We start from the raw sequence: 56062 nt of genomic DNA on the forward strand, positions 1-56062 counted from the left end.
TCAATAATCAATGGCAAGAGAAGCGCCGATGCAGTCACGGGAATAGCAATGGCCACTCGACCTTTTGGGTTGCCCTTAGTCGATTCCAGTTCATCCTTTACGGAATCGATGGTTTGTAGCGTCGAACGGGCGATCTCATAGAGGCGTCGCCCGGCATCGGTCAGCTTGACGCCATCATGCACGCGTTCAAGCAATTGAATCTCCAGCTCGCTTTCCAGCAGGTTTATCTGTCTGCTGAGTGCCGGTTGCGCAATATAGGATCGGCGTGCCGCTGCGGAGAAACTTCCGGCTTCGGCGATGGCCACCAGATATCGTAATTGTTTGAGTGTCATCGAAGAACTCCGCGCCATGCCGGCAAGTTATGGACTGTATTGAACGACGATCTTGGTGCCGCGCTCCGGGGATGACTAAAATTCTATTATGGCTTTTATATGACCCTTTTATTGCATTTTATGCAATACAGCCTGGCTATCTTTATCTGTGTTTTGCACAGGATCACAATGGAATACGCTGCATGAAGCCGACCGATTTCCCTTCTGCCTTAACCCGGCGGTTACTTGGCCAGGGGCAAGAGCCGGATCCACGCTTTACTTTGGCCAACGAACGCACGTTCCTGGCCTGGATCCGTACTGCATTAGCGCTGTTAGCCTCCGGCATTGCCGTGGAGGCTTTTGCTTTGGAGATGTTCAGCCCCGGTGCTAAACAAACGTTGGTCGTGGGTCTGCTGAGCCTGAGTTTGATCGTCAGTCTCAGCGCCTTTTACCGCTGGTTAAGCGTTGAAAGAGCACTGCGGCAACAGGCCGCGTTGCCGATGTCACTGTTTACGCCGGTGCTGTCATTGAGCTGCGCGGCACTGATTGTCGGCGTGATGGCGATGTTCTGGGGGCAACGATGAGCGATGCCGGATTGCAACCGGAACGCACCTCGCTGGCCTGGAAACGTACGCAGATTCAGTTGATTCTGGTGATTTGCATGGCTTTTCGCTGCCTGCAATACCACTCACCATTGGTTACAGCACTCGTCTTCGTAACCGCGTTGCTCGCTTTGCTGGCACTCGTTGAGCAGCGCCTCAGCTACCGTCGCGGCCTTCTCGGTATCGCCGGGCGCATTCCAACCTGCAATCCACGACCGGTGCTGGTGCTTTCATTCTCTTCGGTGCTGCTAGCGGTTCTCGCCTTATTTTCCGTTCTGACAACCGTCTGAAGTTCGGCGGGTGAATTCCTATGACATGGAGCACGATATGAAGAAACCAGACTGGTCCTGCCTCAAAGATGTAAAGATTATCGATGTCAGTCAACTGTTGCCCGGCCCCCACGCCACTTCACTGCTGTTGCAGCTGGGGGCCGAAGTCATCAAGGTCGAACAACCTGGCATCGGCGACAGCTCCCGCGGGTTAGGCAGCGCCGTCTTTGCACAGTTTAATCGGGGAAAACGTTCCATAGCCTTGGATCTAAAGGAACCGGCTGGCAAAGCCGCATTTCTCGAACTGGTGAAAGGTTGCGACGCCTTGGTCGAAGGGTTTCGTCCCGGCATCATGCAGCGTCTGGGGCTTGGCTATGAGGATCTTGCCAAGGTCAATCCGGCTATTGTGCTGTGTTCGATTTCAGGTTTTGGTCAGACCGGCCCCTACGCTTCCCATGCCGGCCATGACCTGAATTACCTCGCTCTGGCCGGGTACTGGTCAATTCCGGTACAGGTTGAAGACAAGATTGCTCGACCCAAGGTTCGCCTTTCCGACTATGCGGCTTCAGCCTACGCCGCCTTATCGTTGTCGGTGGCGATCATGAGCGCTCGCCAGCAGGGGATTGGCCAGCACCTGGATGTCTCGGTGCATGATGCCATTTTGTCCTGGACTGCCCATATGGCCTGGATGACCCGTGGCTTTGAGGACGACCCGATGGCTTCGCCGACGGTGATGCCCGAAAACGACCTATTCGAGACCAGTGACGGCCGCTACCTGGCTATGGGCATTCTCGAAAATAAATTCTGGATAACGCTGGGAGAAGTGTTGGGGGACGCTTTTCCACTATTGCGGGATGAACGCTTTGCCGAGCGTATGGGGCGCCAGGGCCACAAGCAGGAGGTGAACACACTGCTTAAGGAGATGTTTCTCAGCCATACTTTGGGGGAGTGGACGCGCATTTTTTCCGACCACGACCTCCCTTTTTCTCCGGCACTCAGTGCCAATGAACTGTTCCAGGATCCGCACGTGTTGTCACGTGGCTCCGTGAAGGTATTACCGGGGCAGCAGGCTATTCAGGTCGGCTTCCCGGTGAAGTTTTCCCGAGGCTTGCCGGAAAGCGATTCGTCGGTGCCAACGCTGGGTGAATACAGTATCGACACCTTTCGGGCGGATAATTGAGCTCTATCGTAATGCCTTATCGCAATTGATGGCTTTATACCTATACGAATGTGTTATGTCTTCTATTGAGATCTGTTATTGGTTGAATGAAAAAGACATCCTTAAGATGGTGCGTAATTGTTAACACCGTCGCATTTGGAAAACTGTACTCAATAAAGTGACAACAGGGTCAATGAGCACGATTCGTGTCGCCTGGGGGGCTCTGGTGAGTTTCCGAATTTCTTAGGGATTCATTGGCATGAATGACAGCCGGGAAAGACTGGCAATCTTAGGGCGCAATAAGGCGCAAATCGAAAACCTAGGGTTAATTGCTGACAGCCGGGAAAGACCGGCACTTATTTAGAATCTCGTTGCCTCATCGAACTGGGGGACAGGCTTGCGCATGCAAGCTTCCCATACGATATGAAAAAACCTTGCACAATTGAATACGAATACCTCCTGTGCTTTCCCCGTAAGCGGATGAACGAAAAATGACCTCAGCAGCTGCATTTCTATCACAATGAATTGATTTAAAACATTTGTGATCGCCGCAATAGCTGCTGAGGCCTGTGAATTACGCGAAAAACCGTTACACGTTAAACAAGAAGTTCATCACGTCGCCGTCTTTGACGATGTAGTCTTTACCTTCTGAGCGCATTTTGCCGGCTTCTTTGGCGCCTTGCTCACCCTTGTAGGTGATGAAGTCGTCAAAGGCGATGGTTTGCGCGCGGATAAAGCCTTTCTCGAAGTCGGTGTGGATCTTGCCGGCCGCCTGCGGGGCGGTAGCGCCGACCGGGATGGTCCAGGCGCGCACTTCTTTCACGCCGGCGGTGAAGTAGGTTTGCAGGTTCAGCAGCTCATAACCGGCGCGGATCACGCGGTTCAGGCCCGGCTCTTCCAGGCCCAGTTCGGCCATGAACTCGTCGCGATCTTCGTCTTCCAGCTCGGCGATGTCGGATTCCACGGCGGCGCACACGGCAACCACCACGGAGCCTTCGGCGTCGGCGATTTTACGTACGGTGTCCAGGTACGGGTTGTTCTCGAAGCCGTCTTCGTTGACGTTGGCGATGTACATGGTTGGCTTCAGGGTCAGGAAGCTCAGGTATTTGATCGCCGCTTTGTCTTCGTCGCTCAAATCCAGCGCGCGCAGCATGCCGGCGTTTTCCAGGTGCGGCAGGCATTTCTCCAGCGCCGCCAGCTCGGCTTTGGCGTCTTTGTCGCCGCCTTTGGCTTTCTTCTGCACGCGGTGGATGGCGCGCTCGCAGGTGTCCAGGTCAGACAGCGCCAGTTCGGTGTTGATCACGTCGATGTCTTCGGCGGGATCGACCTTGTTGTTGACGTGGATGATGTTGTCGTTCTCGAAGCAGCGCACCACGTGGCCGATGGCTTCGGTTTCGCGGATGTTGGTCAGGAACTGGTTGCCCAGGCCTTCACCCTTGGACGCGCCTTTCACCAGGCCGGCGATGTCGACGAATTCCATGGTGGTCGGCAGAATGCGCTGCGGCTTGACGATCTCGGCCAGCTTATCCAGACGCGGATCGGGCATCGGCACCACACCGGTGTTCGGTTCAATGGTGCAGAACGGGAAGTTGGCTGCTTCGATGCCCGCTTTGGTCAACGCGTTGAACAGGGTGGATTTGCCTACGTTAGGCAGGCCGACGATACCGCATTTGAATCCCATGTTGTAATCACCTTAAATATCTTAACTATCAGTCGGTTAGATTTAACCAACTGCATAAAGGGCAAAATAATGCCGCCATTATACACGTAATGGGCGTTTATCTCGATCAGACTTGCTTGGCCGGGGCGAATGCAGCGCGGGCGACCGGTTTTTGATTGAGATTTGGATCACATTTACCCATACTGGCCGTTCCGATTAACCGACAGGAAACGCGCCGGATGTATTTCTTGCCTACGCCACCCTGAGCTGTGCCCGCCTGCAGTCTGCCGCCCCTTGCGGTACCCCATACCCGCTACGCGGGGAGATGATGTCATCTGTCATAAGTGAATAATGCATGTTTAACCGGAGTAACGTCAGGATCGCGGACGTTAAAAATGAAGTCTTGGCGGGCTTTGTGGTGGCGGTTTCGATGATCCCCGAGGCGGTCGGCTTTTCGCTGGTCGCCGGTCTTTCGCCGATCGTCGGTTTACATACCGCGTTTATTATCGGCCTGGTCACGGCGCTGTTCGGCGGCAAGCCGGGCATGGTTTCCGGCGCCGCAGGTTCCATTGTGGTGGTGCTGATGAGTCTGGCGGCGCAGTACGGCATGGGTTACGTGCTGTGGGCCACGCTGTTTGCCGGGGGGATTCAAATCCTGATCGGCGCCTTCCGGCTGGGCAAGTTCATTCGTCTGGTGCCGCTGCCGGCGATCCACGGCTTCGTCAATGGCCTGGCGATCGTCATCATGCTGGCGCAGCTGAAGATGATCGCCGGGCAGGGGCCGCTGATGTACGGCCTGGTGGCGCTGGCGATTGCGGTGGTGGTGCTGTTCCCGCGCCTGACCAAAGCCATTCCGTCTTCGCTGGCGGCGCTGCTGGTGGTTTCGGCGTTGGCGATCGGCCTCAATCTGCATACGTTGCGGGTGGGCGATCTGGCGGACATTTCCGGCGCGCTGCCGCACTTCAGTCTGCCGACGGCGCCGTTTACCCTGGAGATGGTGCGGGTGGTGCTGCCCTATGCGGTGGTGATCGCCCTGGTCGGTTTGATTGAATCGCTGCTGACCATGACGGTGCTGGATGAAATGGGCGGCAAGAAGGGCAACGGCAACCGTGAAAGCATCGCGCAGGGCGCCGGTAACGCGGTGTGCGGCCTGTTCGGCTGCTTCGCCGGCTGTGCGATGATCGGTCAGTCGATCATCAACTTTACCTCGGGCGGGCGCGGGCGCATCTCCGGCACGGTGGGCGCTATCCTGCTGATTTTGTTCGTGGTCAGCCTGTCGCGCTATATCGGCCTGCTGCCGGTGGCGGCGTTGGCCGGGGTCATGCTGGTGGTGTGTTACAACACCTTCGAATGGAGTTCGCTGCGCCGTTTGCGCCGTATGCCGAAGGCAGACGCGCTGGTGATGGTCGCCGTCACGTTGATCACCATCTTTACCGATCTGGCGGTGGCGGTGATCAGCGGGGTGATTATCTCGGCGCTGGTGTTCGCCTGGCAGCAGGCGCGCATTCGCGTGCGCCAGCGGCAGGTGACGGGCGACGTGGCGGTGTATCAACTGGATGGCCCGCTGTTCTTCGGCTCTGCCGCGGCTTTCGCCGAGCTGTTCGAGCCGCAAAGCGATCCGCAGAACGTGGTGCTGGATTTTGCCGGCACCCGGGTGATGGATTCCAGCGGCGTAGAAGCGATAGATAAGCTGACGGCGCGTTATCTGGCGGCGGGGAAAAGCATTCGTCTGCGCCACCTGAGCGGTGACTGCGTGCGCCTGCTCAAGCGCGCCGGGCCGTTCTGCAGCCATGAGCTGGACGATCCGCAGTATTACGTGGCGGAAGAGGGATTCGCCGCCGATGACCGCCGCGTGAGCGAGGAGACCTTCAACCCACGCGGCTAGAAGCCGGCAGCGGGCAGGGCGCCCGCTGCGGCAAAGTTCAGGCCTGCGCCTTGAAACTGTGCAGGCGCTGAACGGTTTTTTCCAGCCCGTCCTTCATCAGCATCTCGGTGCAGCGCAGCGATTCATCGATCGCTTCGTCAATCATCTTCTGCTCGCCGGCCGGCGGTTTGCCGAGCACGAAGCCCACCACCTTGTTCTTGTCGCCCGGATGGCCGATGCCGATGCGCAGGCGGTAGAAGTTCGGGTTATTGCCGAACTTGTTCTGGATGTCTTTCAGGCCGTTGTGGCCGCCGTTGCCGCCGCCGAGCTTGATTTTGGCCACGCCGGGCGGCAGATCCAGCTCGTCGTGCGCCACCAAAATCTCGTTCGGCTCGATGCGGTAGAAGTTGGCCATCGCCAGCACCGCTTTGCCGCTCAGGTTCATGAAGGTGGTCGGCACCAGCAGGCGCACGTCGTTGCCCGCCAGGTTCAAGCGGGCGGTGTAACCGAAGAACTTGCTCTCTTCTTTCAGCTGCTGATTGTGGCGCTGGGCCAGCAGATCGACGTACCAGGCGCCGGCGTTGTGGCGCGTCTGGGCGTATTCCGCGCCCGGGTTGGCCAGGCCGACTATCAATTTAATACTGCTCACTGGGAGATTCGCTATGATCAGGGTAATGGAAAGGGCCTTAGTCTACCTGCCGGGGCGGCGAATGACAAAATCCGATCTCCGCCGTCGCCTTAGGTAAGAAAGACGAATGATTCATTAGCTGAATAATTCAATTTGTCCGCTAATTTTCAGCGGCGTGTTAAGAAGTGTCAATAATTCTTTACCATTTGTGATCGCCTCCGCAATCCCCTTGCCGCCACAAGGACTATACTTAACTTATCAAAGTGGGTTAACAAGTTGCAGCGTTATCCCGGTTGGCACATGGCAATCATGGAGGTGGCATATGAAACGTAGAAACGCGGACAGAATGGGCAACTTTTTTATGGGGCTGGGCCTGGTCGTGATGATCGGTGGTGTCGGATACTCCATTATTGCTGAAGTATCCCAGTTCGATTTACCGCAATTTTTCGCCCACGGCGCCATCATGAGTATCTTCGTCGGCGCGCTGTTGTGGCTGGTAGGCGCGCGTATCGGCGGTCGCGAGCAGGTAGCGGATCGCTACTGGTGGGTAAAACACTTTGATAAACGGTGCCGTAACGACCAACATCGTTCGTCGCATTGATTAAAAAATCAGAAGGGAAGCAAGAGCAGGGCAAGGGAATATCTGCCATGCATTAAGGTCTGAGGTCATGTTGGACTACGAGTAGAAAACCCGTTGTTGCTCACGCACCAACGGGTTTTTCTTTTTCTGCTGTCGGGCTCGCTATCTTTCCGGCACGGTGGGCGCCGCACCGGAAAGACGACGAATCAATGCTCGAACATCGCAGAGATCGACTCTTCGTTGCTGATGCGGCGGATGGCTTCAGCCAGCATGCCGGACAGGGTCAGAGTGCGAACGTTTTTCAGTGCCTTGATTTCCGGCGACAGTGGAATGGTGTCGCAGACGATCACTTCATCAATCACCGAGTTCTTGATGTTGTCCACGGCGTTGCCAGAGAAGATCGGGTGCGTCGCGTAGGCGAATACGCGCTTGGCACCGCGTTCCTTCAACGCTTCAGCCGCTTTACACAAGGTACCGCCGGTGTCGATCATGTCGTCGACCAGCACGCAGTCGCGGCCTGCCACGTCACCGATGATGTGCATCACCTGAGAAACGTTCGCGCGCGGGCGGCGTTTGTCGATGATGGCCATGTCGGTGTCGTTCAGCAGTTTAGCGATGGCGCGAGCACGCACGACGCCGCCGATGTCCGGGGAAACCACGATTGGGTTTTCCAGGTTCTGCTGCAGCATGTCTTCCAGCAGGATCGGGCTGCCGAACACGTTGTCTACCGGTACGTCGAAGAAGCCTTGAATCTGTTCAGCATGCAGATCCACCGTCAGAACGCGGTCAACCCCTACGCTGGAGAGGAAATCGGCAACCACCTTGGCGGTGATTGGCACGCGCGCGGAACGCACGCGGCGATCCTGGCGTGCATAGCCGAAGTAAGGGATAACGGCGGTAATACGACCTGCGGAGGCGCGACGCAGGGCGTCGACCATCACAACCAGTTCCATCAGGTTGTCGTTGGTTGGGGCACAGGTGGACTGGATGATGAAAATATCACCGCCGCGTACATTTTCGTTGATTTGCACGCTCACTTCGCCGTCGCTAAAACGACCTACAGCGGCGTCACCAAGGCTGGTGTACAAACGGTTGGCAATACGTTGTGCTAGTTCCGGGGTGGCGTTACCAGCAAAAAGCTTCATATCAGGCACGAGAAGAACCTCAGGCTTGCGTCCAGAGAAGATATTGTCATACGACATCGCCAAGGGGCAGTTGGCGACGCCGGCGCAATATACATACGGGTATGTAAAACTAAAATTGAGACCGCAGGCAGCGCAGGGATAACAGGGCCAGGTGTGCATGACCCTGCGCAGCGAAACGTTGAGCTACGACTCAAACCGCCCGGAACGAATGCGATGTAGTGGGGAGACGTTAACGCCGCGCGCTACAAAACCACACAACCACTCCGGGGCTTGATTTAACACCTGACGGGCGGCGATTTCTGTGTCGAATTCAGCAAACACACAAGCACCTGTGCCAGTCAGGCGTGACGGGGCGTATTCTAACAGCCATGAAAGAAGCTGTTCAACCTCGCGAAAACGTTTTCTTGCGATCGGTTCGCAATCATTTGCGTACGGCGCCTGCAACAGCTCACTTAAGGAGCGAACCGGGGTGTCTCTTTTCAATTCGGGGTCACCGAAGATAACCGGTGTCGGGATGCCGACGCCGGGATGCGCCACCAGATACCACTTTTCCTGCGGCTCGGCCGGCTGCAGACGCTCGCCGATGCCTTCGGCGAAGGCGGCGTGGCCGCACACGAACACCGGCACGTCGGCGCCGAGGCTGAGCCCCAGCTCGGCCAGTTGGTCGTCGCCAAGACCGCAGCGCCACAGTTCGTTGAGCGCCACCAGTACGGTGGCGGCGTTGGAGGAGCCACCGCCCAGGCCGCCGCCCATCGGTAGGCGCTTGTCGATGCTGATATCGGCGCCGCGCGGTGCGGTCTGCAGGCCGCGCTCATCGCAATAGCGCTGCAGCAAGCGGGCGGCGCGCACGATCAGGTTCTGTTCGTCCGGCACGCCGTCGACCGGCGTCAGCAGATGAATGCGGTCGTCCTGGCGCGGGTCAATGGTCAGGGTGTCGCCGTAGTCCAAAAACTGAAACAGCGTCTGCAGCAGGTGATAGCCGTCTTCACGACGGCCGGTGATGTACAAAAACAGGTTGAGTTTCGCGGGGGAGGGCCACTGGCGAATCATTTGAGCGTCCAGTTATCCATCTTCAGCTTGATGCGCTGCTCACCCTGCTGCAGCTCCAGACGGTTCGGCAGCGTCGGCTGCACCTCGTTGCTGTAGCCCTGGTAATCCACCTTCCAGGTCTGGCCGCCTTGCTGATAGGTCAGCTTGTTCAGGCGATATTGGTCATCCAGCGCAAAATCGTTGGCTTCGCCCGGCAGGCCGAGCATCCACTGGCGCAGGTTGTTCAGCGGGATCGCCATGCCGGTCAGCTTGCGGATCATCTCTTCCGGGTTGTCGCTGACGTAGCGTTTGCCCTGGTTGTCGGTCAGCTGCACCACGTTTTTCTGCACGTTGAGATCCATTTCAGTGCTGCCCAGCGGGTTGGTCAACAGCAGACGGTAGCGCTCCGGCGAGAACTGCTGCCAGAAGAAGCGGGCGTAGACTTTTTTCTGATCAGACAAGTAGGCGAAGGAGCCGCGGGTCTGATAGGTGCTGAGCTGCTGCACCGCCTGCTCATGGGCGCGCCACTGCGGAGAAGTCGGGCTGGTGGCCGGGCCGGTCGGCTTAGTGGTGGTACAGGCGGCCAGCACCAGGCTAGCCAGCGGGATCAGACGGAGCAAACTAACTTTGCGTATTGGCATAACTTTCTCTTGTCCTTTTGTCCTTGCGGGCATGCGCGACGAAACCCGGATTCAGCGCTCACGCTAACGGGGCGGCGGCGGCGCGTCAATTTTTTGCTGCATCGCGTTGAATCTTGCCGCTTTTACCGGCGCAATGCCAACCCGGTACGCGCATTGGGGCGTCATTAAGATTAACACAATCGTTTCGTGCCGTTGTCCGGGGGCAACAATTTTCGATACGGCGGGGTGACCGCCGTTAGCGTTTGGTTGATGTTTACCTCGCTATGCTGCCGGGGGTTTTTGTTGCGGGAAATAATCGAATGAAGATTGCGGCGCGGATAATCATTTCGCTTCTGTGCTTTGCCGGCGCGGTATTTTTTTATTTTCAGGCCAAGCAGGTTTTTTGCCAGCAGGTCTCTTTTATCCTGGATCCCTCCTACCGTTGCGGCACGCTGGGTTGGTAAACGCGCGGATTATAAGCGGATAACCTGCAGGTTTTACCGAATCCTGTGCGGGAGATCGCATCCTGCGCTAAAATTCAGTATGTTATGTCGTCAAATTATAAATCATCTCACTGTATTTATTAATTATTCATCGATTGATGCCGTCTATGGCAATGATTGAACGGAAGATGCGGTTGTTACTTTTATTGATCCTGCGCATCAAGTAGAATGCCGTTCAACGAGAACCCGTACCAACAGAAGTATTACTCGAAGCAATGACCCTGCTGGCGTTAGGTATAAATCACAAAACCGCTCCGGTTTCTCTGCGTGAAAGGGTGACCTTCTCGCCAGAGTCCATCGATGAGGCGCTGACCAGCTTGCTCCAACAACCGTTGGTGCAGGGCGGCGTCGTGTTGTCCACCTGCAACCGCACCGAGCTGTACCTCAGCGTAGAGCAGCAGGAACACATGCACGAGCAGCTGGTCGCCTGGCTGTGCGCCTACCACAACCTGCGCCCGGAAGAGGTGAAGAAAAGCCTGTACTGGCATCAGGGCAACGACGCGGTCAGCCATTTGATGCGGGTGGCCAGCGGGTTGGACTCATTGGTGCTGGGCGAACCGCAGATCCTCGGGCAGGTCAAAAAGGCCTTCGCCGAGTCGCAACGCGGCCAGTCGCTGTCCGGCGAGCTGGAGCGTCTGTTCCAGAAATCCTTCTCCGTCGCCAAGCGCGTGCGTACCGAAACCGACATCGGTGCCAGCGCGGTCTCCGTGGCTTTTGCCGCCTGTACCCTGGCGCGCCAGATCTTCGAATCGCTGGCCGATCTCAACGTCTTGCTGGTGGGCGCCGGTGAAACCATCGAGCTGGTGGCGCGCCACCTGCGCGAACACAAAGTGCGGCACATGATCATCGCCAACCGCACCCGCGAGCGCGCCCAGCTGCTGGCGGACGAGGTCGGCGCGGAGGTGATCACCCTGCCGGAGATCGACGAACGCCTGGCGGACGCCGACATCATCATCAGTTCCACCGCCAGCCCGCTGCCGATCATCGGTAAGGGGATGGTGGAGCGCGCGCTGAAGGCGCGCCGCAACCAGCCGATGCTGCTGGTGGATATCGCCGTACCGCGCGACATCGAACCGGAAGTCGGCAAACTGGCCAACGCCTATCTCTACAGCGTGGACGATCTGCACGCCATCATTCAAAGCAACCTGGCGCAGCGCAAAGCGGCGGCGGTGCAGGCGGAGTCGATCGTGCAGCAGGAAAGCACCAACTTCATGGCCTGGCTGCGCTCGCAGGGCGCGGTGGAAACCATCCGCGACTACCGTTCGCAGGCCGACCAAATTCGCGCAGAGATGGAGGCCAAAGCGCTGGCCGCCATCGCGCAGGGCGCCAACGTGGAGCAGGTTATTCACGAGCTGGCCCATAAACTGACCAACCGTCTTATTCATGCCCCCACCAAATCCCTCCAGCAGGCCGCCGGCGACGGCGACGTGGAGCGGTTGCAGTTATTACGCGACAGCCTCGGGCTGGATCAGCATTAGTTTTCTCTATTAACAGGGTTTATTACCACGCATGAAGCCTTCTATTGTTGCCAAACTGGAAGCGTTACAAGAGCGCCATGAAGAAGTGCAGGCGCTGCTCGGCGATGCCGGCGTTATCGCCGACCAAGACCGGTTCCGCGCGCTGTCGCGAGAATACGCGCAGCTGACCGACGTCAGCCGCTGCTTCCTGGAATGGCGTCAGGTGCAGGAGGATCTGGAGACGGCGGAAATGATGCTGGACGATCCGGAGATGCGCGAGATGGCGCAGGAAGAGCTGAAACAGGCGCGGGCGGCCAGCGAAGAGCTGGAGCAGCAGCTGCAGGTGTTGCTGCTGCCGAAAGATCCGGACGATGAGCGCAGCTGCTTCCTCGAAGTGCGCGCCGGCACCGGCGGCGATGAGGCGGCGATCTTTGCCGGCGATCTGTTCCGCATGTACAGCCGCTATGCGGAAAGCCGCCGCTGGCGCGTCGAGGTAATGAGCGCCAACGAAGGCGAGCACGGCGGCTTTAAAGAAGTGATCGCCAAAGTCTCCGGCGACGGCGTGTACGGCCAGCTGAAGTTTGAATCCGGCGGCCACCGCGTGCAGCGCGTGCCGGAAACCGAGTCCCAGGGGCGCATCCACACCTCCGCCTGCACCGTGGCGGTGATGCCGGAAGTGCCGGAAGCCGAGCTGCCGGACATCAACCCGGGCGATCTGAAAATCGACACCTTCCGCTCCTCCGGCGCCGGTGGTCAGCACGTTAACACCACCGACTCGGCGATCCGCATCACCCACTTGCCGACCGGCATCGTGGTGGAGTGCCAGGACGAGCGTTCACAGCACAAAAACAAAGCCAAGGCGATGTCGGTGCTGGGCGCGCGCATTCGCGCCGCCGAGATGGCCAAGCGCCAGCAGGCCGAGGCGTCCACGCGCCGCAACCTGCTGGGCAGCGGCGACCGTTCTGACCGTAACCGTACCTACAACTTCCCGCAGGGGCGGGTGACCGACCACCGCATCAACCTGACGCTCTACCGCCTGGACGAGGTGATGGAAGGCAAACTGGACATGCTGATCCAACCGATCGTGCAAGAGTATCAGGCCGACCAGCTGGCTGCGCTGTCCGCCGAGCAAGAGTGATGGACTATCAACACTGGCTGAAAGCCGCCGCCGCGCGTTTGACCCACAGCGACAGCGCCCGGCGCGACGCGGAAATCCTGTTGGGTTTCGTGACCGGCAAGGCCAGAACCTTCCTGATGGCGTTCGGTGAAACCCTGCTGACGCCGCCGCAGCAACAGCAGCTGGAGACGCTGCTGGCGCGCCGCGAACGCGGTGAGCCGGTGGCCTATCTGGTGGGCGAGCGCGAATTTTGGTCGCTGCCGCTGTCGGTTTCACCCGCAACGCTGATCCCACGCCCGGATACCGAATGCCTGGTGGAGCTGGCGCTGGCGCGCCTGCCGCCGCAACCCTGCCACTTCCTCGATCTCGGCACCGGCACCGGCGCCATCGCGCTGGCGCTGGCCAGCGAGCGCCCGGACTGTTCGGCTATCGGCGTCGATGTGCAGCCGGAAGCGGTCGCGCTGGCGCAGCACAATGCGCACAAGCTGAAGATCGACAACGTCCGATTTCTACAGGGCAGCTGGTTTGCGCCGGTGGCGGGGCAACGCTTCGCGCTGATCGCCAGCAATCCGCCCTATATCGACGCCGCCGATCCGCATTTGTCGCAGGGCGACGTGCGCTTCGAGCCCGGCAGCGCGCTGGTCGCCGCCGATCGTGGGTTGGCGGATCTGGCCGCCATCGTGCGCCAGGCGCCGCACCATTTGCAGCCCCAGGGCTGGCTGCTGTTGGAACATGGCTGGCAGCAGGGCGAGAGCGTGCGTGCGCTGCTGCAGGCCGCCGGATTTTCCGCTGTCGCCACCCACCGTGATTATGGCGACAACGACCGCGTGACGCTCGGCCAATGGCCGGGATAAGCGCCTCTCATAATAACGACGCCCGAGCCATTTAAGGGAGCATCATGACTGCATACACCGCGTTGAAACATTTCCATTTGCTGACGGTCGCCATCAGTATTACCTTGTTTGTGCTGCGTTTCTTTTGGCAGTGGCGCCGCTCGCCGATCATGGGCCGCCGCTGGGTCAAGGTAGCGCCGCACCTGAACGACACGCTGCTGTTCGTCAGCGGCATCGCGCTGGTGGTGACGTTCGGGTTTTATCCGCTGCTGGGTATGGACTCATGGCTGACCGAGAAGCTGTTTGGCGTTATTATCTATATCCTGCTTGGCTACGTCGCATTGGGCAAGAAGACCAAAAGTCAGCGGCTGCGAACCGTGGCGTTCGTGCTGGCGTTGGGCTGCCTGTACCTGATAATTAAACTTGCCACGACGAAAATACCGTTTCTGATGGGATACCTATGAGTAGCATTGCTGATTTTGAATTTAACGCCTCGCCGCTGAGCGAAGGGGTGATCCTGGTGTCGCAGTCGGTGCGGCGCGATTTCCCGGTTGCCGACGTGGAGCGCAAGCTGCAACAGCTGGTGGACGAAGCGCGCGCGGCGGTGCCGGTCGATATCACTCAGGAGCAGCAACTGGATGCGCTCATCGAACTGTTTTACAAGACCTGGGGATTCGGCGGCGCCAGCGGCGTGTACCGCCTGTCGGACGCCATCTGGCTGGACAAGGTGCTGGAAGCGCGGCAGGGCACGCCGGTCTCGCTGGGCACTATCTTCCTGCATATCGCCAACGCGCTGGACCTGCCGCTGCTGCCGGTGATTTTCCCCACTCAGCTGATCCTGCGCGCCGACTGGCTGGACGAAGAGCTGTGGCTGATCAACCCGCTGAACGGCGAAACCCTGAGCGAGCACCAGCTGGAAGTGTGGATCAAGGGCAACCTGGGGCTGGGCGCCGAGCTGGAAGACGACGATCTCGACGAGTCGGAGAACATCATGGTGGTGCGCAAGATGCTCGATACGCTGAAGGCCGCCCTGATGGAAGAAAAGCAGCTGGAAATGGCGCTGCGCACCAGCGAAACGGTGCTGTGCTTCGATCCGGAAGACCCGTACGAGATCCGCGACCGCGGGCTGATTTACGCCCAGCTGGAGTGCAACCATATCGCGATTTCCGACCTCAACTATTTTGTCGAGCAGTGTCCTGAAGACCCGGTCAGCGAAGTGATCAAAGTACAGATCCACTCGATTGAGCCGAAACAGGTGACGCTGCATTAATTCAATGACTCCGTGCAGTTTGCAAGGCGACGGTTACAACCTTAACAAAGGCGAAAGCATGAAACAGAAAGTGGTTAGCATTGGCGATATCGACGTAGCAAACGATCTGCCGTTTGTGCTGTTTGGCGGTATGAACGTGCTGGAATCGCGCGATCTGGCGATGAGCATCTGCGAACACTACGTCACCGTGACGCAAAAACTGGGCATCCCTTACGTATTCAAAGCCTCTTTCGACAAGGCCAACCGTTCTTCCATCCACTCGTACCGCGGTCCGGGCCTGGAAGAAGGGATGAAGATCTTCGAAGAGCTGAAAAAAACCTTCGGCGTGAAAATCATCACCGACGTGCATGAAGCGGCGCAGGCGCAGCCGGTTTCCGAAGTGGTTGACGTGATCCAGCTGCCGGCCTTCCTGGCGCGTCAGACCGATCTGGTGGAAGCGATGGCGAAAACCGGCGCGGTGATCAACGTCAAGAAGCCGCAGTTCGTCAGCCCGGGGCAGATGGGCAACATCGTCGACAAGTTCAAAGAAGGCGGCAACGATCAGGTGATCCTGTGCGATCGCGGCAGCAACTTCGGCTATGACAACCTGGTGGTCGACATGCTGGGCATCAACGTGATGAAGAACGTGACCGGCGGCCATCCGGTGATCTTCGACGTGACCCACGCGCTGCAGACCCGCGATCCGTTCGGCGCCGCGTCCGGCGGCCGCCGCGCTCAGGTGGCCGAGCTGGCGCGCGCCGGTATGGCGGTTGGCCTGGCCGGCCTGTTCCTCGAAGCGCACCCGGATCCGAAAAACGCCAAGTGCGACGGCCCGTCCGCGCTGCCGTTGGACAAGCTGGAGCCGTTCCTGGCGCAGATGAAAGCCATCGACGACCTGGTGAAGAGCTTCCCGGAGCTGGATACCAGCAACTAAGCGTTCGTAGCCATAAAAAAAGCCCGACTCGTCGGGCTTTTTTACGTTTAGGCGCCGGTGGCCGCCAGCGCTTCCGGCAGCGTCGGGTAGAACTGCAGGCGGCCCTCGATCGGCTGCACCCGCGCACGCGCCAGGGTTTTCAGCGGCTGGAACGGCACGTCGGTGATCACCAGCTTTTTGTCTGCCGGCAGCACGTCGATAAAGCGCCGCAGGGCGCTCAGGCCGCCGGCATCGAGCACCGGAACCGCATCCCATTGCAGCACGATCGTGCGGTAGCCTTCGCTGCGCGCCAGCAGTTCGGTAAAGATGCGCTCGGCGGCGGCGAAGAACAGCGGGCCGTTCACCCGGAGCACCAGGCGGCCGTCGCCGGCGCTCAGCTCGCTCAGCCGCGTCATGCGGGCGATGCGGCGCATAAACAGCAGCGACGCCAGCACGATGCCCACGGTAATGGCGATCACCATATCGAACAGCACCGTCAGCGACATGCACAGCAGCAGCACCAGAATGTCGTCCTTCGGCGCCCGGCGCAGCAGATAAATCACCTTGTGCGCCTCGCTCATGTTCCAGGCGACCATCAGCAGCAGCGCCGCCATCGCCGCCAGCGGCAGGTAAGAGAGCCACGGTGCCAATACCAGCAGCGCCAACAGCACCAGCAACGCGTGGATGATGGCGGACACCGGCGAGGTGGCGCCGGCGCGCACGTTGGCCGCCGAACGGGCAATCGCGGCGGTGGCGGTAATGCCGCCGAAGAACGGCGCGATGATGTTACCCGCACCCTGGCCGATCAGCTCGCTGTTCGAGTTGTGCTTCTTGCCGGTCATGCCGTCGAGCACCACGGCGCACAGCAGCGATTCGATCGCGCCGAGCATCGCCATCGAAAACGCCGCCGGCAGCAGGGCGGAAACGGTTTGCCAGCTCAGGGTGAACGGCTGCCCGCCGCCGCCCGGCAGATCCCAGGGCAGCAGCAGCTGCGGCAGGATCGGCGGGATGCCCTGGCCGCTGCTGCCGTCGGCCAGCAGGTAGCTGAAGCGCGAGCCGATGGTTGCCACCGGGTGGTCAAACAGCGCCAGCAGCCCCATCAGCGCGGTGCCCGCCAGCAGCGCCGGCAGGTGGCCCGGCACCCGCAGGCCGAGCTTGGGCCAGAAGATCAGGATCAGGAGCGTCACCGCGCCGATCAGGGTATCGCCGAAATCCAGCGTTGGCAGCGCCTGCAGCAGGGCGTACAGCTTGCCGACGTAATTTTCCGGCGTGCGCGCCAGCTGCAGGCCGAAGAAGTCCTTGATCTGCATGGTGGCGATGGTGATGGCGATACCGGAGGTAAAGCCGAGCGTCACCGGCAGCGGAATGTACTCGATCAGCCGGCCAAAGCGCGCCAGCCCCATCAGCAGCAGAAACACCCCGGAGATCAGCGTGGCGACCAGCAGGCCGGCCAATCCGAACTGCTGCGAAACCGGATACAGGATCACCACGAAGGCGGCGGTGGGGCCGGAGACGCTGTAGCGCGAACCGCCGCTGACGGCGATGACGATCCCGGCGATGGCGGCGGTATACAGGCCGTACTGCGGCGGCACGCCGCTGGCGATCGCCAGCGCCATCGCCAGCGGGATGGCGATAATACCGACCGTCACCCCGGCGATAGCGTCTTTCAGCAACCGCGCCAGGCTATAAGGTTCCCGCCAGCAGGCGTCTATCAGCGCGCTGAAGGGGCGAATTTTGTTTATTTCATGCGTTTTCATCTACGGTGCGTACCAAATCTTCAAAAGTGAAAGGAATGGCGGGCCCGATGAGGTCCGTCTTGTCACGTGACAGATACCATACGCCTTTTGTTCAGCGGATTACCAGACCTGTGTCAATTTGGCGCAGGAAATCAGAGAGTCGCCCTTTTGTTTGGCGCTAAATGCGGATAACAGATAAGTCAGCCGCAGATTCTGCGGCTGAAAAGGAAAGGAATAATCAAGGTTTTAACGGCTAGTGGAGCGCGGGCAGGGATAAGCCGAGAAAGTGGGCTAAAGTGCTTACCAGCAGCTGGTGATCTTCCTTCTGCGGCGCGCCGGAAATGCTGATGCTGCCGATGCAGCCGAGGCCGGTCAGAGTGAGCGGGAAGGCGCCGCCGTGCACCGAATAGTCGCGCACGCTCAGCCCGTAGCGCTCTTCCAGCGACGTTTGCCGCTGCTGCAGGCGCAGGCCGATAGCATAAGAGCTTTTGTGAAAATGATTCACCAGATTGCGCTTGCGCCGCACCCAGTCGGCGATGTCTGGCGTGGCGCCCGGCATGGCGTAATAAAACAGCGTCTGCCCGGCCAGTTGGATCTCGATGGCGATGCTCAGACCGCGCCGCTCGGCGGCGGTTTTCAGCGCCGCGCCCAGCTCCCAGGCGGTGGCGGCGTCAAAATGGGTAAAGGCCAGCGTCGCTTCCTGTTCGCTGAGCGCCTGCAGTTCATCGTCGATATTCATGCGGTTCTCCCCCGATAACACAAAGCACAGAGTAGCCTGAAGCGCGCATCGTGAGATAGACGGCTTGGCGATAAGATAGAACTGCTACTCTATTAATAGACTGTGTAAAATAGCCGCCGCCGAAGCGGAGACGACAGGGATGCGTTATTCAACGTCTGCATATCAACCCCTGGCGATCCCGAGGAGCCGCTGACTATTTATGACCTACATTGCGTCCATTCCCGCCATTTACAGCGACGCCTGCATCACCTACGCCACGCTGTCGGTAAGCTATTTCGTTCTCAGTAAAAACGCGCCGTTCTCCTATCGCTCTGCGCTGTGGAAGCGCGTCGTATTCGGCCTGTTGGCCGGGGTGGCGGTGCTGTATTTAAGCCAGGACCGGCTGGAGCTGACCGATAAGGTGCACTACAGTTTTTCGATGATTCCGATGATCCTGGTGACTTTTTTCGGCGGCGGCATCAGTGGGCTGGTGAGCTTTTTGTTCGCCATGGCGCTGACCGGCGGTTTCACCGTCGATAACCTGTTTATCGCCTCAATCCTGGTGCCGTTGCTGCTGTCGCGCGTGTGGCTGAAGAAATCCCACTGGGTGTTTTACCTGACGATCGGCGCCATCGCACTGTATCGCATCGCGGTGGTGTGGCTGCTGGTGGACATGAGCGGGCTATGGCTGGACGTGTTGCTGTACCAGGCGGTTTCCGCGCTCTGCCTGGCGATTTGCTACCATGCGCTGAATTTCAAAGAGCGCCACATCTACGCCTATTTCGCGATGCGCGCCCGCGCCACGACCGACAGCCTGACCCATATCAACAACCGCGCCAGCGTCGATTACCACCTGATGCTGCAGCGCGCCGAACGCCGCCCGTGCGGGCTGATGATCCTCGATCTGGATGATTTCAAAAAGATCAATGACACCTACGGCCACCCGGCCGGTGACGTGCTGCTGGCCAGCGTCGGCCGGCTGCTGCAAAACAGCGTGCGCAACGAGGACTTCGTCGGGCGTTACGGCGGCGAGGAGTTTATGGTGATCACCGCCAGCTACGATCCGCTGGTCATCGGTGGGGTGGCGGAGCGCATTCGCAGCGCGGTGGAGAGCTCGACGTTCTTGCTGAATGCCCACGATGAAGCGCACATCACGCTGTCGATCGGCGTGTCGCTGTATCTGCCCGGCATGACGCTGGACAAGGCGATCGCCATGACTGACGAAGCGTTATATGAGGCGAAGCGCAGCGGTAAAAATCGGGTGGTGACCAGCCGCGTGATGCAGCTGGCGCCGCTGGGCGCCGGTTTCCCGCGCGAATAAGCCGCCTCCCGCCGCGCCGGCGGGAGGCGTTGGCTCAGGCCGCCAGCGTGTGTTCGCGGAAGGCGTCCAGCAGATCTTCGGTGAACGTCAGGCGTTTCTGGCGGTCGGCCAAATCGAGCGTGAACTTCAGCTTGCTCGGGCCGTCCAGGCGGTAAACCTGCGGATTGCCTTGCAACAGGCCGATCAGATAACCCGGGTCGACGCGGTTGTTGTCGCCGAACTCGATAAAGCCGCCGCGCTCGTTGCTCTCGATGCGTTTGATGCCCAGCTTCTGTGCATGCAGGCGCAGCGCCGCGCACTGCAACAGGTTGCGCGCCGCGTCCGGCAACTGGCCAAAGCGGTCGATCAGCTCGACTTTCAGCTCATCCAGCTCGCCGTCGCTCTTCGCGCTGGCGATACGCTTGTACAGCGACAGACGGGTATTGACGTCGGGAATGAAATCTTCCGGCAGCAGCGCCGGCATGCGCAGTTCCACCTCGGTCTGGCTGCTGGTGAGATCTTCCAGCGACGGTTCGCGGCCGTTTTTCAACGCATCGACGGCGCTTTCCAACAGCTCCATGTAGAGTGAGAAACCGACGGTGGTCATCTGGCCGCTCTGGTCTTCGCCCAGCAGTTCGCCGGCGCCGCGGATCTCCAGATCGTGGGTCGCCAGCGCGAAACCGGCGCCGAGATCTTCCAGCGATGCGATGGCTTCGAGCCGTTTATGGGCATCGGTGCCCATGGCTTTCGGGTTCGGCGTCAGCAGATAGGCGTAAGCCTGGTGGTGCGACCGCCCGACGCGGCCGCGCAGCTGGTGCAGCTGCGCCAGGCCGAAGCGATCGGCCCGCTCGATGATGATGGTGTTGGCGCTGGGGATATCGATGCCGGTCTCGATGATGGTGGTGCACACCAGCACGTTGAAGCGCTGGTGGTGGAAATCGTTCATCACCCGTTCCAGATCGCGTTCGCGCATCTGGCCGTGGCCGATGGCGATGCGCGCTTCCGGCACCAGTTCCGCCAGGCGCTGCGCCGCTTTCTCGATGTTTTCCACGTCGTTGTAGAGGTAGTAAACCTGGCCGCCGCGCAGCACTTCACGCAGGATCGCCTCGCGCACCACCAGGCTGTCGTATTCGCGCACGAAGGTCTTCACCGCCAGCCGGCGAGCCGGCGGGGTGGCGATGATCGACAGATCGCGCATGCCGCTCATCGCCATGTTCAGGGTACGCGGGATTGGCGTGGCGGTCAGCGTCAGGATATCGACGTCGGCGCGCATCGCCTTGATGCGTTCTTTATGGCGCACGCCGAAGCGGTGTTCTTCATCGACGATCAGCAGCCCCAGGTCTTTCCAGCGCAGATCGCTCTGCAACAGCTTGTGGGTGCCGATGATGATGTCCACTTTGCCTTCGGCCGCGTCGTCCAGCACCTGCTGCTGCTCTTTGGCGCTGCGGAAGCGCGACATCATTTCGATGCGGATCGGCCAGGTGGCGAAGCGATCGCGGAAGTTGTCGAAGTGCTGCTGCGCCAGCAGGGTGGTCGGCACCAGCACCGCCACCTGCTTGCCGTTTTCCACCGCCAGGAAGGCGGCGCGCATCGCCACTTCGGTTTTGCCGAAGCCGACGTCGCCGCACACCAGGCGGTCCATCGCCAGCGGCTGGCACATGTCGCTCAGCACCGCGTTGATCGCCTGTTCCTGATCCGGCGTGGTTTCGAACGGGAAGCTCTGGCAGAACAGCTGGTACTGTTCGCGATTGTGTTTGAAGGCGAAACCGGCCTTGGCGGCGCGCTGGGCGTAGATATCCAGCAGCTCCGCCGCCACGTCGCGCACGCGCTCGGCCGCTTTCTGCCGCGCGCGCGTCCAGGCGTCGCCGCCCAGCTTGTGCAGCGGGGCGTTTTCGTCCGCGCCGCCGGCGTAGCGGCTGATCAGATGCAGTGAAGAAACCGGCACGTACAGCTTGTCCTCACCGGCGTAGGAGAGGATCAGGTACTCGGCCTTGATGCCGCCGGCCTCCAGCGTGGTCAGGCCGACGTAGCGGCCGACGCCGTGTTCCAGATGCACCACCGGCTGGCCGGGATGCAGCTCCGCCAGGTTGCGGATCAGGGTATCGGTATTGATGGTGCGCCGGTTGTCCTGCCGGCGGCGGCTGACGCGCTCGCCGAGCAGATCGCTTTCGCAGATCAGCGCCCGCTGGCGCAGGCCGTCGAGGAAGCCGTGTTCGGCGGCACCGACCATCATGTAACGGCCCGCCGTTTCCGCCTGATCGAGGCGCTGAATCAGCGCCGGCGCCAGCTTGATGCGGCCGAGCAGATCCTGCAGCGTTTCACGCCGCCCCTCGCTCTCGACGGAGAAAATCACGCTGCCGTCGAAGCCTTCGATAAAGCGCCGTAGGTTATCCAGCGGGGATTTATGCTGCGCTTGCACCGCCAGATCGGGCAGGGCATGGTAGTCCAGATTGGTATTGCCGGCCTTGGCCGGCAGCTCATCGGTTTTCAGCGCGATGCGCGGCCAGGCCTTCAGCTCGCCGAACAGCGCGTCGACGCGCAGCCACAGCGTATCCGGCGCCAGCAGCGGGCGCATCGGATCGACGCGGCGGCTTTCGTAACGCTGGTTGACGTCCTGCCAGAAGCGCTCGGCGGCGCCCTCCAGATCGCCGGTGTTGACGATCAGCGTATTGGCCGGCAGGTAGCTGAACAGCGACGGCAGCGGCTGGCTGAAGAACAGCGGCTGCCAGTATTCGATGCCGGCCGGCCAGGCGCTTTTGCTGACCTGCTGATAGATGTGCTCGGCGTCGCGGCGCACCTCAAACTGCTCGCGCCACTGGCTGCGAAACAGCTCGATGGCGTTTTTGTCGGTGGGGAACTCGTGGGCCGGCAACAGATTGATGGCCTCGACTTCGCTCAACGTGCGCTGGGTATCGACGTCGAAGATGCGCAGGCTGTCGATTTCGTCATCGAAGAAGTCGATGCGGTAAGGCTCATCGCTGCCCATCGGGTAAAGATCGAGCAACGCGCCGCGGGTGGCGAATTCGCCGTGCTCCATCACCTGATCGACGCTGCGGTAACCGGCCTGTTCCAGCTGCGCGCGCAGCTTGTCGCGCGACAGGCGCTGGCCTTTCTTCATCACCAGCGCGTGGCCGTGCAGGAACTCGTGCGGGCAGACGCGCTGCATCAGGGTGTTGACCGGCAGAATAATCACGCCGCGCGCCATGGTCGGCAGGTGATACAGGCTCGACAAACGATCTGAGATGATTTCCTGATGCGGCGAGAAGCTGTCGTACGGCAGGGTTTCCCAGTCGGACAGCGTGGTCACCATCTGGTCGGTGAACTGCTGGATCTCGTCGCGCAGCCGCAGGGCGTTTTGCATGTCCGGCGCGATCAGCATCACCGGGCCAGGGTGGCGTTCGACGATCTCGGCGCACTCCACGGCGCAGGCCGCGCCGGTCAGTTGCCCCAGCTGGCGCAGATCGCCCGCGCGATCGGGCAGAGAATAACGGGGGGATGAGGAACGGTTACGGCTATCGGAAGTGCTCATTCAGGTATCTTTAATCAATGTGTTAGAGGGCGTTCCGGCACGGATAACCCAGCGCCTTTATGCTGTTTATAGTAGCCCAGCGGCCGCCAAACTGACACAGCAAAAAGCGCTATACCCTGATGTTCCGCCTGTTATTTAACCGATGCGCCGCGTTAATTTTCGCCGGCCAGGGCGAGATAGTGCGCAATCTTGTCGACGTCGAGGTTGCCGCCGCTGACGATAACGCCGACCTTTTTACCGCGCAGATCGAGCAGGCCGTTCATCGCCGCCGCGGCCGCCAGGCAGCCGGTCGGCTCAACCACCATTTTCATCCGCTCCATAAAGAAGCGCATTTGCCGACACAGCTGGGCGTCGCTGACCGTCAGAATGCCTTCGACATAGGCCTGAATGATCGGGAAGGTCAGCTGCCCGACCTGTTGGGTCTGCGCGCCGTCGGCAATGGTTTTCGGCACCGGGATGTGCACCGGTTCACCGCGCTGAAAGGCTTGCTGAACGTCGTTGCCGGCTTCAGGCTCGACGCCGAACACGCGACAGCCCGGCGACCAGTGATGCGCCGCCACCGCGCTGCCGGCCAGCAGGCCGCCGCCGCCGGTGCACACCAACAGCAGATCCAATGGCCCGGTCTCTTCAAACAGCTCCTTGGCGGCGGTGCCCTGGCCGGCGATCACCTGCGGGTAATCGTACGGTGGCACCAGCGTCAGGCCCCGCTCTGCGGCCAGGCGTCGGGTGATTTCTTCACGATCTTCGCTGTGGCGCTGATAGATGACCACGTTGGCGCCATAGCCGCGCGTGGCTGCCAGCTTGGCCGCAGGGGCGTCATCGGGCATTACGATGGTGGCGCTAACGCCCAATTCGCGCGCCGCCAGCGCCATCGCCTGTGCGTGGTTGCCGGATGAAAAGGCGATTACCCCGGCCCGACGCTGCTCTGCGCTGAGTTGCGCGATGGCGTTATAGGCGCCGCGAAATTTGAAGGCGCCGATGCGCTGAAAATTCTCGCACTTGAAGAACAGCTGCGCGCCGGCGATCTGGTCGGCCTGGCGCGAAGTCATGACCGGCGTGCGCAGGGCATGCCCGGCGATAACGTCGGCGGCGGTGGCAATATCGGCGGCGGTGATGCAGCGTGGGACTGAACTCATGGCGACCTCGCACAGGTAAGTAATGGACGATGCATTGCTTGGTGTGGATTTTTAATTTACTCTTTGTAAAGTTATTGTCAAATGGTTAACTTAATGAGCGATCTCAGGCAGGAAAATGCGCTGTTGCTGCGCGAAGCGGAAAAAATTGTTCAGGCGTTGGGCGTGATGTTCGCGCCCGGTTGCGAAGTGGTGCTGCACGATCTGACCCAGCCCGATCGCGCCATTGTCGCCATCGCCAACAATCTATCCAACCGCCGCATCGGCGACGCCGCGACGGAAATGGGGCTGGAGCGCATCGCGTCGCCGGAGTTTCCAGACGTGGTGCAGAACTACGCCAGCGTGTTTCCGGACGGGCGCCCGGCCAAGAGCACCTCGATCGGCCTGCGCAATAGCCAGGGCCGCTTTGTGGCGGCAATTTGCCTCAATCTGGATGTGTCTATCTTCAACAGCGTCACCGCTATCCTGCAGCAGCTGACGGCGGTGGTGCAAAGCGCCGCGCCGCAGGCGGCGGAGAGTGCACGCTCGCTGTCGGACATCGCCGCGGCGATCAACGCGTTCGCCGCGTCGCATGCCACCCAGCCGCGCGCTTTGTCTTCCGAACAGCGGTTTCAGGTGGTGCAACAGCTGAAGCAGCAAGGGTATTTGCAACTGCGCGGCGCGGCCACCATGGTGGCCGAAGCGCTCGGCATCTCGCGGGTGTCGGTCTATAACCTGCTCAAGCGAGACGCCGGATGAGGGGCCGCCCGGCGCAATAAAAGGCCGCCGGGTGTTCCCTAAACGAGGGAGAGCCTTTATTATCCATGATCACTTTGCTTAAGCCACGGCTATCAAACGGATTTCATGTATCAACCTGTCGCGTTATTCATTGGCCTGCGCTACATGCGCGGGCGAGCCTCAGACCGCTTCGGGCGGTTTGTTTCCTGGCTTTCCACCATCGGCATTACGCTGGGGGTGATGGCGTTGGTCACCGTGCTGTCGGTGATGAACGGTTTCGAAAAGGATCTGGAGAACAACATCCTCGGCCTGATGCCGCAGGCGTTGGTTACCAGTCCGCAAGGATCGGTCAACCCGCAGCAGCTGCCGGCCTCCGAGGTGCAGAAGCTGCAGGGCGTCACGCGCGTCGCACCGCTGACCACCGGTGACGTGGTGCTGCAAAGCGCCCGCAGCGTGGCGGTCGGGGTGATGCTCGGCGTCAATCCCGACGAAGCCGATCCGCTGACCCCGTATCTGGTCAACGTCAAGCAGCAACAGCTGCAGCCGGGCCAATACAACATCATCATCGGCGAACAGCTGGCGGGGCAACTCGGCGTCAAGCGCGGCGATTCGCTGCGCGTGATGGTGCCGAGCGCCAGCCAGTTCACACCGATGGGCCGCATTCCCAGCCAGCGCCTGTTCACCCTTATCGGCACCTTCCACGCCAACAGCGAGGTGGACGGCTATCAGCTGCTGGTCAACCAACAGGACGCTTCGCGCCTGATGCGCTACCCGGCGGGCAACATCACCGGCTGGCGCCTGTTCCTGCAGCAGCCGCTGGCGGTCGATACCCTCAGCCAACAGGCGCTGCCGGCGGGCACGGTCTGGAAAGACTGGCGCGATCGCAAGGGCGAGCTGTTCCAGGCGGTGCGCATGGAGAAAAACATGATGGGGCTGCTGCTCAGCCTGATCGTGGCGGTGGCGGCGTTTAACATCATTACGTCGCTCGGCCTGCTGGTGATGGAAAAGCAGGGCGAGGTCGCCATTCTGCAGACCCAGGGGCTGACTCGCCGCCAGATCATGTCGGTGTTTATGGTGCAGGGCGCCAGCGCCGGTATCATCGGTTCGCTGCTCGGCACGCTGCTTGGCGTGCTGCTGGCCACCAACCTGAATAACCTGATGCCGATCCTCGGCGCCTTGATCGACGGCGCTTCGCTGCCGGTGGCGGTCGATCCGCTGCAGGTAACGATCATCGCCGTGGTGGCGATGGCGGTTTCCTTGTTGTCCACGCTTTATCCTTCATGGCGCGCTGCCGCCGTACAACCCGCTGAGGCTTTACGTTATGAGTAACCATCTTTTGCTGCAGTGTGACAACCTGTGCAAGACCTATCAGGAAGGCAATCTGCACACCGACGTGCTGCGCAATGTCAGCTTTGCCATGCAGCAGGGCGAGATGATGGCGATCGTCGGCAGCTCGGGTTCCGGCAAGAGTACCCTGTTGCACCTGCTGGGCGGGTTGGACTCACCGACCTCCGGCGAGGTGATCTTCAAGGGCGAATCGCTGAACGCCATGTCTTCGGCGGCCAAGGCCGAGCTGCGCAACCGCCAGCTGGGCTTCATCTATCAGTTTCACCATTTGCTGCCGGACTTCACCGCGCTGGAAAACGCCGCCATGCCGCTGCTGATCGGCGGCGCCAAGCCGGCGCAGGCGCAGGAGAAGGCGCGGGAGATGCTGGCGGCGGTCGGGCTGGAAAAACGCAGCAAGCACCGCCCGTCCGAGCTCTCCGGCGGCGAGCGTCAGCGTGTGGCGATCGCGCGCGCGCTGGTCAACAACCCGGCGCTGGTGCTGGCGGACGAACCGACCGGTAACCTGGACAAACGCACCGCAGACAGCATCTTCGATCTGCTGGGCGAGCTGAACGTGCGTCAGGGCACCGCTTTTCTGGTGGTGACGCACGATCTGCAGCTGGCCAAGCGCCTGAGCCGCCAGCTGGAAATGGCCGACGGCCACCTGCAGGCGCAGCTGACCCTGATGGGGGCCGAGTAATGGCGGGAGCCTCACTGTCCTTCCTGACGGCCCTGCGTTTCAGCCGCGGCCGTAAACGCGGCGGCATGGTGTCGCTGATCTCGGTCATCTCCACCATCGGCATTGCGCTAGGGGTGGCGGTGCTGATCGTCGGCCTGAGCGCGATGAACGGTTTTGAGCGCGAGCTGAAGAACCGCATTCTGGCGGTGGTGCCGCACGGCGAACTCGAGCCGGTCAATCAGCCGTTCAGCGGCTGGCCGTCGATTCTGCAGCGGGTGGAAAAGGTGCCGGGCATTGTGGCCGCCGCGCCGTACATCAACTTTACCGGCCTGATGGAAAACGGCGCGCAGCTGCGCGCGGTGGAAGTCAAAGGCGTTGATCCGCAGCAGGAGAGCCAACTGAGCGCGCTGCCGCAGTATGTGCAGGGCGACGCCTGGGCCAACTTCAAGCCCGGCGAGCAGCAGGTGATCCTCGGCAAGGGCGTGGCCGACGCGCTGGGCGTCAAGCAGGGCGCCTATGTGACGGTGATGATCCCCAACAGCGACCCGGAAATGAAGCTGCTGCAGCCGAAGCGCATCCGTCTGCACGTGACCGGCATTTTGCAGCTCAGCGGCCAGCTCGATCACAGCCTGGCGCTGGTGCCGCTGGCCGATGCGCAGCAGTATCTCGATATGGGTGACAGCGTCACGGGCATCGCCCTCAAGATGAACGACGTGTTCGCCGCCAATAAACTGGTGCGCGACGCCGGCGAAGTGACCAATTCTTATATCTACATCAAAAGCTGGATCGGCAAGTACGGCTACATGTATCGCGATATCCAGATGATCCGCGCCATTATGTACCTGGCGATGGTGCTGGTGATCGGCGTGGCCTGCTTCAACATCGTGTCCACGCTGGTGATGGCGGTGAAAGACAAAAGCGCCGACATCGCGGTGCTGCGCACCCTGGGCGCCAAAGATGGCTTTATTCGCGCCATCTTCATCTGGTATGGGCTGCTGGCCGGGCTGCTGGGCAGCCTGAGCGGCGTGGTGATCGGGGTGATCGCCTCGCTGCAGCTGACCAACATCATCCGGGGCATCGAGAAACTGGTCGGCCACTCCTTCCTGTCGGGCGATATCTACTTCATCGACTTCCTGCCTTCCGAGCTGCACTGGCTGGACGTGCTGATCGTGCTGGCGACCGCCATCGTGCTGAGCCTGTTGGCCAGTTGGTATCCGGCCAGGCGCGCCAGCCGCATCGACCCGGCGCGGGTGCTGAGCGGACAATAAAACCCACGGGGAGGCAGCGATGCCGCCCCGTTTTTTTAGCCTGGGGATGGGTTATGTACTACGGTTTCGATATGGGCGGCACCAAGATTGAGCTGGGGGTATTCGACGACCACCTGCAGCGTATTTGGCAAAAGCGGGTGCCGACGCCGCGTGAAGATTACCGGCAGCTGCTGGCCACGCTGTGCGATCTGACCCTTGAGGCGGATGCGTTTTGCGGCCGGCGCGGCAGCGTCGGCATCGGCATCCCCGGCCTGCCCAACGACGATGACGGCACGCTGTTTACCGCCAACGTGCCGGCGGCGATGGGGCGGCCGCTGCCGCGCGATCTGGCGGCGCTGATCGGGCGCGAGGTGCGGGTCGATAACGACGCCAACTGCTTTGCGCTGTCGGAGGCCTGGGACGACGAGTTTCGCCGCTACCCGACGGTGCTGGGCATCATCCTCGGCACCGGCGTAGGCGGTGGGCTGATCGTCGACGGCAAGACGGTGCCAGGGCGTAACTATATTGCCGGCGAGTTCGGCCATTTGCGCCTGCCGGTGGACGCGCTCGAGGTCTTGGGGCGTGATGTGCCTCGCGTTGCCTGCGGGTGTGGCCATCAGGGTTGCATTGAAAATTACATATCGGGCCGCGGTTTCGAATGGATGTATGCCCATTTCTATAGCCGGCACTTGCCTGCCACCGAGATCATTGCGCATTATCAGGCGGGTGAGCCGCAGGCGGTGGCTCACGTTGACCGCTTTATGGACGTGCTGGCGATCTGCCTGGGCAACCTGCTGACGGTGCTGGATCCGCACCTGGTGGTGATCGGCGGCGGGCTGTCGAACTTCGACGCCATTTACCAGGCGTTGCCGCAGCGGCTGCCGGCGCATCTGCTGCGGGTGGCCCGGCTGCCGCGCATCGAGAAGGCGCGCTATGGCGACGCCGGCGGCGTGCGCGGCGCAGCGTTCCTCAATTTGGTAAACAGGGAAAAGTAAGGAGAGAGTTAATGCACACTCGCCATCGGCTGTGTCAGTTTCGCAAGAGTAAGCATGTGCTGCATCAGCGCTTTCGTTCACGCATTTTTCACCGTGACACCATGGCGGCGGCCGAGCTGAAAAAGCCGTTTGTGGTGGTGTTGACCGGGGCCGGCATTTCGGCCGAATCGGGCATTCGCACCTTCCGCGCCGCGGATGGGCTGTGGGAAGAGCACCGGGTGGAGGACGTCGCCACGCCGGAAGGTTTTCAGCGCGATCCGGCGCTGGTGCAGGCGTTTTACAACGAACGCCGCCGCCAGCTGCAGACGGAGGAGATCGCTCCGAATGCCGCGCACCGCGCGCTGGCGGATCTGGAAGAGTGGCTGGGGGACAACTTCCTGCTGGTCACGCAAAACATCGATAACCTGCATGAGCGCGCCGGCAGCAAGCGGGTGCTGCACATGCACGGCGAATTGCTGAAGGTGCGCTGCACCCAGTCGGGCCAGGTGTTCGAATGGCCCGGCGATCTCAGCGTTGACGACCGTTGCCACTGCTGCCAGTTCCCGGCGCCGCTGCGGCCGCACGTGGTGTGGTTCGGCGAGATGCCGCTGGGCATGGACGATATTTATCAAGCGCTGAGCAAGGCCGATTTCTTCGTCGCCATCGGCACCTCCGGCCACGTCTATCCGGCGGCCGGCTTCGTGCATGAGGCGCGGCTGGGCGGCGCCTACGCCATGGAGCTGAACCTGGAGCCGAGCCAGGTGGAGAGCCAGTTCGACGAGAAACACTACGGCCTGGCCAGCGAAGTGGTGCCGCGTTTTGTGCACAAATTCCTGGTGGGCAAGGTGGCGCGGGCCGACAGGCCCTGAGAAAGGCATCAGGGCGCACTGCGCGCCCTGATGGGATGGCGGGGCGTGTTAGCGCCCGGCTTTCAGCTTTTGGAAGTAGCTTTCGTACAGCGTGCTGGCGTCGCCGACGTCGTTTTGCCACTCGCCGTGTTCAATCACCGCCTTATCCGGGTAGAGTGACTTGTCATTGGCGATCTCCGGCGACAGCAGCTTCTTCGCCGCCAGGTTCGGCGTCGGGTAACCGATGGTTTCCGCCACCTGCACCGCGATTTCCGGCCGTAGCAGGAAGTCGATCAGCTTCAGCGCCCCCTCGACGTTGCGCGCGTTGGCCGGAATGGCCAGGCTGTCCATCCAGAAGATCCCGCCTTCCTTCGGCCAGACGATCTCCAGCGGCGTGCCGGCCTGGCGCGCCACGAAGGCCGAACCGTTCCACACCATACCGACGTTGACTTCCCCTTCCATAAACGGGTTGCCCGGGTTGTCGGAGTTGAAGGCCAGCACGTTCGGCATCAATTTCTGCAGTTCGTGATAGGCGGCTTCGATCTCTTTCGGGTCGGTGGTGTTGCCGGAATAGCCCAGCTTGAGCAGCGCCATCTGGAACACTTCGCGCGCGTCGTCGGTCAGCAGCAGGCGGCCTTTGTACTGCGGCTGCCACAGATCGGCCCAGGACGTGACGGTAGAGGGCTCCTGCGCATCGCTGTTAACGCCGATGGCGGTGGCGCCCCAGATATAGGGGATGGAATAGTCGTTGTTAGGATCGAACGGCTTGTTCAGCAGGGCAGGATCGAGATCCTTGAAGTGGCTGAGCTTGCTCTTGTCGATTTTTTGCAGCATGCCTTCCTTGCTCATCTTGGCGATGAAGTAGGTGGAAGGCACCACCAGATCGTACGCGCCGTCTTTATAGGTCTTCAGCTTGGCGTACATGCTTTCGTTGGATTCATAGGTGGAATAGATCACCTTGATGCCGGTTTCCTTGGTGAACTGCTCCAGCAGCCCCGGCGGGACGTATTCAGTCCAGTTATAGAAATACAGCGTTTTGCCGTCAGAGGCGTTTGCAGAGCAGAAACTCAGCGCCATCATCCCGGCTGCGAGCAGATGTGACCACTTTTTCATGCAGCGTATCCTTCAGCAGTAATGAGCCGAACCCGTATGGGCAAACCGTTTGGCGGCCGCGCCATACCCCAGAAAGGGGCCATTATAGGGGCCGGGGCGGGGTGGGTAAAGGCGGTTATCCCAGCGGCAAATCAGCGGGTTAACCGAGCCTGGCCGATCAAAAACGGCCGCAGTCATATCACTGCGGCGAATGAAAGAGTCGGGCGCCGCCGCGCCCGGCGGGAAGGGCTACTCGGCCTTGGGCGAGCGATCGCGCATCACCCACTGGCTGGCGATCACCAGCACCAGCGACAGCAGCAGCAAAATGGTGGCCAGCGCGTTGACCTCCGGCGAGACGCCGACTTTCACCATCGAATAGATCTTCAGCGGCAAGATTTCGTAGCTCGGCCCGGTGACGAAGGAGGAGACGACCACGTCGTCCATTGACAGGGTGAAGCTCAGCAGCCAGCCGGCCGCCACCGCCGGCATCGCCAGCGGCAGGATGATCTTGCGCAAAATGGTGAACTCGCTTGCGCCGAGATCGCGCGCGGCCTCCAGCATCTTCACGTCGAACCCTTTCAGGCGCGCGTAAACGGTCACCACCACGAACGGCAGGCAAAAGGTGATGTGCGAGAACAGCAGCGACCAGAAGCCGAGCGAAATGCCGAGCAGCATGAACAGCACCAGCAACGAGATGGCCATCACGATGTCCGGCGACATCATCACCACGAACAGCATGCCACCGACGAACGGCTTGCCGCGGAAGCGGTAACGGTACAGCGCCACCGCAGTCAGCGAGCCGATCAGCGTGGCGAAGGTGGCGGAGAGCACCGCCATGGTCAGCGAATGGCCGGCGGCCTGCAGCAGGCTGTCGTTATTCAGCAGCGTGCTGTACCACTTGGTGGTGGCTCCTTGCCAACTGATGCCGAAGCGCGAAGCGTTGAAGGAGTTGACGATCAGGATGACGATCGGGATATACAGGTAGGCGTATACCAGCGTCATAAAACCGCCGCGCAGCAGACGTCCGATCATGCCAGATCCTCCTTCTTGTTCAGCAGGCGGGCGGCCCGGTAATAGACCAGCAGCAACAGCCCCATCACCAGCGTCAGGCAGATGCTGGTAGCCGCGCCGAACGGCCAGTCGCGGATATTGAGGAACTGGCTTTTAATCACGTTGCCGATCAGCAGATTCTTGGCGCCGCCCATCAGATCGGCGACGAAGAACAGCCCCATCGCCGGCAGCACCACCAGCAGGCAGCCGGCGATAATGCCCGGCATGGTCAGCGGCACGATGATGCGGATAAAGGTCTGCAGCTTGCTGGCGCCGAGATCGCGCGCTGCCTCCAGGCAGGACTTATCGAGTTTTTCGATGCTGGAGTAGAGCGGCATCACCATAAACGGCAGCAGGATATACACCAGGCCGAGGATCACCGCTTCCGAGGTGTACATGATGCGCAGCGGCTTGTCGATGATGCCGATCCACAGCAGCGCGTCGTTGAGATAGCCGCGGGTGCTGAGAAACAGCTTCAGGCCGTAGATGCGGATCAGCGAGTTGGTCCAGAAGGGCACGATCAGCAGAAACAGCAGCAGCGGCCGCACCTTCTGCGGCAACCGCGCCAGAATAAAGGCGAACGGATAGCCAATCACCAGGCAGCACAGGGTGGCGATCAGCGCCATGTTCAGCGAGTGCAGCAGCACCTGGGCGTACAACGGATCGAACAAGCGCCGATAGTTATCCAGCGTGAACACCATCTGCACCAGATTGGCGTCGTCGCGGGTCAGGAAGCTGGTGGCGATGATCATCAGGTTCGGCATGAACACGAACAGCAGCAGCCAGGCGACGACGCCGACGATCACCACATTCTGGAAGACTTTACGCGATTTCTTCATCGGCCAGCACCACCTCCCAGCTTTCAACCCAGGTCACCGCCATCTTCTGGTTGAGCGAGTGGTCGACGTCCGGATCGTCTTCATTGAAGAACTCGCTGACCATCACCGTTTTACCGCTCTCCAGCTCAACCACCGACTCCAGCGTCATGCCTTTGTAGTTGCGCTCGCGCACGTAGCCGATCAGCCCGTCGTGCTGCGCGCTGTCGTTCACTTCTTCTACCCGCAGATCCTCCGGGCGCAGCAGCACCTTCAGCTTTTGGCCCGGCTCTACCGGCAGATCGGCATAGATGTCGCACTCGCGGCCTTCGACGTTGGCGCGCACCCGCTGCGCATCGAGGCGCTGCAAGACCACCGCGTCGAAGATGTTGATCTCGCCGATAAAGCTGGCGACGAACAGGTTCTTCGGCTCTTCGTAGATCTCACGCGGCGTGCCGTCTTGCTCGATGCGGCCTTCACGCATCACCACGATGCGATCCGACATGGTCAGTGCTTCTTCCTGATCGTGGGTGACGAACACGAAGGTGATGCCCAGCTTGCGCTGCAGCGCCTTCAGCTCGTTCTGCATCTGTTTGCGCAGCTTGTAGTCCAGCGCCGACAGCGATTCGTCCAGCAGCAGCACCTTCGGCTTGTTGACCACTGCGCGGGCGATGGCCACGCGCTGCTGTTGGCCGCCGGAGAGCTGGCCCGGCCGCCGCTGGGCGAACGCATCCAGCTGCACCATGCGCAGCGCCTCTTCAACGCGCGGCGTCAGTTCCGCCGCCGGCACCTTTTGCATGCGCAGGCCAAAGGCGACGTTGTCGAACACCGACATGTGCGGAAACAGGGCATAGCTCTGAAACACGGTGTTGACGTGGCGATGTTCGGCCGGAATGGCAGTGATGTCCTGGCCGTCGAGCACGATGCGGCCCCGATCGGCGTCTTCAAGACCGGCGATCAGGCGCAGCACCGTGGTTTTGCCACAGCCGGAGGGGCCGAGAATGGTGAGGAATTCGCCGTGGTTAATCGCCAGTTCGAGATCGGCAATGATGGTTTTGCCATCGAACGCTTTGCTCAGGGCATGCAGTTCAACAAGGGGAGTCAGAGAGGATGTCTCAGTCATTTATCGTATTACTCTATCCCGTGGGCTAATGCAGATAGAACCGCAACTGGAAAAGACTGCCGGAGCTTGCGGAATGCCCGCTGATCAAATGAAGCTCAAACCAGTTGCGCCAATGGAAATTTTTCGAGCGCGCATGATAGACGCTGAATGCCGGAATTGAAAGCCGATCCGGCCCAGATGCCGCGTTTTTCATCATGATAGCGACAAATGACCCTGTGATGACAGTGTTATTTCCCTCAGAAATCATCACAAAGATTAATGATATTGGCGAATTCTGGTTAAAAATGACCTGACGCAATATTTGATCCTGATCGGTTCCGCATAATGAAACGCGATATTCTGAGGGGCCGCTACCATGGACAAATTACTTGACCGCTTTTTCAACTACGTCTCTTTTGACACCCAGTCCAAAGCGAACGTAAAGCATGTGCCGAGCACCGACGGGCAGTTGAAGCTGGCGCGTGCGTTGCAGCAGGAAATGATCGCGCTCGGCTTCGAGCGGGTGTCGCTCAGCGAACACGGCTGCGTGATGGGCACCTGGCCGGGCAACGTCGCCTGGCCGGTGCCGGCGGTCGGTTTTATCGCCCATCTGGATACCTCGCCGGATTTCAGCGGCAAACACGTCAATCCGCAGATCGTCGAGAACTATCGCGGCGGCGACATCGCGCTCGGCATCGGCGATGAGGTGCTGTCGCCGGTGATGTTCCCGATCCTGCACCAGATGCTGGGGCAGACCCTGATCACTACCGACGGCAAAACGCTGCTGGGCGCCGACGACAAGGCCGGCATCGCCGAGATCCTCACCGCCATGGTGCGCCTGCGCGCGCGCAAAATCCCGCACGGCGACATCCGTGTGGCCTTCACCCCGGACGAGGAGGTGGGCAAGGGGGCGCAGCTGTTCGACGTGGCGGCCTTCAATGCCGAATGGGCTTACACCGTGGACGGCGGCGGCGTCGGCGAGCTCGAGTGCGAGAACTTCAACGCCGCCTCGGTGACGATCAAAATCCTCGGCAACAGCGTGCACCCCGGCAGCGCCAAGGGCGTGATGGTCAACGCGCTGTCGCTGGCCACCCGTATTCATCAGGCGTTGCCGGCGGACGAAGCGCCGGAGACCACCGAAGGCTACCAGGGCTTTTTTCACCTCAGCAGCATCAAGGGCAGCGTAGAGCGCGCCGAAATGCACTATATCCTGCGCGACTTCGAGCGCGAGGGGTTTGAAGCGCGCAAGCGCAAGATGGTGGACATCGCCCGCGAGGTCGGCAAAGGCCTGCCGCGCGATTGCTATATCGAAGTGAGCATCGAAGACAGCTATTACAACATGCGCGAACAGGTGGCGGAGCACCCGCATGTGATCGCGCTGGCGCAGCAGGCGATGCGCGACTGCGACATCGAACCGGTGATGAAGCCGATCCGCGGCGGCACCGACGGCGCGCAGCTGTCGTTCCGCGGCCTGCCGTGCCCGAACCTGTTCACCGGCGGCTACAACTACCACGGCAAGCACGAATTCGTGACCCTGGAAGGCATGGAGCAAGCGGTGGCGGTGATCATGCGCATCGCGGCGCTGGCCGCCGAGCGGGCGCGGTAAACGGGACGCTTGCGATCGGCATAATCGCTTGCCGTAACAAGGCGTTGCTCATAGTGTGGAAGCCTATTCCCCACGCATAAGGACCGCATGATGAGCACCGAATACCGTATCGCCAGCCCGCATTTGGCGCAGTTCGTTCAGGCGATTTGGCGCCAGGCCGGCAGCACGGCGCGCGAAGCCGAGCTGGTGGCCGATCATCTGGTGCAGGCCAATCTGGCCGGGCACGACTCGCACGGCGTCGGCATGATCCCCAGCTACATGGCGTCGTTGGCGCAGGGGCAATTGCAGCTCAATCAGCATGCCGAGGTGGTGCGCGACGCCGGCGCGGTGCTGACGCTCGACGGTGCGCGCGGTTTCGGTCAGGTGGTGGCCAGCGAAGCGATGGCGCTGGGCATTGAACGCGCCGGCAAGCTGGGCCTGGCGGCGGTGGCGCTGCACAACGCGCACCATATCGGCCGCATAGGCCATTGGGCGGAGCAGTGCGCTCGCGCCGGTTTCATTTCGATTCACTTCGTCAACGTGGTGGGCGATCCGATGGTGGCGCCGTTCGGCGGCAGCGATCGTCGCTTCGGCACCAACCCGTTCTGCGCCATTTTCCCGCGGCCGGGCCGCACGCCGCTGCTGTTGGATTTTGCCACCAGCGGTATCGCCTTCGGCAAGACCCGGGTGGCCTATAACAAAGGGCTGTCGGTGGCGCCGGGCTATCTGATCGACGAACACGGGCAGCCGACCACCGAACCGAAAGTGATGCACGAAGCGCCGTTCGGTTCGCTGCTGCCGTTCGGCTTGCACAAAGGCTATGCGCTGGCGGCGATGTGCGAAATCCTCGGCGGCGCGCTCTCCGGCGGCCGCACCACCCACGACGCCACGCTGAAAGCCGACAGCGACGCCATCTTCAACTGCATGACGACCCTGATCCTCGATCCTCAGGCCTTCGACGCCCCGCAAATGCAGGCCGAAGCCGAAGCCTTTATCGGCTGGGTGAAAGCTTCGCCGCCGAGCGGCGAACAGCCGATCGCCGTCCCGGGAGAGTGGGAAGAGGCCAACCGCGCGGCGCGGCTGGAGCAGGGCATCCCGATCGATGCCAATACCTGGCGGCAGATTTGTGCGGCGGCGGAGCAGGCGGGCATGGCGGCGGGGGAACTGGCGGATTACCGCGCACAGGCGCGCCAGGCATAAAAAAGCCACCCGGCAGGGTGGCTTGTTCGCGTGAAGGCAATCAGTCGTTAAAGTACCAATACCCGCTGTTGACCAGCGCGGTCAGCAGCGCCAGGAACGACGGGTCGTCCACCGCGTCGCCGAGCAGGGCGGCATCGACGCTGAAGTTTTGGCACAGGGCGTCTGCGGCCTGCAGCTGGTCGGTGTCGATCAGCTCGCCGTTGACGAAGCAGCGATCGCCGACGCGCAGCACGCGCAACCCACCCAGGCGCTGCAGCGCTTCACCCTGTTGCAGCAGCTCGTAGATTTCCCCGGCCTGATACGGTGGCTCCGGCGGCGCCAGATCCAGCTCGTGGCGCGACTGGGAGATGAACTCGCCGAACCAGTGCTGGAAGTGTTCCGGCTGTTGCACCAGATCCAGCATCATCTGCCGTAAGGCGTCCACTTCCTGCGGCAGGATCTCCGCCGGGTGTTCGCGCAGTTTAACGTCCGGATCGCCGTAGCGCTTGCTGCCCAGTTCGCGCGCCAGCACGTAGTCGGCGAAGCCGCTCACCAGCTCGCGGCCGTTCGGTGCGCGGAAGCCCACCGAGTAGTTGAGCGCGTTTTCCAGCGCGTAGCCTTCGTGCGGGAAGCCCGGCGGAATGTAGAGAATGTCGCCCGGCTCCATCTCTTCGTCGATGATGGCGTCGAACGGTTCCACCTGCAGCAGATCCGGATGCGGGCAGTGCTGTTTCAGCGGCGTTTTTTCCCCGACGCGCCAGCGGCGGCGGCCGGTGCCCTGAATGATGAACACGTCGTACTGATCGAGGTGCGGGCCGACGCCGCCGCCCGGTACCGAGAAGGAGATCATCAGGTCATCCATCCGCCAGTCCGGCAGCTGGCGGAACGGGCGCATCAGCGCTGCGGAAGGCTCATGCCAGTGGTCCACCGCCTGCACCAGCAGCGACCAGTTGTTTTCGCTCAGGTGGTCGAAGCTCTCGAAGGGGCCGTGTTCAACCTGCCAACGGCCGTCCTGGTGGCTGACCAGGCGGCTGTCCACTTCGTTTTCCATCGCCAGCCCGGCCAGCTCATCCGGGGAGATCGGATCGATAAAGTTTTTGAAGCCGCGCTTCAGAATCACCGGACGCTTTTGCCAATAACGTTGCAAAAAATCGTTCCAGTCCAGGTCTAATTGATAATCCATGTTCTATTCCAGGAGAGAGGAGTGAGCCTGAGTGCGATTATAACGGAAGTTTGGCCCCGTGGATCGGGGCCGCAGAGGCATAATTTACTCGTTGTGGTGGGTGTCGTGCTGGCGGGCGAAGGTGACCTGCATGCGCGCGCCGCCGAGCGGGCTGTCGCTGATGACGATTTCGCCGTCGTACTGCTCGATGATCTCCGCCGCCACCGACAGGCCCAGGCCCTGGCCGGGGCGCAGGGTATCCACCCGCTGGCCGCGCTGGAAGATCAGCTGGCGCTTGCTTTCCGGGATCCCCGGGCCGTCGTCGTCGATGACGATGACGATGGTGAGGTTTTTCTCGGAGTGCAGCGAGGTGATCTCAACGAACTCCAGGCAGTATTTGCAGGCGTTTTCCAACACGTTGCCCATCACTTCCATAAAGTCGTTCTTCTCGCCCATAAAGGTCACCTCCGGCGAGATGTCCAGCGTGATCACTACCCCTTTGCGCTGATAAACCTTGTTCAGCGCCACCACCAGGCTGTCGAGCAGCGCCGGCACCGAGTGGATCTCGCGCGTCAGCACCGTCTGGCCGGAGTTGATGCTGGCCCGGTGCAGGTAGTAACCGATCTGCTGCGAGATGCGCCCGATCTGATCCAGCATGATCGGCTCGGCTTCTTCGATGGTGGTCTGTTTGCCGCTGCGCAGCGAACGCAGGGTACTTTGCAGCACCGCCAGCGGCGTTTTCAGGCTGTGGGTCAGATCCGACAGGGTGGTGCGATACTTGGTGTAACGCTGGCGCTCGTTGCGCACCAGAATGTTCAGATTGCGCACCAGCCCGCGCAGCTCGCTGGGCGGATTTTCGTCGAGCTGATCGCGCTCGCCGTTCTCCAGCTCGCCCACCTGAGTGACCAGCGCCTTGATCGGCCGCAGGCTCCAGTAGGCCGCCAGCCACAGCAGCGGCACCACCAGCAGCAGGTTGGCCAACAGTACGTAGCTGAACCACTCCCACACCACGTCGGATCGCTGCAGCTCCTGCGGAATGCTGTCGACCACCACGATGGTCAGCGCCGGCAGCCGAGGCGTGGCGGCATAGGTGTTGACCGCCACCGAGTGGGTCAGCGCGTTCTGATCGGTATCGTCGTAATCTTTCAGCTGGTTTTGCGCTTTGGGGTTGTCCCCCAGCACTTCGCTACTGACGCGGGTGTCGGTGTCGATTTCGTAGAAGCCGGACTCCTCCAGCCACTCCTTGTTGATCAGCTTCTCCAGCTCCGGCACTTTGCGCTGGCTCCACAGCAGGTTGCCTTTATCGTCGTAGATAAACACCAGCGTCGGGAAGTTGAGATCGATATCGGGGGGAATGGCGATGGTGAGCTTGTTGTCTTTCCACTGCGCCAGGCTGAAGAACAGGTTGCTCTCGCCGCGCAGCAGGCGGAAGGCGGTCTTGTCGAAGCTGACGATGTAGCCGACGACCGCCACCAAACCGTAAGAGAGCGACAGCGCCAGGATCACCCCGGCGGTCGCCATCAGGAAGCGGGCGCGCAGCGAAAACGGTTTTTTATTCTTGTTGAACATCATGTTCACTTCGCGTCAAAACGGTAGCCCTGCCCACGTACCGTGGTGATCACTTCATGCGGGTATTCCGCCTGTACCTTTTTACGCAAGCGGCCCATCAGCACGTCGATGGTGTGGCTTTCGCGCAGTTCGGCGTCCGGGTAGAGTTGCAGCATCAACGAATCCTTGCTCACCACCTTGCCGGCGTTGCGGATCAGGGTCTCGATGATGGTGTATTCAAAAGCGGTCAGCTTGATTTGCTGATCGTTAACGCTCAGTTCGCGGCGCGACAGATCGATCTGGAACGGCGGCAGCACGATCACCTGCGAAGCCAGGCCGCTGTTGCGGCGCATCAGCGCCTGCATGCGGGCGATCACTTCTTCCAGGTGGAACGGCTTGGTGACATAGTCGTCGGCGCCGGCTTCCAGCACCGCCACTTTGTCCTGCCAGCTTTCACGGGCGGTCAGCACCAGGATCGGCAGCTTGGTCTGGTGTGCGCGCCAGCGGCGGATCAGGCTCAGGCCGTCTTCGCCCGGCAGGCCGAGATCGACGATGGCGATATCCGGCGCGTGTTCCTGCAGGAAGTAATCGGCTTCCTTGGCGTCTTCGGCCGCGTCGACCTGATGGCCCATCTCGCGCATCTGAACGGAAAGGTGGTGGCGCAGCAAACCATTATCTTCAACAACCAGTACTCGCATGGCGAACTCCTGTGACTGTGCGGGTGAACGTCCTGTCACCCACGCGATAAAAGGGAACACGCTCTGCGGCGTGTCAGGGGATAACGCGGCCACCTGAACCATTTTGGCAAAAAATGCTGAGGTTATGGTAGGTATAACCCGCTCGGCCCGCAAGAGAGCCGAAGCAATGTATTAAAATAAGCGTTATCAATTTGTTCGCCGACATTATCGGCAAGCTCTGATAAACGTCGGATAAACAGCGGCGGGGCAACGTTAAACGCACCTTAAACGCGGTGGGCATTGCCGGCAGGCGGAAGGGTGAACCGGACCGCTTGAAAAGCTTTAAAGGTACTAATAAGGTATTATGGATGTATCGGCACACTTTTCAGGAGCGACGGATGAAGCAGTTAACCCAGGCAGAACGCATAGCGGGCGCACTTTACGGACAGATGCTGGGCGACGCGCTCGGCATGCCTTCCGAGCTGTGGCCGCGTGAGCGGGTTAAGCGCCACTTCGGCTGGATAGACGGCTTTCTCGATGGGCCGAAGGAGAACACCGCCGCTTGCTACTTCAAGGCCGGGCAATATACCGACGATACCGCGATGGCATTGGCGCTGGCCGATGCGCTGCTGGAAGCGGAAGGCGAGGTGGTGCCGGAACTGATTGCCCGCAACGTGATCCGCTGGGTGGACGGTTTTGACGCCTTCAACAAGAACATTCTCGGCCCCAGTTCCAAACTGGCGCTGAGCGAGCAGAAAGCGGGCACGCCGATCGCCGAGTTGGAAAACAACGGCATCACCAACGGTGCGGCGATGCGCATTTCGCCTTTGGGCTGCGTGCTGCCTTCCGCGCCGCTGGAGGATTTTTGCCAGCAGGTGTGGCTGGCTTCCAGCCCGACGCACAAATCCGACATCGCGGTCGCCGGTGCCGTGGCGATCGCCTGGGCCGTCGCGCGGGCGGTGGAGGGGGCGGACTGGGCCTCGATTCGCCTGGCGTTGCCGGAGGTGGCGGAGTATGCCCAGCGCCGGCAGGAGACGACGTTCAGCCCTTCGCTGGCGGCGCGCATCGAACTGGCGTTTCAGGTGGTGGATGAAGCCGCTGACACCGAGCAGGCCTCCGAACGGGTGTATCAGCTGATCGGCACCGGGGTGGGCACCATCGAGTCGGTGCCCGCAGCGCTGGCGATGGTGCAGCTGGCGCAAACCGATCCTACCCGGTGCGCCGTGCTGTGCGCCAATCTGGGCGGCGACACCGACACCATCGGCGCGATGGCCACCGCGATTTGCGGCGCGCTGCACGGCGCAGAAGCGATCGAACCCGGATTGCTGGCGGAGTTAAAACGGGTGAATCCGCTGGATATCGAGGCTTACGTTCAGGCGTTCGCGCGTTTTCGTCGCCGCCAACAGGGCGAGGCGTAAGCGACCGCGTGACGCAACGGATCAGCTTTCGCTGGTAAATTCGTACATGTCGCTGCGGCAGAAGCTTTCGCTGTATTCGATCGGCTTTTTATGGTGGTCGAACAGCGTCTGGCGCACGATCAGCAGCGGCATCGGTTCCGAGAGCCGCAGCGCCTGACGGATATCGTCGTCGGCCATCGCCGCGCTGACCTGGCTGCGCAGCGATCCCATCTCAACCTTATTGCGCCGGAAGTAGTCGTACAGCGAAATGCCGATCTCGTCGACGTTGGCAATTGCCGTCACCACCACGTAGGACACCGCCACTGACATTGGCCGCCGATCGATCAAGTGAATGCGTTTGAGTTTGTAGATCGGCGTACCGGCCGCCAGCTGGAGCTTTTCAGCCAGTTCAGCGCCGGCGGGCATCCGTTCGCGGCTGATCCATTGCGTGTCCGGCCGGCGCCCTTGCTGTATCACTTCGCGCGAGAATCCTTTGACGTCCGCCAATGAATAGAACAGCTTCGGCTCGGGCCGTTGCGGTTGGATAAAGGTGCCGTAACCGCGCGAACGGCCGATGATGCCGTCCTGTTCGAGGCAGGCCAGCGCTTTGCGCACCGTGATGCGCGAGATGCCGAGCCGTTCGGTGAACAGGCGTTCGCTGGGCAGAAAATCCCCCGAATTCAGCAACCCTTGCTCGATGGCCTGGCGTACCGAGGCGTTGAAGCGCAAATACAGCGGCATCGCGCCCGCGCTGGCCAGATCCTGCTGCAGTTTGTCCAGCAGACGCTGGTTGGTCTCCTTGCTCATAGCCGTCGGAAGTCCTGTAGCCGCAATGCGATGGCTTATTTAAGGGGATTTCGCCGGGCAGCGCAACTGCCGCCGCCGGAGCGAAATGAGGTAGAGTAGTGCGTCGGCCCCCAGAGCCAGGAGAAATATCCCCCATGAGCGACACCCCACGACACGCGGACGACTCGGCGATACTGGCCGCCTTCGCGCAGCAGCGCCGGCAAGGCCTGACCCGGCGTTCGGCGCTGCATCAGGCCCTGTTGCAGCTGATTGCCGCCGGAGAACTGCCCTGGCGGACGAAGCTGCCGCCAAGCCGTGCGTTGGCGGCCCGGCTGGCGGTGGCGCGCGACACGGTGGAACAGACCTACGCTCGGCTGGAGGCGGAAGGGTTCATCAGCCGAACGGTGGGGCGCGGCAGCTTTGTGCGCTATCGCTGCGACATGCTGCTCGGCCGCGAACTGCTGGCGACGGCGACGGGGCAAGAGGCGCGGCTGGCGGAGCGCGAGCTGAGCGACCGCGGCCGGGCGCTGCTGGCGGTCAGCCATACGCCGCACACCAGCCGCCAGGCTTCGCTGACGCCTTCGCTGGCGGATCTGCGGGCCTTTCCCATCGACCAGTGGCTGCAGCGGGAGAAACAGGCGCTGCGGCAGCACGGCGAGCGGCTGTTGGGGTATGCCGATCCGCAAGGGTTGCCGGAGCTGCGTGCGGAGATCGCGCATTACTTGCAGCGGGAGCGGGGCGTCAAGGCGACGGCGGAGCAGGTGATCGTGGTGACCAGCTCTCAGCAGGCGCTGGCGCTATGTACCCAGGTGCTGTTCGATCCCGGCGATGCGGTGTTCGTCGAAGAGCCGGGTTACCAGGGGGCGAAAAAGCTGGTGCAGTCGGCGGGGCTGCAGGCGCGGCCGATCGGCATCGACGGGCAGGGGCTGGATGTCGGGCAGCTAATGCAGGCCTCGGGCGGCGGACGGGGCGTTTATATCACGCCGTCCCATCACTATCCGCTGGGGTATTCGCTGAGCCTCGATCGGCGGCTGGCGCTGTTGCAGTGGGCGCAGCGCCAGCGAGCCTGGATCATCGAGGACGATTACGACGCCGAGTTCAACTACGACCGGCAAACCAAGGCGGCGCTGCAGGGGTTGGACGGCGGCGGGCGCACGCTGTACCTCGGCACCTTCAGCAAGACGCTGTTTCCGGGGCTGCGCATCGGTTTCATGATCGCGCCGCCGCAGTTGGTGCGGCCATTGGTCGCCGCCAGGCAGTTTCAGGACGGCTACACGTCGGCGCTGGCGCAGATGACGCTGTTCCACTTCCTGCACGAGGGCGGCTACGCCGAGCATCTGCGTAATATGCGCACGCTGTACAAGGCGCGGCTGGACGCGCTGTACGACGCGGTGCGTCGTCACCTGGCGGCCTGGACACGTCCGGTGCTGCCGCAGGGCGGGCTGCAGCTGGTTTGCCCGTTGGCGGATGCGGCGACGGAGCGGCGGCTGGTGGCGACCGCCGCCGAGCGGGGGATTCGGCTGTACGGCCTGGCGGACTTCTACACCGGCACGCCGCAGCGCGGGGCGTTGGTGCTCGGCTTCTCGGCCTATACGCCGGATGAGATCGAGCGCTTTATCACGACGCTGGCGCAGGTGTTCAGCGCGCTGCCGGTGGCAAGTGACGGTTAAAATTGGTCTGCTCTGCGTTTTTGATTGGTCCGTATTGCACCGCCGCCGCGCGGTGTATTCTGCCGCTATCCGATTATTTCCCTAATGGAAATAATATCTTACTCCGTGAGGCGCTATGAACCTATCCAACCCTGAAGTGACTATCCGCAGAATCAATGGCGACGACAAAGCGCAATGGCTGGCGCTGTGGCAGGGCTATCTCGATTTTTACCGCGCCGACGTGGCGCCGCAGGTGACCGATCGCACCTTCGAACGCCTGGGGCAGGATGAACAGGTGTACGGGCTGGTGGCAGAGGATGCCGAGGGCCGGCTGCTGGGGCTGATGAACCTGGTGTTCCACCCGTCCACCTGGAGCGCGGTCGGCTATTGTTATATCGAAGATCTCTATGTGTCGCCGCAGGCGCGCGGCCACAAGGTGTCGGAAAAGCTGTTCGAACAGGCATACCGATTGGCAGAGACGCGCGGCAGCGATCGGGTCTACTGGATGACCCAGGAGTACAACGCGCCGGCGCGCTCGCTGTACGACAAAATCGGCAGAAGAAGCTCGTTTATCGTTTATTCCCGTTAATCGCAGGAGGGCGTTTATGGCAATGAATCGTTATGGTCAGCCGGTCGGGGAACCGATGCCGGATTGGCAGCCGGCTCGCCGCCCGGGGGGCGCGACGCTCGGCGGGCGTTTCTGCTCGCTGGCACCGCTCGAGCCGCAGCGGGATTACGCCGCGCTGTTCGAGGCGTTTCAACTGGCGCCGGACGGCCGCGACTGGACCTATCTGTCTATCGAACGGCCCGATACGCCGGCGGCGATGCTGCAACATCTGGAGACGCTGCAGGCCAACCCGGCGCTGGTCAATCTGACGGTGTTCGACGCCGCCAGCGACGCGCCGGTGGGCACGGTGGCGCTGATGCGCATCGACGAGGCCAACGGCGTGCTGGAGATCGGCCACGTCAGCTGGTCGCCGTTGATGAAACAGCGCTCCAGCGCCACCGAAGCCATCGCGCTGCTGCTGCGCTACGCCTTCGACACGCTGGGCTACCGCCGCTGCGAGTGGAAGTGCGACAGCCATAACGCGCCGTCGCGCCAGGCCGCGCTGCGCTTCGGTTTTCGCTACGAGGGTAACTTCCGCTTCGCGGTGATCGTCAAGGGGCGCAGCCGGGATACCGACTGGTTCGCCATCACCGCCGACCGTTGGCCGGCGGTGCGGCAGGCGCTGGCGCGCTGGCTGAGCGCGGACAACTTCGATGCGCAGGGGCGGCAGATAGCCAAGCTGCAGGTGTTGCGCGGCGAATGATAAGCAAAAAGGCGGCCCAGGGGCCGCCTTTTTATCGGGCTAAAGCGCTTACTTCAGCTCGTCGACCATGGTGGTGGCGCGGCCGATGTAGTTGGCCGGGGTCATCGCCTTCAGACGGGTTTTCTCTTCTTCCGGCAGCGCCAGGCCATCGATGAACGCCTGCATGCCGGCGGCATCCACGCGTTTGCCGCGGGTCAGCTCTTTCAGCTTCTCGTATGGCTTCTCGATGCCGTAGCGGCGCATCACGGTCTGGATCGGCTCGGCCAGCACTTCCCAGTTGTGATCCAGTTCGTCCAGCAGGTGCGCCTGGTTCACTTCCAGCTTGCTGATGCCTTTCAGGGTAGCTTGATAGGCGATCAGCGCGTAGCCCAGGCCCACGCCCAGGTTACGCAGCACGGTGGAGTCGGTCAGGTCGCGCTGCCAGCGGGACACCGGCAGTTTACCCGCCAGGTGGCCCAACACGGCGTTGGCCAGGCCCAGGTTGCCTTCGGAGTTTTCGAAGTCGATCGGGTTGACCTTGTGCGGCATGGTGGAAGAGCCGATTTCGCCGGCGATGGTCTTCTGCTTGAAGTGGTTCAGGGCGATGTAGCCCCAGATGTCGCGGTCGAAGTCGATCAGGATGGTGTTGAAACGCGCTACGCAGTCGAACAGCTCGGCGATGTAGTCATGCGGCTCGATCTGGGTGGTGTACGGGTTCCAGGTGATGCCGAGCGAGGTCACGAACGCCTCGCTGAACTGGTGCCAGTCCACTTCCGGGTAAGCGACGATGTGGGCGTTGTAGTTGCCGACTGCGCCGTTGATTTTACCCATGATCTCCACGCGCTCCAGCTGACGGTACTGGCGCTCCATGCGGTAAGCCACGTTGGCGAACTCTTTGCCGACGGTCGACGGGGTCGCCGGCTGGCCGTGGGTGCGCGACAGCAGCGGGATATCGCGGTATTCCAGCGCCAACCCTTTCAGCGCGTCGATGATCTTGCGCCAGTAAGGCAGCACCACGTCCTGACGGGCGCTTTGCAGCATCAGCGCGTGCGACAGGTTGTTGATGTCTTCAGAGGTGCAGGCGAAGTGGATGAACTCGGACACCGCGTGCAGCGCAGGCACCGCCGCCACTTTTTCCTTCAGGAAATACTCGACCGCTTTCACGTCGTGGTTGGTGGTGCGCTCGATGGTTTTGATGCGCTGAGAGTCTTCTTCATTGAATTCCGCGACGATTTTGTCGAGGAAAGCGTTTGCGTCGGCGTCAAAAGCGGGAACTTCCTTGATTTCTGCGCAGGCCGCCAGTTTTTGCAGCCAACGTACTTCAACCTGTACGCGGAATTTCAGCAGACCGTATTCGCTGAAAATGGGGCGCAGTGCGCTGACTTTATCACCGTAGCGTCCATCAACGGGGGAAACGGCGGTCAGTGAGGATAATTCCATCGGTAGCAACTCCTGGGATCGATTAACAATGAGCAACGATATTTTGCGCCTGCTTGAACAGACGATTACGGGAAAACATTAACTGCAGGCGGCTGCCGCCGACCTGTTGCCACAGCACGGCGGCGCGAATGCCGGCCAGCAGCGTGGCGCGAACCTTGGCCTGCACCTGCGGGTTCTGCAAGATTGCCGGCGAGCCGGTCACCTGGATGCGCGGCCCGAGCGGGCTGACCACGTCGACGTAAATGCCGGCCAGCGCGCTGATGATGGTGTCCGACTCAAGATCGAAGTGCGCCAGCTGGCGCTCGAGCTGGCCGAGGCGTTCGCCGAGCGTGTTCATCGCCTGTTTGTTGGCGTTGAGCTTGCGTTCCAGCACCATCAGGCTGATGGTGTAGCGGGTCAGTTCCGCACCCGGCCCTTTGTTGTTGGCGTTAAGCACGCCCATCAGGGTTTCGAGGCCGACCAGCAAATTGCGTTCTTCACCGCCAAACACCGCCAGCGTGGAGGGCGGGTCCATCTGCAGCAGGCTTTTCAGCGAGGTTTGAAAGGCTTCGCGGTTACATTGCCCTTCATGGGCCAACTGCTGAACCAAACGCGCCGCCTGGCTGATACCCGCCATGGCCAGCGTGATGTCATAATAATTCTTCGCCACGATGACTCCTGTAAACGCGGTGAACGGTACATGGCTTACTGCATAAGGTTGTGTGTATCGCCAGGGTAACGGCGGCGGCCGCGAACGGGAACGATCGGGCGTGGCTGTAACAACGATGACAACGAATGCCGCGGATCATGCCACAAAATCGAGGGTAAACCCAGCGTCTAATACGCCCGTAACGAGGCGGAGGCGCCGTGCGGCGCAGAACTGTGCAAATAGGCGGCGAAAATCGCCGGCGTGGCGACGCGAACATATTGTTGCGGCGGCAAATAAAGTGCGGCGGCTGCATCTATACTGCCAACGTGAGCCCTCAAATAAAGACCTTTATATGCACGTAAAAAACAAGCAGCCGCTGCCGGCGGTGACGCTGGCGGCCATCGGCGTGGTGTACGGCGATATCGGCACCAGCCCGCTGTACACCCTGCGCGAATGCCTGACGGCAGAGGAGGGCATCACCATGACGCCGGCCTCGATCTACGGCTTTCTGTCGCTGATTTTCTGGCTGCTGACGCTGGTGGTGTCAATTAAATACATTTGTTTCGTGATGCGCGCCGACAACGACGGCGAGGGGGGGATCCTGACGCTGATGTCGCTGGCGATCCGCAACCTGGATGCGCGCTGGGTGCCGGCGGCGGTGCTGATCGGGCTGGTGGGCGGCAGCTTCTTTTATGGCGACGGGGTGATCACCCCGGCCATTTCGGTGCTCTCGGCCATCGAGGGGCTGCAGATTATCGCCCCCGAGCTGGACCGCTTTATCGTGCCGCTCTCGCTGCTGGTGCTGACCGCGCTGTTTGCGATCCAAAAACACGGCACCGGCAGCGTCGGCAAGCTGTTCGCGCCGGCGATGGTGATCTGGTTCCTGACGCTGGCGCTGCTGGGCATCGGCGGCATTTTGCATCACCCCGGCGTGCTGCGGGCGTTGAACCCTTACTGGGCGGTGAATTTTTTCCTCGAGTACAAGGCAGTATCGTTCTTTGCGCTGGGCATGGTGGTGCTGTCGGTGACCGGCGCCGAAGCGCTGTACGCCGATATGGGCCACTTCGGTAAAAAACCAATCCGCCTGGCGTGGTTTACGCTGGTGGCGCCGTCGCTGGTGCTGAACTACTTCGGCCAGGGGGCGCTGCTGCTGGCCAACCCGGCGGCGATCAACAACCCGTTCTTCCTGCTGGCGCCGACCTGGGCGCTGATCCCGTTGCTGGTGATCGCCACGCTGGCGACGGTCATCGCCTCGCAGGCGGTGATCTCCGGCGTGTTCTCGCTGACGCGTCAGGCGGTGCGGCTGGGCTACCTGCCGCCGATGCGCATCATTTATACCTCCGATCAGGAGTCCGGGCAGATTTACATTCCGGTGGTGAACTGGCTGCTGTTCGCGGCGGTGCTGATCGTGATCATCAGCTTCAAACACTCCAGCAACCTGGCCTCGGCTTACGGCATCGTGGTGACCGGCACTATGCTGCTGTCGTCGATTTTGCTGAGCATCGTGGCGGTGAAAAACTGGGGTTGGCCGCGCTATCTGGGCGGGCTGATGCTGGTTGTCATGTTGTGCATCGACGTGCCGCTGTTCGGCGCCAACCTGATTAAGCTGGCGACCGGCGGCTGGCTGCCGGTGGCGCTCGGGCTGACCATTCTGCTGATCATGCTGACCTGGAAGACCGAACGTTCGCGCCTGATCCGCCGGCTGCGCGACAATCAGGAGGGGCTGACCGCGCTGATCGAATCGTTGGAGAAGGCGCCGCCGAAGCGGGTGCCGGGCACCGCGGTGTTTATGGAGCGCACGCCGCACGCGGTGCCGCTGGTGCTGTTGCATAACCTGAAGCACAACAAGGTGCTGCATGAGCGCGTGGTGCTGCTGACCATCGTCACCACCGACATGCCGTACGTGCACAACGTGCAGCGGGTGGCGATCGAACAGCTGTCGGCGAGCTTTTGGCGGGTGGTGGCGAGCTACGGCTGGCGCGAAACGCCCAACGTGACGGACATCCTTTACCGCTGCGGCCTGGAAGGGATGAGCTTCACCATGAACGAGACCTCGTTCTTCATGTCGCGCGATACGCTGGTGCTGGGCAAGCGGCCCTGGTATTTGCGCATTCGCGGCAAGGTGTTCCAGCTGTTGCAGCGCAACGCGCTACGGGCGCCGGACCTGTTCGAAATCCCGCCAAACCGGGTGATCGAGCTGGGGGCGCAGGTGGAGTTCTGAATAAAAAAAACGCTGAGGTAAACGCAGCGTTTTTCTTTTGCCGGGCAGTTACGCCAGGCGCTGTTCGATGATGCCGCCGCCGAGGCAGATTTCGCCCTGGTAGAACACCGCCGACTGGCCGGGGGTGACGGCGGAGACCGGTTCGTCGAAACGCACTTCGATGCGTTCATCGTCGAGCGGGGTCACGGTGCAAGGGATATCCTGCTGGCGATAGCGGGTCTTCACCGTGCAGCGGAACGGGCCGCTCAGCGGCAGGCGATCCACCCAGTGCAGCTGCTGCGCGATAAGGCCGACGGACATCAGGCGCGGATGATCGTGCCCCTGCGCGACCACCAGCACGTTGTTGGCCACGTCTTTATCCACCACGTACCACGGATCTTCGCTGCTGTCTTTCATGCCGCCGATGCCCAGCCCTTTGCGCTGGCCCAGGGTGTGATACATCAGGCCCTGGTGTTCGCCGACGGTCTGGCCGTCAACGCTGACGATCGGGCCCGGCTGGGCCGGCAGGTAGCGGCCGAGGAAGTCGCGGAACTTGCGCTCGCCGATAAAGCAGATGCCGGTAGAATCTTTCTTCTTGGCGGTGACCAGCTCCAGCTGCTCGGCGATGCGGCGCACCTCCGGCTTCTCCAGCTCCCCGACCGGGAACAGGCTTTGCGCCACCTGCTCGTGGCTCAGGGTGTAGAGGAAGTAGCTCTGATCTTTGTTGCCGTCGACGCCGCGCAGCAGGCGGCTCTTGCCGTCCACGTCCTGGCGGCGCACGTAGTGGCCGGTGGCGATAAAATCGGCCCCCAGATCTTCGGCGGCGAACTCCAGGAAGGCTTTGAATTTGATCTCTTTATTGCACAGGATGTCCGGGTTCGGCGTGCGGCCGGCCTTGTACTCTTCCAGGAACAGCTCAAACACGTTGTCCCAGTATTCCGCCGCAAAGTTCACCGTGTGCAGTTCGATGCCCAGCTTGTCGCAGACCGCTTGCGCGTCGGCCAGATCGGTCGCGGCGGAGCAGTACTCTTCGTCGTCGTCTTCTTCCCAGTTCTTCATGAACAGCCCAGCGACCTGATAGCCCTGTTGCTGTAACAGATAGGCGGTAACGGAAGAGTCGACGCCGCCGGACATACCGACGATTACTTTTTTCTGGCTGTTGTCTGACATGGGGATCTCACGAACTTGAACACGAACCGTGCTGATAAAAACAAGCGCAGGATTTTACCACGTTGGCCGCGCCGGCGCACTGTTCATCTTGTGCTGCCCGGCGCCGTTAAAACGGCCAGGCGAAGCTGCCGACCAGCGACAGCGGGTAGCGCTCCGGCTGCTGGTAGCTGCGAATGCTCTCCGCCACCAGCGCGGAACGCAGGTTGGGCGCCTGCAGAATCTCGTCGGCGCTCAGCCACAGGCAGCGATCGATGTCGCTGTCGTGCGGCTCGGTCGGCAGCGGCTGCTCCAGCTCGATAACGAAGCAAAAACGCAGGAACGGCGTGCGATCCGGCGCGATCCACTGGTGCAGGCGCAGGAACGCCTGCGGCGTGGCGCGGATGCCGGTCTCTTCCCACAGCTCGCGCTCGGCAGCCTGCACCAGCGTCTCGTCGGCCTCCAGGTGGCCGGCCGGCTGATTCCACAGCGCTTTGCCGTTGATGGTCTCTTCGACCACCAAAAATTTGCCGGCGGCGTGCACTACGCAGGCCACGGTGACGTGCGGTTTGAACATGCGCTCTCCTTTCCTTACAGCGGTTTGTCGATACGCCGGTAGATGTCGTCCAGCTCGGCGATGCGGGTGCGATAGCTTTGCAGCAGGCAGGCGGTATCGCCGCCGCACCGCTGGCGTTTTGTCAGCCAGGCCTGCTGGCTGTCCTGCATCGCGCCGCGCGCGCCCATGGCGAACAGGCCGCGCAGGAATTGGTATTTGGTGGCCATTTGCACGTCCAGATCGTTCAGCGTGCGGTTGGCGCAGATGGCTTGCTCATCGCGGTTTGCCGCCTTGGCGCAGTCGAAGCTGGCGGCCTGGGTGGCGAACGGGGCCGCCAGAGCGGCGAGCAGCAGCGCGATCGGCGTGTATTTCATGGCGCCTCCATCAGTTATCGGTCTACAGGGAATCGATGCTTTTCCATTCACCAGGCTGCAGTGAACCCAGCGAAAGATTACCCATACTGTAGCGAATCAGGCGCAGGGTAGGGAACCCGATATGCGCCGTCATGCGACGCACCTGGCGGTTTCGCCCTTCATACAGGGTGATTTTCAGCCAGCTGGTGGGGATGGATTTACGTTCGCGGATCGGCGGGTTGCGCGGCCACAGCCACTGCGGCTCGGCCACCAGCTCCACCCCGGCGGGCAGCGTGGGGCCGTCTTTCAGCGTAACGCCGCTGCGCAATGGCGCCAGATCGCTCTCCTGCGGCGCGCCCTCGACCTGCACATAATAGATTTTGCCGGTGCGCTTCCCCGGCTGGGTGAGCTGCGCCTGCAGCTGGCCGTCGTTGGTCAGCACCAGCAGCCCTTCGCTGTCGCGATCCAGGCGCCCGGCGGCGTAAACGTCGGGGAAGGGGATGTACGCTTTCAGCGTGGCGCGGCCGGCTTCGTCGGTGAACTGCGGCAACACGTCGAAGGGCTTGTTGAATAACACAATTCGGCGCGGCCCTTTCGGCGCGGCGGGTTTGGCGGCATTCGGCTTGCTGAATCGTTTAACGTTGTGATTTCTAACAGAGAATTTTTTCATAACAGTTGAGATTACGGATGATAAGCGCATTATAACCGAATCCGTTTCGGATTGGCGCGGACCGAATATTCAAGTAGTATCTACACGCATCTTACAAAGCATTAACAAAATTGCGCTTGAAGGAGAGGTTGATGGAAAGCAAAGTAGTTGTTCCGGCAGAAGGTAAAAAAATCACGGTTGACGCCCAGGGTAAACTGGTTGTTCCTCATAACCCGATCATCCCGTTCATCGAAGGCGACGGCATCGGCGTTGACGTGACTCCTGCCATGATCCACGTGGTTGATGCGGCCGTTAAAAAGGCTTACCACGGCGAACGTAAAATCTCCTGGATGGAAATCTACACCGGCGAAAAATCTACCCACGTTTACGGTAAAGACGTGTGGCTGCCGGACGAAACTCTGGACCTGATCCGCGACTACCGCGTCGCCATCAAAGGCCCCCTGACCACCCCGGTCGGCGGCGGCATTCGTTCTCTGAACGTGGCCCTGCGCCAGCAGCTGGACCTGTACGTGTGCCTGCGCCCGGTGCGTTACTACCAGGGCACCCCAAGCCCGGTGAAACAGCCTGAGCTGACCGACATGGTGATCTTCCGCGAAAACGCCGAAGACATCTACGCCGGCATCGAGTGGAAAGCCGGCTCCGCCGAAGCGGACAAAGTGATCAAATTCCTGCGCGACGAAATGGGCGTGAAGAAAATCCGCTTCCCAGAGCAGTGCGGTATCGGCGTGAAGCCATGCTCCGAAGAAGGGACCAAGCGTCTGGTGCGTGCGGCGATCGAATACGCCATCACCAACGACCGCGACTCTGTGACCTTGGTTCACAAAGGCAACATCATGAAGTTCACCGAAGGTGCCTTCAAGGATTGGGGCTATGAGCTGGCGCGCGAAGAGTTCGGCGGCGAGCTGATCGACGGCGGCCCATGGCTGAAGATCAAGAACCCGAACACCGGCAAAGAGATCGTGGTTAAAGACGTGATCGCCGACGCCTTCCTGCAGCAGATCCTGCTGCGCCCGGCGGAATACGACGTGATCGCCTGTATGAACCTGAACGGCGACTACATCTCCGACGCCCTGGCGGCCCAGGTTGGCGGCATCGGCATCGCGCCGGGCGCCAACATCGGCTCCGACTGCGCGCTGTTCGAAGCGACTCACGGCACCGCGCCGAAGTACGCCGGCCAGGACAAAGTGAACCCAGGCTCCATCATCCTGTCCGCAGAGATGATGCTGCGTCACATGGGCTGGTTCGAAGCGGCTGACCTGATCGTTAAAGGCATGGAAGGCGCCATCGCTGCCAAGACCGTGACCTATGACTTCGAACGCCTGATGGAAGGCGCTAAACTGCTGAAATGTTCAGAGTTTGGCGACGCTATCGTTAAACACATGTAATGGTGTTTTAGCGTTAAATGATAACGGGAGCCTGATGGTTCCCGTTTTTTATTATTCAAATTGCAACGGTTATCAAAACGTTATCAAAATAAGTTATCAAAACTCGGCTACTTTGGTGCTTATCGACACCTAGAATCACACTGAGGAAAACTGAGTAGCAGTTTTGAGCGAAAGCCGGGCTTCATTAACATTCTTGTGCATTAGAAGATAGGAGTAGTTCACTTGATCTACTTTTCCTGATAGCAGATTATGGAACGAATCATGTGCCACGTGTTATGTAGGTGTTGCTTGTGATTTGTTAGTTGCTGCTAATAGATAGCGAGGCAAGATTAACATCTGTATTTTCTGGAATAGTTTACAGACACTGTATGGGTAAAAGAAATTGTTAGTTTTCAATAAATGACGGCGCTAATATATTATATAGTGAAAAGTGATTATCATAAACTATTTGCAATTAATAAAATGCAATAGTTTAACTAATTGATATTATATTGATTTAATTTACTGGTTTGTGTTATAAACTTCGGGAGAGAGACAGGTTTTTCCTCTTGCTTTTGGTAAGGGCGGCTCTGATAAAGAACAGCGCAAGCTGTTGAGCTTATGCTCACTGATCCTTCGGGATGTTCAATAGTTTCCAATTTTCCCTGTCTCTCTTCCTCGACTTTTGATATGGGGTATGTATGTTAGATAAGGTATGGTTTACCTATAAGGCACGAATTCAGGCCCAACAGCGATTAGAGTGGATGGACTCGCACTCTCAATTCCTGCTCGTTTGGTATGCTATTTTAGGTGCCGTTTTGTCTGTGGTTGCTATTCGTTACCCGACCTTATTTGGTAAAGATACCGACATTTTGGGTGCGGTATTGTCAATTGCATTGCTTGGTGTGTCACTTTCTATCGCAAACAGAGATTTCCGTGGGCGAGCAATGAATATGCGTAAAAACTATTTGGCGTTGCAGTATCTATATAATGAAATAAGTTCCAGAGGTGAAGTAAAAGAAGACATTATAAGATATAACGAACTGTTAAATGAAGTGGAAAACCATAATGAGATGGATGACAAAAAATTTCGAGTGAGAAACTCTTCACAATTGAAGTCTCGAAATCCTGAGTGGCTAGAATATGTGCAAGTGTACAGTTTCCTTGGGGTGAAATATATTGTATTAATATTTTCATATCTGGCTCCTATTATTGTGGCAGGGTGTCTACTGTGAGTAATGCAGCGCGTAGTTTTAAGCGAAGTTTCACCTGTAAAAATTTAAAGAAAATATACTTTGATAAGATAAAAGAATCAGGCGCGATTGGTATTGATCGGGTGAGGGCAAGTAGCTTTGAACAAAATAGTGAGTCCGAAATTTCGCTGATATTGAGAAAGGTTATTGCTGGTAATTATAAATTTACTGCATATAAAGAAAAGTTAGTTTCTAAAGGAGCACATTCTTTTCCTAGGCAAATTTCAATACCAACAGTGCGCGATAGAATAACGCTTCGTGCACTTTGTAATGTTCTCATTGATGTATTCCCGAAAGCAAAGCTCTCGCTTCCTCAGGTAGTAATAGAGTCTCTTAAAGATTCTATAATTTCGAGGGAATATTCTGAGTATGCTAAAATTGACCTCAGGAATTTCTATCCTTCCATTCCTCATTCTTTAATCGAAGAGTCGATAAAAAATAAAATTAGGAAACCTGAACTTAGAGGGTTAATACATAGCGCAATTTCCACGCCTACTGTTAGTGAGGGGAGAGGTAGTAATGGGGTGACTAGAAATAATATTGGAGTGCCTCAGGGCTTGTCTATCTCTAATATTTTGGCAGAGATTGCTTTGCAAAAAGTTGATGCGGAAATTAGCCTCATAAAAGATATTTGGTACAAGCGATATGTTGATGATATTCTAATATTATGTCCTGCTGGTCGGTCTGTCGAAATTGCTAATGCTATAATACAGAAATTGGAATCCATTGGTTTATCTCCTCATCCAATAGGTAATTCTGATTCAAAGTCAAAAGTAGGATTATTATGTGAACCTTTTAATTTCTTAGGTTACATGATAAGTGATCAAGGTGTTGGAATCAGGAAGGATAGCATACTTCGCTTTGAATCATCGTTAGCAAAAATATTTACTGCCTATAGACATGCATTATCGAAGGCTAAAAATAAGAAAGATAAAGAACGAGCCATAGCATATTGCCAATGGAAATTAAACTTGA

Annotated in this window: 54 protein-coding genes (1 of these 54 cut by a window edge); 29 read left to right on the forward strand and 25 right to left on the reverse strand. The window is 60.2% G+C overall.

What is annotated here, in order from left to right:
* The coding region (locus tag WCL58_RS12825; protein WP_336851248.1) for a LysR family transcriptional regulator at positions 1-332 on the reverse strand (332 nt) is incomplete at its 3' end.
* Positions 333-514: 182 nt separating this feature from the next.
* Here WCL58_RS12825 and WCL58_RS12830 point away from each other — a divergent pair.
* The 3 genes from WCL58_RS12830 to WCL58_RS12840 are packed head-to-tail and all read left to right on the forward strand — an operon-like array spanning position 515 to position 2362.
* Positions 515-895, forward strand: coding sequence for a YidH family protein (locus tag WCL58_RS12830; RefSeq protein WP_336851249.1), 381 nt, complete (start codon positions 515-517; stop codon positions 893-895).
* A complete protein-coding gene (locus tag WCL58_RS12835) occupies positions 892-1203 on the forward strand; it encodes a DUF202 domain-containing protein (RefSeq protein WP_141958959.1) in 312 nt (103 codons plus the stop codon). Before WCL58_RS12830 ends, WCL58_RS12835 begins: the two co-directional genes overlap by 4 nt.
* A gap of 37 nt (positions 1204-1240) precedes the next feature.
* Entirely contained in the window at positions 1241-2362 is a 1122-nt protein-coding gene (locus WCL58_RS12840) for a CaiB/BaiF CoA transferase family protein (protein ID WP_336851250.1), read from the forward strand.
* Positions 2363-2930: 568 nt separating this feature from the next.
* Here WCL58_RS12840 and ychF read toward each other — a convergent pair.
* Complete coding sequence (gene ychF, locus WCL58_RS12845) at positions 2931-4022, reverse strand: redox-regulated ATPase YchF (protein ID WP_049211448.1); 1092 nt, start codon at positions 4020-4022, stop codon at positions 2931-2933.
* 334 nt (positions 4023-4356) lie between these two features.
* Between ychF and WCL58_RS12850 the strand changes: the two genes are divergently transcribed.
* Positions 4357-5886 (forward strand): SulP family inorganic anion transporter, encoded by a 1530-nt coding sequence (locus tag WCL58_RS12850; RefSeq protein ID WP_336851251.1) that lies wholly within the window; start codon positions 4357-4359, stop codon positions 5884-5886.
* Positions 5887-5923: 37 nt separating this feature from the next.
* Here WCL58_RS12850 and pth read toward each other — a convergent pair whose 3' ends face one another.
* Positions 5924-6514, reverse strand: a complete 591-nt coding sequence (pth, locus tag WCL58_RS12855; RefSeq protein ID WP_028128042.1) for an aminoacyl-tRNA hydrolase — start codon at positions 6512-6514, stop codon at positions 5924-5926.
* 301 nt (positions 6515-6815) lie between these two features.
* Between pth and ychH the strand changes: the two genes are divergently transcribed.
* Entirely contained in the window at positions 6816-7094 is a 279-nt protein-coding gene (gene ychH, locus WCL58_RS12860; RefSeq protein WP_025160276.1) for a stress-induced protein YchH, read from the forward strand.
* 185 nt (positions 7095-7279) lie between these two features.
* Here the strand turns inward: ychH and prs are convergent, their stop codons facing one another.
* The 3 genes from prs to lolB form a co-directional block, all read right to left on the reverse strand.
* Positions 7280-8227 carry a ribose-phosphate diphosphokinase gene (prs, locus tag WCL58_RS12865; protein ID WP_004941061.1) on the reverse strand — a complete coding sequence of 316 codons (948 nt, stop codon included), beginning with the start codon at positions 8225-8227 and terminating at the stop codon, positions 7280-7282.
* Positions 8228-8401: 174 nt separating this feature from the next.
* Positions 8402-9268, reverse strand: coding sequence for a 4-(cytidine 5'-diphospho)-2-C-methyl-D-erythritol kinase (gene ispE / locus WCL58_RS12870; RefSeq protein ID WP_336851252.1), 867 nt, complete (start codon positions 9266-9268; stop codon positions 8402-8404).
* Complete coding sequence (lolB, locus tag WCL58_RS12875) at positions 9265-9888, reverse strand: lipoprotein insertase outer membrane protein LolB (RefSeq protein WP_084826372.1); 624 nt, start codon at positions 9886-9888, stop codon at positions 9265-9267. Before lolB ends, ispE begins: the two co-directional genes overlap by 4 nt.
* A 299-nt stretch (positions 9889-10187) precedes the next feature.
* Here lolB and WCL58_RS12880 point away from each other — a divergent pair, with 299 nt between their 5' ends.
* The 7 genes from WCL58_RS12880 to kdsA all read left to right on the forward strand — a co-directional run bounded on the left by WCL58_RS12880 (position 10188) and on the right by kdsA (position 15960).
* Positions 10188-10331 (forward strand): hypothetical protein, encoded by a 144-nt coding sequence (locus WCL58_RS12880; protein ID WP_154618166.1) that lies wholly within the window; start codon positions 10188-10190, stop codon positions 10329-10331.
* A gap of 254 nt (positions 10332-10585) precedes the next feature.
* Positions 10586-11848, forward strand: coding sequence for a glutamyl-tRNA reductase (gene hemA, locus WCL58_RS12885; protein WP_033638164.1), 1263 nt, complete (start codon positions 10586-10588; stop codon positions 11846-11848).
* Between the two features lie 31 nt (positions 11849-11879).
* Positions 11880-12965: a peptide chain release factor 1 gene (gene prfA / locus WCL58_RS12890; protein ID WP_033638166.1), complete on the forward strand. Its 1086-nt coding sequence runs from the start codon at positions 11880-11882 to the stop codon at positions 12963-12965.
* The gene (gene prmC, locus WCL58_RS12895; RefSeq protein ID WP_060419374.1) at positions 12965-13798 is read left to right on the forward strand and encodes a peptide chain release factor N(5)-glutamine methyltransferase; all 834 of its coding nucleotides are present in this window, start codon (positions 12965-12967) and stop codon (positions 13796-13798) included. Before prfA ends, prmC begins: the two co-directional genes overlap by 1 nt.
* Positions 13799-13839: 41 nt before the next feature.
* On the forward strand, positions 13840-14241 hold the full coding sequence (locus tag WCL58_RS12900; protein WP_170310367.1) for a SirB2 family protein: 402 nt from the start codon (positions 13840-13842) through the stop codon (positions 14239-14241).
* A complete protein-coding gene (sirB1, locus tag WCL58_RS12905) occupies positions 14238-15047 on the forward strand; it encodes an invasion regulator SirB1 (RefSeq protein WP_038872030.1) in 810 nt (269 codons plus the stop codon). Before WCL58_RS12900 ends, sirB1 begins: the two co-directional genes overlap by 4 nt.
* Before the next feature lie 58 nt (positions 15048-15105).
* Positions 15106-15960: a 3-deoxy-8-phosphooctulonate synthase gene (gene kdsA, locus WCL58_RS12910; RefSeq protein ID WP_038872048.1), complete on the forward strand. Its 855-nt coding sequence runs from the start codon at positions 15106-15108 to the stop codon at positions 15958-15960.
* A gap of 47 nt (positions 15961-16007) precedes the next feature.
* Here the strand turns inward: kdsA and dauA are convergent, their stop codons facing one another.
* Together dauA and WCL58_RS12920 are read right to left on the reverse strand one after the other, a co-directional pair.
* Positions 16008-17696 (reverse strand): C4-dicarboxylic acid transporter DauA, encoded by a 1689-nt coding sequence (dauA, locus tag WCL58_RS12915; protein WP_336851253.1) that lies wholly within the window; start codon positions 17694-17696, stop codon positions 16008-16010.
* A gap of 232 nt (positions 17697-17928) precedes the next feature.
* Entirely contained in the window at positions 17929-18414 is a 486-nt protein-coding gene (locus tag WCL58_RS12920) for a heme-degrading domain-containing protein (RefSeq protein ID WP_060440173.1), read from the reverse strand.
* Positions 18415-18613: 199 nt separating this feature from the next.
* Here WCL58_RS12920 and WCL58_RS12925 point away from each other — a divergent pair, with 199 nt between their 5' ends.
* On the forward strand, positions 18614-19714 hold the full coding sequence (locus WCL58_RS12925; RefSeq protein WP_049202546.1) for a GGDEF domain-containing protein: 1101 nt from the start codon (positions 18614-18616) through the stop codon (positions 19712-19714).
* Between the two features lie 34 nt (positions 19715-19748).
* Here WCL58_RS12925 and mfd read toward each other — a convergent pair whose 3' ends face one another.
* Complete coding sequence (mfd, locus tag WCL58_RS12930; RefSeq protein ID WP_060440172.1) at positions 19749-23222, reverse strand: transcription-repair coupling factor; 3474 nt, start codon at positions 23220-23222, stop codon at positions 19749-19751.
* Positions 23223-23374: 152 nt separating this feature from the next.
* Complete coding sequence (locus WCL58_RS12935; RefSeq protein WP_060440171.1) at positions 23375-24358, reverse strand: threo-3-hydroxy-L-aspartate ammonia-lyase; 984 nt, start codon at positions 24356-24358, stop codon at positions 23375-23377.
* 93 nt (positions 24359-24451) lie between these two features.
* Between WCL58_RS12935 and WCL58_RS12940 the strand changes: the two genes are divergently transcribed.
* The 6 genes from WCL58_RS12940 to cobB all read left to right on the forward strand — a co-directional run bounded on the left by WCL58_RS12940 (position 24452) and on the right by cobB (position 30167).
* Entirely contained in the window at positions 24452-25093 is a 642-nt protein-coding gene (locus WCL58_RS12940; protein WP_038877816.1) for a helix-turn-helix transcriptional regulator, read from the forward strand.
* Between the two features lie 105 nt (positions 25094-25198).
* Positions 25199-26401 carry a lipoprotein-releasing ABC transporter permease subunit LolC gene (gene lolC / locus WCL58_RS12945; RefSeq protein ID WP_038877815.1) on the forward strand — a complete coding sequence of 401 codons (1203 nt, stop codon included), beginning with the start codon at positions 25199-25201 and terminating at the stop codon, positions 26399-26401.
* Positions 26394-27098: a lipoprotein-releasing ABC transporter ATP-binding protein LolD gene (gene lolD / locus WCL58_RS12950; RefSeq protein WP_004941120.1), complete on the forward strand. Its 705-nt coding sequence runs from the start codon at positions 26394-26396 to the stop codon at positions 27096-27098. The genes lolC and lolD overlap by 8 nt, the downstream gene beginning before the upstream one ends.
* Positions 27098-28345, forward strand: coding sequence for a lipoprotein-releasing ABC transporter permease subunit LolE (lolE, locus tag WCL58_RS12955; RefSeq protein ID WP_336851254.1), 1248 nt, complete (start codon positions 27098-27100; stop codon positions 28343-28345). Before lolD ends, lolE begins: the two co-directional genes overlap by 1 nt.
* Before the next feature lie 53 nt (positions 28346-28398).
* On the forward strand, positions 28399-29319 hold the full coding sequence (nagK, locus tag WCL58_RS12960) for an N-acetylglucosamine kinase (protein WP_336851255.1): 921 nt from the start codon (positions 28399-28401) through the stop codon (positions 29317-29319).
* 11 nt (positions 29320-29330) lie between these two features.
* Positions 29331-30167, forward strand: coding sequence for a Sir2 family NAD+-dependent deacetylase (gene cobB, locus WCL58_RS12965; protein WP_015377583.1), 837 nt, complete (start codon positions 29331-29333; stop codon positions 30165-30167).
* A 48-nt stretch (positions 30168-30215) separates the two neighbouring features.
* Here cobB and potD read toward each other — a convergent pair whose 3' ends face one another.
* The 5 genes from potD to WCL58_RS12990 all read right to left on the reverse strand — a co-directional run bounded on the left by potD (position 30216) and on the right by WCL58_RS12990 (position 34524).
* Positions 30216-31259: a spermidine/putrescine ABC transporter substrate-binding protein PotD gene (gene potD, locus WCL58_RS12970; protein ID WP_060419358.1), complete on the reverse strand. Its 1044-nt coding sequence runs from the start codon at positions 31257-31259 to the stop codon at positions 30216-30218.
* 228 nt (positions 31260-31487) lie between these two features.
* Entirely contained in the window at positions 31488-32270 is a 783-nt protein-coding gene (gene potC, locus WCL58_RS12975; protein WP_047727722.1) for a spermidine/putrescine ABC transporter permease PotC, read from the reverse strand.
* On the reverse strand, positions 32267-33127 hold the full coding sequence (gene potB / locus WCL58_RS12980; RefSeq protein ID WP_060419356.1) for a spermidine/putrescine ABC transporter permease PotB: 861 nt from the start codon (positions 33125-33127) through the stop codon (positions 32267-32269). Before potB ends, potC begins: the two co-directional genes overlap by 4 nt.
* A complete protein-coding gene (potA, locus tag WCL58_RS12985) occupies positions 33111-34226 on the reverse strand; it encodes a spermidine/putrescine ABC transporter ATP-binding protein PotA (protein WP_060440168.1) in 1116 nt (371 codons plus the stop codon). Before potA ends, potB begins: the two co-directional genes overlap by 17 nt.
* Before the next feature lie 25 nt (positions 34227-34251).
* Positions 34252-34524 carry a hypothetical protein gene (locus WCL58_RS12990; protein ID WP_126179550.1) on the reverse strand — a complete coding sequence of 91 codons (273 nt, stop codon included), beginning with the start codon at positions 34522-34524 and terminating at the stop codon, positions 34252-34254.
* Between the two features lie 57 nt (positions 34525-34581).
* Between WCL58_RS12990 and pepT the strand changes: the two genes are divergently transcribed.
* Together pepT and WCL58_RS13000 are read left to right on the forward strand one after the other, a co-directional pair.
* Complete coding sequence (pepT, locus tag WCL58_RS12995) at positions 34582-35811, forward strand: peptidase T (protein WP_060419352.1); 1230 nt, start codon at positions 34582-34584, stop codon at positions 35809-35811.
* Between the two features lie 90 nt (positions 35812-35901).
* Positions 35902-36990, forward strand: a complete 1089-nt coding sequence (locus tag WCL58_RS13000; protein WP_084827857.1) for a malate/lactate/ureidoglycolate dehydrogenase — start codon at positions 35902-35904, stop codon at positions 36988-36990.
* A gap of 40 nt (positions 36991-37030) precedes the next feature.
* Here WCL58_RS13000 and WCL58_RS13005 read toward each other — a convergent pair whose 3' ends face one another.
* The 3 genes from WCL58_RS13005 to phoP all read right to left on the reverse strand — a co-directional run bounded on the left by WCL58_RS13005 (position 37031) and on the right by phoP (position 40377).
* Positions 37031-38152, reverse strand: a complete 1122-nt coding sequence (locus WCL58_RS13005; RefSeq protein ID WP_336851256.1) for a ribosomal protein uL16 3-hydroxylase — start codon at positions 38150-38152, stop codon at positions 37031-37033.
* An 84-nt stretch (positions 38153-38236) separates the two neighbouring features.
* On the reverse strand, positions 38237-39700 hold the full coding sequence (gene phoQ / locus WCL58_RS13010; protein ID WP_336851299.1) for a two-component system sensor histidine kinase PhoQ: 1464 nt from the start codon (positions 39698-39700) through the stop codon (positions 38237-38239).
* 5 nt (positions 39701-39705) lie between these two features.
* Positions 39706-40377 (reverse strand): two-component system response regulator PhoP, encoded by a 672-nt coding sequence (gene phoP / locus WCL58_RS13015; protein WP_004941169.1) that lies wholly within the window; start codon positions 40375-40377, stop codon positions 39706-39708.
* A gap of 377 nt (positions 40378-40754) precedes the next feature.
* Between phoP and WCL58_RS13020 the strand changes: the two genes are divergently transcribed.
* Complete coding sequence (locus tag WCL58_RS13020) at positions 40755-41774, forward strand: ADP-ribosylglycohydrolase family protein (RefSeq protein ID WP_336851257.1); 1020 nt, start codon at positions 40755-40757, stop codon at positions 41772-41774.
* 21 nt (positions 41775-41795) lie between these two features.
* On the opposite strand, the gene WCL58_RS13025 is transcribed toward WCL58_RS13020, so the two are convergent.
* Entirely contained in the window at positions 41796-42560 is a 765-nt protein-coding gene (locus WCL58_RS13025) for a GntR family transcriptional regulator (RefSeq protein WP_038877791.1), read from the reverse strand.
* Positions 42561-42694: 134 nt separating this feature from the next.
* Here WCL58_RS13025 and pdxR point away from each other — a divergent pair, with 134 nt between their 5' ends.
* From pdxR to WCL58_RS13040, 3 genes are all read left to right on the forward strand, one after another.
* Complete coding sequence (gene pdxR / locus WCL58_RS13030; RefSeq protein WP_336851258.1) at positions 42695-44209, forward strand: MocR-like pyridoxine biosynthesis transcription factor PdxR; 1515 nt, start codon at positions 42695-42697, stop codon at positions 44207-44209.
* Positions 44210-44324: 115 nt separating this feature from the next.
* Positions 44325-44777 carry a GNAT family N-acetyltransferase gene (locus WCL58_RS13035; protein WP_049202749.1) on the forward strand — a complete coding sequence of 151 codons (453 nt, stop codon included), beginning with the start codon at positions 44325-44327 and terminating at the stop codon, positions 44775-44777.
* Between the two features lie 16 nt (positions 44778-44793).
* Positions 44794-45498, forward strand: coding sequence for a GNAT family N-acetyltransferase (locus WCL58_RS13040; RefSeq protein ID WP_197769351.1), 705 nt, complete (start codon positions 44794-44796; stop codon positions 45496-45498).
* Between the two features lie 48 nt (positions 45499-45546).
* Here the strand turns inward: WCL58_RS13040 and purB are convergent, their stop codons facing one another.
* Together purB and hflD are read right to left on the reverse strand one after the other, a co-directional pair.
* Positions 45547-46917: an adenylosuccinate lyase gene (gene purB / locus WCL58_RS13045; protein WP_336851259.1), complete on the reverse strand. Its 1371-nt coding sequence runs from the start codon at positions 46915-46917 to the stop codon at positions 45547-45549.
* Between the two features lie 22 nt (positions 46918-46939).
* Complete coding sequence (hflD, locus tag WCL58_RS13050; protein WP_060419339.1) at positions 46940-47566, reverse strand: high frequency lysogenization protein HflD; 627 nt, start codon at positions 47564-47566, stop codon at positions 46940-46942.
* A 331-nt stretch (positions 47567-47897) separates the two neighbouring features.
* Here hflD and kup point away from each other — a divergent pair, with 331 nt between their 5' ends.
* A complete protein-coding gene (gene kup, locus WCL58_RS13055; protein WP_159317925.1) occupies positions 47898-49766 on the forward strand; it encodes a low affinity potassium transporter Kup in 1869 nt (622 codons plus the stop codon).
* Between the two features lie 48 nt (positions 49767-49814).
* On the opposite strand, the gene mnmA is transcribed toward kup, so the two are convergent.
* The 4 genes from mnmA to rluE form a co-directional block, all read right to left on the reverse strand.
* Complete coding sequence (gene mnmA, locus WCL58_RS13060; protein ID WP_060440158.1) at positions 49815-50915, reverse strand: tRNA 2-thiouridine(34) synthase MnmA; 1101 nt, start codon at positions 50913-50915, stop codon at positions 49815-49817.
* Positions 50916-51021: 106 nt separating this feature from the next.
* Positions 51022-51468, reverse strand: a complete 447-nt coding sequence (locus WCL58_RS13065; protein WP_025302526.1) for an NUDIX hydrolase — start codon at positions 51466-51468, stop codon at positions 51022-51024.
* 14 nt (positions 51469-51482) lie between these two features.
* The gene (locus WCL58_RS13070; protein WP_060440157.1) at positions 51483-51821 is read right to left on the reverse strand and encodes a lysozyme inhibitor LprI family protein; all 339 of its coding nucleotides are present in this window, start codon (positions 51819-51821) and stop codon (positions 51483-51485) included.
* 22 nt (positions 51822-51843) lie between these two features.
* On the reverse strand, positions 51844-52470 hold the full coding sequence (gene rluE, locus WCL58_RS13075) for a 23S rRNA pseudouridine(2457) synthase RluE (protein WP_060440156.1): 627 nt from the start codon (positions 52468-52470) through the stop codon (positions 51844-51846).
* A gap of 131 nt (positions 52471-52601) precedes the next feature.
* Here rluE and icd point away from each other — a divergent pair, with 131 nt between their 5' ends.
* The 3 genes from icd to WCL58_RS13090 all read left to right on the forward strand — a co-directional run.
* Entirely contained in the window at positions 52602-53855 is a 1254-nt protein-coding gene (icd, locus tag WCL58_RS13080; RefSeq protein ID WP_015377612.1) for an NADP-dependent isocitrate dehydrogenase, read from the forward strand.
* Between the two features lie 680 nt (positions 53856-54535).
* The gene (locus WCL58_RS13085) at positions 54536-55069 is read left to right on the forward strand and encodes an SLATT domain-containing protein (RefSeq protein ID WP_336851260.1); all 534 of its coding nucleotides are present in this window, start codon (positions 54536-54538) and stop codon (positions 55067-55069) included.
* A protein-coding gene (locus tag WCL58_RS13090) for a reverse transcriptase domain-containing protein (protein WP_197808206.1) crosses the window boundary here: on the forward strand, positions 55066-56062 show its 5' portion. It continues 377 nt past the right edge of the window; the window shows 997 of its 1374 coding nt (coding positions 1-997); the start codon lies at positions 55066-55068; the stop codon falls past the right edge of the window. Before WCL58_RS13085 ends, WCL58_RS13090 begins: the two co-directional genes overlap by 4 nt.

Origin of the sequence: Serratia sp. TMDUHS_CL (assembly GCF_037137105.1) — a bacterium.
In the GTDB taxonomy this organism is placed as follows: Bacteria; Pseudomonadota; Gammaproteobacteria; order Enterobacterales; family Enterobacteriaceae; genus Serratia; species Serratia nevei.

What these genes read in the sequence shown, in the direction of transcription:
- WCL58_RS12830 (WP_336851249.1), top strand. Translation starts at nt 515, where the DNA reads ATGAAGCCGACCGATTTCCCTTCTGCCTTAACCCGGCGGTTACTTGGC.
- WCL58_RS12835 (WP_141958959.1), top strand. Translation starts at nt 892, where the DNA reads ATGAGCGATGCCGGATTGCAACCGGAACGCACCTCGCTGGCCTGGAAA.
- WCL58_RS12840 (WP_336851250.1), top strand. Translation starts at nt 1,241, where the DNA reads ATGAAGAAACCAGACTGGTCCTGCCTCAAAGATGTAAAGATTATCGAT.
- ychF (WP_049211448.1), bottom strand. Translation starts at nt 4,022, where the DNA reads ATGGGATTCAAATGCGGTATCGTCGGCCTGCCTAACGTAGGCAAATCC.
- WCL58_RS12850 (WP_336851251.1), top strand. Translation starts at nt 4,357, where the DNA reads ATGTTTAACCGGAGTAACGTCAGGATCGCGGACGTTAAAAATGAAGTC.
- ychH (WP_025160276.1), top strand. Translation starts at nt 6,816, where the DNA reads ATGAAACGTAGAAACGCGGACAGAATGGGCAACTTTTTTATGGGGCTG.
- ispE (WP_336851252.1), bottom strand. Translation starts at nt 9,268, where the DNA reads ATGATTCGCCAGTGGCCCTCCCCCGCGAAACTCAACCTGTTTTTGTAC.
- lolB (WP_084826372.1), bottom strand. Translation starts at nt 9,888, where the DNA reads ATGCCAATACGCAAAGTTAGTTTGCTCCGTCTGATCCCGCTGGCTAGC.
- WCL58_RS12880 (WP_154618166.1), top strand. Translation starts at nt 10,188, where the DNA reads ATGAAGATTGCGGCGCGGATAATCATTTCGCTTCTGTGCTTTGCCGGC.
- hemA (WP_033638164.1), top strand. Translation starts at nt 10,586, where the DNA reads ATGACCCTGCTGGCGTTAGGTATAAATCACAAAACCGCTCCGGTTTCT.
- prfA (WP_033638166.1), top strand. Translation starts at nt 11,880, where the DNA reads ATGAAGCCTTCTATTGTTGCCAAACTGGAAGCGTTACAAGAGCGCCAT.
- prmC (WP_060419374.1), top strand. Translation starts at nt 12,965, where the DNA reads ATGGACTATCAACACTGGCTGAAAGCCGCCGCCGCGCGTTTGACCCAC.
- sirB1 (WP_038872030.1), top strand. Translation starts at nt 14,238, where the DNA reads ATGAGTAGCATTGCTGATTTTGAATTTAACGCCTCGCCGCTGAGCGAA.
- kdsA (WP_038872048.1), top strand. Translation starts at nt 15,106, where the DNA reads ATGAAACAGAAAGTGGTTAGCATTGGCGATATCGACGTAGCAAACGAT.
- dauA (WP_336851253.1), bottom strand. Translation starts at nt 17,696, where the DNA reads ATGAAAACGCATGAAATAAACAAAATTCGCCCCTTCAGCGCGCTGATA.
- WCL58_RS12920 (WP_060440173.1), bottom strand. Translation starts at nt 18,414, where the DNA reads ATGAATATCGACGATGAACTGCAGGCGCTCAGCGAACAGGAAGCGACG.
- WCL58_RS12925 (WP_049202546.1), top strand. Translation starts at nt 18,614, where the DNA reads ATGACCTACATTGCGTCCATTCCCGCCATTTACAGCGACGCCTGCATC.
- mfd (WP_060440172.1), bottom strand. Translation starts at nt 23,222, where the DNA reads ATGAGCACTTCCGATAGCCGTAACCGTTCCTCATCCCCCCGTTATTCT.
- WCL58_RS12935 (WP_060440171.1), bottom strand. Translation starts at nt 24,358, where the DNA reads ATGAGTTCAGTCCCACGCTGCATCACCGCCGCCGATATTGCCACCGCC.
- WCL58_RS12940 (WP_038877816.1), top strand. Translation starts at nt 24,452, where the DNA reads ATGAGCGATCTCAGGCAGGAAAATGCGCTGTTGCTGCGCGAAGCGGAA.
- lolC (WP_038877815.1), top strand. Translation starts at nt 25,199, where the DNA reads ATGTATCAACCTGTCGCGTTATTCATTGGCCTGCGCTACATGCGCGGG.
- lolD (WP_004941120.1), top strand. Translation starts at nt 26,394, where the DNA reads ATGAGTAACCATCTTTTGCTGCAGTGTGACAACCTGTGCAAGACCTAT.
- lolE (WP_336851254.1), top strand. Translation starts at nt 27,098, where the DNA reads ATGGCGGGAGCCTCACTGTCCTTCCTGACGGCCCTGCGTTTCAGCCGC.
- nagK (WP_336851255.1), top strand. Translation starts at nt 28,399, where the DNA reads ATGTACTACGGTTTCGATATGGGCGGCACCAAGATTGAGCTGGGGGTA.
- cobB (WP_015377583.1), top strand. Translation starts at nt 29,331, where the DNA reads ATGCACACTCGCCATCGGCTGTGTCAGTTTCGCAAGAGTAAGCATGTG.
- potD (WP_060419358.1), bottom strand. Translation starts at nt 31,259, where the DNA reads ATGAAAAAGTGGTCACATCTGCTCGCAGCCGGGATGATGGCGCTGAGT.
- potC (WP_047727722.1), bottom strand. Translation starts at nt 32,270, where the DNA reads ATGATCGGACGTCTGCTGCGCGGCGGTTTTATGACGCTGGTATACGCC.
- potB (WP_060419356.1), bottom strand. Translation starts at nt 33,127, where the DNA reads ATGAAGAAATCGCGTAAAGTCTTCCAGAATGTGGTGATCGTCGGCGTC.
- potA (WP_060440168.1), bottom strand. Translation starts at nt 34,226, where the DNA reads ATGACTGAGACATCCTCTCTGACTCCCCTTGTTGAACTGCATGCCCTG.
- pepT (WP_060419352.1), top strand. Translation starts at nt 34,582, where the DNA reads ATGGACAAATTACTTGACCGCTTTTTCAACTACGTCTCTTTTGACACC.
- WCL58_RS13000 (WP_084827857.1), top strand. Translation starts at nt 35,902, where the DNA reads ATGAGCACCGAATACCGTATCGCCAGCCCGCATTTGGCGCAGTTCGTT.
- WCL58_RS13005 (WP_336851256.1), bottom strand. Translation starts at nt 38,152, where the DNA reads ATGGATTATCAATTAGACCTGGACTGGAACGATTTTTTGCAACGTTAT.
- phoQ (WP_336851299.1), bottom strand. Translation starts at nt 39,700, where the DNA reads ATGTTCAACAAGAATAAAAAACCGTTTTCGCTGCGCGCCCGCTTCCTG.
- phoP (WP_004941169.1), bottom strand. Translation starts at nt 40,377, where the DNA reads ATGCGAGTACTGGTTGTTGAAGATAATGGTTTGCTGCGCCACCACCTT.
- WCL58_RS13020 (WP_336851257.1), top strand. Translation starts at nt 40,755, where the DNA reads ATGAAGCAGTTAACCCAGGCAGAACGCATAGCGGGCGCACTTTACGGA.
- WCL58_RS13025 (WP_038877791.1), bottom strand. Translation starts at nt 42,560, where the DNA reads ATGAGCAAGGAGACCAACCAGCGTCTGCTGGACAAACTGCAGCAGGAT.
- pdxR (WP_336851258.1), top strand. Translation starts at nt 42,695, where the DNA reads ATGAGCGACACCCCACGACACGCGGACGACTCGGCGATACTGGCCGCC.
- WCL58_RS13035 (WP_049202749.1), top strand. Translation starts at nt 44,325, where the DNA reads ATGAACCTATCCAACCCTGAAGTGACTATCCGCAGAATCAATGGCGAC.
- WCL58_RS13040 (WP_197769351.1), top strand. Translation starts at nt 44,794, where the DNA reads ATGGCAATGAATCGTTATGGTCAGCCGGTCGGGGAACCGATGCCGGAT.
- purB (WP_336851259.1), bottom strand. Translation starts at nt 46,917, where the DNA reads ATGGAATTATCCTCACTGACCGCCGTTTCCCCCGTTGATGGACGCTAC.
- kup (WP_159317925.1), top strand. Translation starts at nt 47,898, where the DNA reads ATGCACGTAAAAAACAAGCAGCCGCTGCCGGCGGTGACGCTGGCGGCC.
- mnmA (WP_060440158.1), bottom strand. Translation starts at nt 50,915, where the DNA reads ATGTCAGACAACAGCCAGAAAAAAGTAATCGTCGGTATGTCCGGCGGC.
- WCL58_RS13065 (WP_025302526.1), bottom strand. Translation starts at nt 51,468, where the DNA reads ATGTTCAAACCGCACGTCACCGTGGCCTGCGTAGTGCACGCCGCCGGC.
- WCL58_RS13070 (WP_060440157.1), bottom strand. Translation starts at nt 51,821, where the DNA reads ATGAAATACACGCCGATCGCGCTGCTGCTCGCCGCTCTGGCGGCCCCG.
- rluE (WP_060440156.1), bottom strand. Translation starts at nt 52,470, where the DNA reads ATGAAAAAATTCTCTGTTAGAAATCACAACGTTAAACGATTCAGCAAG.
- icd (WP_015377612.1), top strand. Translation starts at nt 52,602, where the DNA reads ATGGAAAGCAAAGTAGTTGTTCCGGCAGAAGGTAAAAAAATCACGGTT.
- WCL58_RS13085 (WP_336851260.1), top strand. Translation starts at nt 54,536, where the DNA reads ATGTTAGATAAGGTATGGTTTACCTATAAGGCACGAATTCAGGCCCAA.